The 54,256-nt window shown below is 66.4% G+C and carries 62 protein-coding genes and 1 tRNA gene (1 of these 63 running past the window's edge); 35 read left to right on the top strand and 28 right to left on the bottom strand.

Annotated elements, in window-relative coordinates; translation table 11 throughout:
- Positions 1-90 precede the first annotated feature (90 nt).
- Positions 91-1,419, bottom strand: a complete 1,329-nt coding sequence (locus tag JHW40_RS00275) for a TRAP transporter large permease subunit (RefSeq protein ID WP_090617174.1) — start codon at positions 1,417-1,419, stop codon at positions 91-93.
- 223 nt (positions 1,420-1,642) lie between these two features.
- On the opposite strand from JHW40_RS00275, the gene JHW40_RS00280 reads away from it, so the two are divergent.
- The 3 genes from JHW40_RS00280 (at position 1,643) to JHW40_RS00290 (ending at position 4,847) form a co-directional block, all read left to right on the top strand.
- Complete coding sequence (locus JHW40_RS00280; RefSeq protein ID WP_090617176.1) at positions 1,643-2,980, top strand: L,D-transpeptidase family protein; 1,338 nt, start codon at positions 1,643-1,645, stop codon at positions 2,978-2,980.
- Positions 2,977-3,807: an extensin-like domain-containing protein gene (locus tag JHW40_RS00285; RefSeq protein WP_244519366.1), complete on the top strand. Its 831-nt coding sequence runs from the start codon at positions 2,977-2,979 to the stop codon at positions 3,805-3,807. The genes JHW40_RS00280 and JHW40_RS00285 overlap by 4 nt, the downstream gene beginning before the upstream one ends.
- Positions 3,808-3,888: 81 nt before the next feature.
- Positions 3,889-4,847, top strand: a protein-coding gene (locus tag JHW40_RS00290; protein WP_272849013.1) for an IS630 family transposase whose coding sequence is annotated in 2 segments (ribosomal slippage) — positions 3,889-4,230 and positions 4,233-4,847 — 957 coding nt in all. Because the reading frame shifts where the segments join, the coding sequence is not laid out codon by codon here.
- Positions 4,848-4,872: 25 nt separating this feature from the next.
- Here JHW40_RS00290 and JHW40_RS00295 read toward each other — a convergent pair.
- Entirely contained in the window at positions 4,873-5,604 is a 732-nt protein-coding gene (locus JHW40_RS00295; RefSeq protein ID WP_090612316.1) for a Crp/Fnr family transcriptional regulator, read from the bottom strand.
- A gap of 136 nt (positions 5,605-5,740) precedes the next feature.
- Positions 5,741-7,054: a FliI/YscN family ATPase gene (locus JHW40_RS00300; protein ID WP_090612318.1), complete on the bottom strand. Its 1,314-nt coding sequence runs from the start codon at positions 7,052-7,054 to the stop codon at positions 5,741-5,743.
- Between the two features lie 97 nt (positions 7,055-7,151).
- Here JHW40_RS00300 and JHW40_RS00305 point away from each other — a divergent pair, with 97 nt between their 5' ends.
- Genes JHW40_RS00305 through JHW40_RS00350 form a run of 10 tightly spaced genes read left to right on the top strand, consistent with a single transcriptional unit; the run spans position 7,152 to position 12,740 of the window.
- The gene (locus JHW40_RS00305) at positions 7,152-7,538 is read left to right on the top strand and encodes a FlgB family protein (protein ID WP_090612320.1); all 387 of its coding nucleotides are present in this window, start codon (positions 7,152-7,154) and stop codon (positions 7,536-7,538) included.
- Between the two features lie 11 nt (positions 7,539-7,549).
- A complete protein-coding gene (gene flgC, locus JHW40_RS00310) occupies positions 7,550-7,942 on the top strand; it encodes a flagellar basal body rod protein FlgC (protein ID WP_090612323.1) in 393 nt (130 codons plus the stop codon).
- A gap of 11 nt (positions 7,943-7,953) precedes the next feature.
- The gene (fliE, locus tag JHW40_RS00315) at positions 7,954-8,232 is read left to right on the top strand and encodes a flagellar hook-basal body complex protein FliE (RefSeq protein WP_090612325.1); all 279 of its coding nucleotides are present in this window, start codon (positions 7,954-7,956) and stop codon (positions 8,230-8,232) included.
- 8 nt (positions 8,233-8,240) lie between these two features.
- Positions 8,241-8,507, top strand: a complete 267-nt coding sequence (locus JHW40_RS00320) for a flagellar biosynthetic protein FliQ (protein WP_090612328.1) — start codon at positions 8,241-8,243, stop codon at positions 8,505-8,507.
- 3 nt (positions 8,508-8,510) lie between these two features.
- Positions 8,511-9,227, top strand: a complete 717-nt coding sequence (locus JHW40_RS00325; RefSeq protein ID WP_090612330.1) for a flagellar hook-basal body complex protein — start codon at positions 8,511-8,513, stop codon at positions 9,225-9,227.
- 8 nt (positions 9,228-9,235) lie between these two features.
- A complete protein-coding gene (flgG, locus tag JHW40_RS00330; protein WP_090612333.1) occupies positions 9,236-10,021 on the top strand; it encodes a flagellar basal-body rod protein FlgG in 786 nt (261 codons plus the stop codon).
- Positions 10,021-10,437: a flagellar basal body P-ring formation chaperone FlgA gene (gene flgA / locus JHW40_RS00335; protein ID WP_090612334.1), complete on the top strand. Its 417-nt coding sequence runs from the start codon at positions 10,021-10,023 to the stop codon at positions 10,435-10,437. Before flgG ends, flgA begins: the two co-directional genes overlap by 1 nt.
- 25 nt (positions 10,438-10,462) lie before the next feature.
- Entirely contained in the window at positions 10,463-11,188 is a 726-nt protein-coding gene (gene flgH, locus JHW40_RS00340) for a flagellar basal body L-ring protein FlgH (protein ID WP_090612337.1), read from the top strand.
- Between the two features lie 9 nt (positions 11,189-11,197).
- Positions 11,198-11,677 carry a hypothetical protein gene (locus JHW40_RS00345; RefSeq protein ID WP_139208155.1) on the top strand — a complete coding sequence of 160 codons (480 nt, stop codon included), beginning with the start codon at positions 11,198-11,200 and terminating at the stop codon, positions 11,675-11,677.
- 49 nt (positions 11,678-11,726) lie between these two features.
- A complete protein-coding gene (locus tag JHW40_RS00350) occupies positions 11,727-12,740 on the top strand; it encodes a glycosyltransferase family 2 protein (protein ID WP_090612340.1) in 1,014 nt (337 codons plus the stop codon).
- Here JHW40_RS00350 and rfbA read toward each other — a convergent pair.
- The 8 genes from rfbA to JHW40_RS00390 all read right to left on the bottom strand — a co-directional run bounded on the left by rfbA (position 12,707) and on the right by JHW40_RS00390 (position 20,338).
- Positions 12,707-13,588 (bottom strand): glucose-1-phosphate thymidylyltransferase RfbA, encoded by an 882-nt coding sequence (rfbA, locus tag JHW40_RS00355; RefSeq protein ID WP_090612341.1) that lies wholly within the window; start codon positions 13,586-13,588, stop codon positions 12,707-12,709. The genes JHW40_RS00350 and rfbA overlap by 34 nt on opposite strands.
- A complete protein-coding gene (rfbD, locus tag JHW40_RS00360) occupies positions 13,585-14,454 on the bottom strand; it encodes a dTDP-4-dehydrorhamnose reductase (RefSeq protein WP_090612344.1) in 870 nt (289 codons plus the stop codon). The genes rfbA and rfbD overlap by 4 nt, the downstream gene beginning before the upstream one ends.
- Entirely contained in the window at positions 14,454-15,491 is a 1,038-nt protein-coding gene (gene rfbB / locus JHW40_RS00365) for a dTDP-glucose 4,6-dehydratase (protein ID WP_090612345.1), read from the bottom strand. Before rfbB ends, rfbD begins: the two co-directional genes overlap by 1 nt.
- Positions 15,488-16,048, bottom strand: a complete 561-nt coding sequence (rfbC, locus tag JHW40_RS00370; protein ID WP_090612348.1) for a dTDP-4-dehydrorhamnose 3,5-epimerase — start codon at positions 16,046-16,048, stop codon at positions 15,488-15,490. Before rfbC ends, rfbB begins: the two co-directional genes overlap by 4 nt.
- Positions 16,049-16,170: 122 nt before the next feature.
- Positions 16,171-16,246: transfer RNA gene (locus JHW40_RS00375), tRNA-Thr, on the bottom strand.
- Positions 16,247-16,336: 90 nt separating this feature from the next.
- Complete coding sequence (locus tag JHW40_RS00380; protein ID WP_090612518.1) at positions 16,337-18,040, bottom strand: heme biosynthesis protein HemY; 1,704 nt, start codon at positions 18,038-18,040, stop codon at positions 16,337-16,339.
- A 10-nt stretch (positions 18,041-18,050) separates the two neighbouring features.
- Positions 18,051-19,559 (bottom strand): COG4223 family protein, encoded by a 1,509-nt coding sequence (locus tag JHW40_RS00385; protein WP_139208156.1) that lies wholly within the window; start codon positions 19,557-19,559, stop codon positions 18,051-18,053.
- A gap of 113 nt (positions 19,560-19,672) precedes the next feature.
- Positions 19,673-20,338: a uroporphyrinogen-III synthase gene (locus JHW40_RS00390; protein WP_090612351.1), complete on the bottom strand. Its 666-nt coding sequence runs from the start codon at positions 20,336-20,338 to the stop codon at positions 19,673-19,675.
- Between the two features lie 66 nt (positions 20,339-20,404).
- On the opposite strand from JHW40_RS00390, the gene tsaD reads away from it, so the two are divergent.
- From tsaD to truA, 9 genes are all read left to right on the top strand, one after another.
- Positions 20,405-21,472, top strand: a complete 1,068-nt coding sequence (gene tsaD / locus JHW40_RS00395) for a tRNA (adenosine(37)-N6)-threonylcarbamoyltransferase complex transferase subunit TsaD (RefSeq protein WP_090612354.1) — start codon at positions 20,405-20,407, stop codon at positions 21,470-21,472.
- The gene (locus JHW40_RS00400; RefSeq protein ID WP_090612356.1) at positions 21,469-22,416 is read left to right on the top strand and encodes an NAD(P)H-dependent glycerol-3-phosphate dehydrogenase; all 948 of its coding nucleotides are present in this window, start codon (positions 21,469-21,471) and stop codon (positions 22,414-22,416) included. The genes tsaD and JHW40_RS00400 overlap by 4 nt, the downstream gene beginning before the upstream one ends.
- Positions 22,413-22,688 carry a YciI family protein gene (locus tag JHW40_RS00405; protein ID WP_090612358.1) on the top strand — a complete coding sequence of 92 codons (276 nt, stop codon included), beginning with the start codon at positions 22,413-22,415 and terminating at the stop codon, positions 22,686-22,688. Before JHW40_RS00400 ends, JHW40_RS00405 begins: the two co-directional genes overlap by 4 nt.
- Positions 22,688-23,101 carry an EVE domain-containing protein gene (locus JHW40_RS00410; protein ID WP_090612359.1) on the top strand — a complete coding sequence of 138 codons (414 nt, stop codon included), beginning with the start codon at positions 22,688-22,690 and terminating at the stop codon, positions 23,099-23,101. The genes JHW40_RS00405 and JHW40_RS00410 overlap by 1 nt, the downstream gene beginning before the upstream one ends.
- Before the next feature lie 88 nt (positions 23,102-23,189).
- A complete protein-coding gene (locus JHW40_RS00415; protein WP_090612362.1) occupies positions 23,190-23,435 on the top strand; it encodes a DUF4170 domain-containing protein in 246 nt (81 codons plus the stop codon).
- Positions 23,435-24,610: a 3-deoxy-D-manno-octulosonic acid transferase gene (locus tag JHW40_RS00420; protein WP_090612363.1), complete on the top strand. Its 1,176-nt coding sequence runs from the start codon at positions 23,435-23,437 to the stop codon at positions 24,608-24,610. The genes JHW40_RS00415 and JHW40_RS00420 overlap by 1 nt, the downstream gene beginning before the upstream one ends.
- The gene (gene lpxK / locus JHW40_RS00425; RefSeq protein WP_090612366.1) at positions 24,607-25,590 is read left to right on the top strand and encodes a tetraacyldisaccharide 4'-kinase; all 984 of its coding nucleotides are present in this window, start codon (positions 24,607-24,609) and stop codon (positions 25,588-25,590) included. Before JHW40_RS00420 ends, lpxK begins: the two co-directional genes overlap by 4 nt.
- Positions 25,591-25,749: 159 nt before the next feature.
- The gene (locus JHW40_RS00430) at positions 25,750-26,727 is read left to right on the top strand and encodes a 5-bromo-4-chloroindolyl phosphate hydrolysis family protein (protein WP_090612369.1); all 978 of its coding nucleotides are present in this window, start codon (positions 25,750-25,752) and stop codon (positions 26,725-26,727) included.
- Positions 26,728-26,730: 3 nt separating this feature from the next.
- Positions 26,731-27,546, top strand: coding sequence for a tRNA pseudouridine(38-40) synthase TruA (gene truA, locus JHW40_RS00435; RefSeq protein WP_090612370.1), 816 nt, complete (start codon positions 26,731-26,733; stop codon positions 27,544-27,546).
- Here the strand turns inward: truA and JHW40_RS00440 are convergent.
- On the bottom strand, positions 27,500-28,141 hold the full coding sequence (locus JHW40_RS00440; RefSeq protein WP_090612521.1) for a sugar transferase: 642 nt from the start codon (positions 28,139-28,141) through the stop codon (positions 27,500-27,502). The two genes, truA and JHW40_RS00440, sit on opposite strands and share 47 nt — an antisense overlap.
- Positions 28,142-28,405: 264 nt before the next feature.
- Between JHW40_RS00440 and JHW40_RS00445 the strand changes: the two genes are divergently transcribed.
- From JHW40_RS00445 to JHW40_RS00485, 9 genes are all read left to right on the top strand, one after another.
- Positions 28,406-28,861 carry a universal stress protein gene (locus JHW40_RS00445; RefSeq protein WP_090612523.1) on the top strand — a complete coding sequence of 152 codons (456 nt, stop codon included), beginning with the start codon at positions 28,406-28,408 and terminating at the stop codon, positions 28,859-28,861.
- Positions 28,862-28,924: 63 nt separating this feature from the next.
- Entirely contained in the window at positions 28,925-29,485 is a 561-nt protein-coding gene (locus JHW40_RS00450; protein ID WP_090612373.1) for a NifU family protein, read from the top strand.
- Positions 29,478-30,089, top strand: a complete 612-nt coding sequence (tsaB, locus tag JHW40_RS00455) for a tRNA (adenosine(37)-N6)-threonylcarbamoyltransferase complex dimerization subunit type 1 TsaB (RefSeq protein ID WP_090612375.1) — start codon at positions 29,478-29,480, stop codon at positions 30,087-30,089. Before JHW40_RS00450 ends, tsaB begins: the two co-directional genes overlap by 8 nt.
- Complete coding sequence (locus tag JHW40_RS00460; protein WP_090612378.1) at positions 30,086-30,532, top strand: GNAT family N-acetyltransferase; 447 nt, start codon at positions 30,086-30,088, stop codon at positions 30,530-30,532. Before tsaB ends, JHW40_RS00460 begins: the two co-directional genes overlap by 4 nt.
- A 79-nt stretch (positions 30,533-30,611) precedes the next feature.
- A complete protein-coding gene (locus tag JHW40_RS00465; protein ID WP_090612380.1) occupies positions 30,612-31,601 on the top strand; it encodes a BMP family lipoprotein in 990 nt (329 codons plus the stop codon).
- Complete coding sequence (locus tag JHW40_RS00470) at positions 31,602-33,254, top strand: ABC transporter ATP-binding protein (protein ID WP_244519192.1); 1,653 nt, start codon at positions 31,602-31,604, stop codon at positions 33,252-33,254.
- Positions 33,254-34,348 carry an ABC transporter permease gene (locus JHW40_RS00475; protein ID WP_090612382.1) on the top strand — a complete coding sequence of 365 codons (1,095 nt, stop codon included), beginning with the start codon at positions 33,254-33,256 and terminating at the stop codon, positions 34,346-34,348. The genes JHW40_RS00470 and JHW40_RS00475 overlap by 1 nt, the downstream gene beginning before the upstream one ends.
- Positions 34,348-35,313, top strand: a complete 966-nt coding sequence (locus JHW40_RS00480; RefSeq protein WP_090612384.1) for an ABC transporter permease — start codon at positions 34,348-34,350, stop codon at positions 35,311-35,313. The genes JHW40_RS00475 and JHW40_RS00480 overlap by 1 nt, the downstream gene beginning before the upstream one ends.
- On the top strand, positions 35,297-36,103 hold the full coding sequence (locus tag JHW40_RS00485) for a purine-nucleoside phosphorylase (protein ID WP_090612386.1): 807 nt from the start codon (positions 35,297-35,299) through the stop codon (positions 36,101-36,103). The genes JHW40_RS00480 and JHW40_RS00485 overlap by 17 nt, the downstream gene beginning before the upstream one ends.
- Positions 36,104-36,177: 74 nt before the next feature.
- Here JHW40_RS00485 and mnmH read toward each other — a convergent pair whose 3' ends face one another.
- Positions 36,178-37,272 carry a tRNA 2-selenouridine(34) synthase MnmH gene (gene mnmH / locus JHW40_RS00490; RefSeq protein ID WP_090612389.1) on the bottom strand — a complete coding sequence of 365 codons (1,095 nt, stop codon included), beginning with the start codon at positions 37,270-37,272 and terminating at the stop codon, positions 36,178-36,180.
- Positions 37,232-37,786: a L,D-transpeptidase gene (locus JHW40_RS00495; protein WP_090612391.1), complete on the bottom strand. Its 555-nt coding sequence runs from the start codon at positions 37,784-37,786 to the stop codon at positions 37,232-37,234. The genes mnmH and JHW40_RS00495 overlap by 41 nt, the downstream gene beginning before the upstream one ends.
- A gap of 136 nt (positions 37,787-37,922) precedes the next feature.
- Between JHW40_RS00495 and JHW40_RS00500 the strand changes: the two genes are divergently transcribed.
- The gene (locus JHW40_RS00500; RefSeq protein ID WP_090612528.1) at positions 37,923-38,597 is read left to right on the top strand and encodes a GDSL-type esterase/lipase family protein; all 675 of its coding nucleotides are present in this window, start codon (positions 37,923-37,925) and stop codon (positions 38,595-38,597) included.
- 6 nt (positions 38,598-38,603) lie between these two features.
- Here the strand turns inward: JHW40_RS00500 and JHW40_RS00505 are convergent, their stop codons facing one another.
- From JHW40_RS00505 to meaB, 5 genes are all read right to left on the bottom strand, one after another.
- A complete protein-coding gene (locus JHW40_RS00505) occupies positions 38,604-39,044 on the bottom strand; it encodes a copper chaperone PCu(A)C (protein ID WP_090612393.1) in 441 nt (146 codons plus the stop codon).
- 129 nt (positions 39,045-39,173) lie between these two features.
- Positions 39,174-39,560, bottom strand: a complete 387-nt coding sequence (locus tag JHW40_RS00510; protein ID WP_090612395.1) for a hypothetical protein — start codon at positions 39,558-39,560, stop codon at positions 39,174-39,176.
- 146 nt (positions 39,561-39,706) lie between these two features.
- On the bottom strand, positions 39,707-40,003 hold the full coding sequence (rpmB, locus tag JHW40_RS00515; protein WP_090612397.1) for a 50S ribosomal protein L28: 297 nt from the start codon (positions 40,001-40,003) through the stop codon (positions 39,707-39,709).
- Positions 40,004-40,109: 106 nt separating this feature from the next.
- Positions 40,110-41,225, bottom strand: coding sequence for a bifunctional transcriptional activator/DNA repair enzyme AdaA (locus JHW40_RS00520; RefSeq protein ID WP_211657297.1), 1,116 nt, complete (start codon positions 41,223-41,225; stop codon positions 40,110-40,112).
- 51 nt (positions 41,226-41,276) lie between these two features.
- On the bottom strand, positions 41,277-42,257 hold the full coding sequence (gene meaB / locus JHW40_RS00525) for a methylmalonyl Co-A mutase-associated GTPase MeaB (RefSeq protein WP_090612399.1): 981 nt from the start codon (positions 42,255-42,257) through the stop codon (positions 41,277-41,279).
- A 131-nt stretch (positions 42,258-42,388) separates the two neighbouring features.
- On the opposite strand from meaB, the gene JHW40_RS00530 reads away from it, so the two are divergent.
- From JHW40_RS00530 to JHW40_RS00540, 3 genes are all read left to right on the top strand, one after another.
- Positions 42,389-42,793, top strand: coding sequence for a thioredoxin domain-containing protein (locus JHW40_RS00530; RefSeq protein WP_090612401.1), 405 nt, complete (start codon positions 42,389-42,391; stop codon positions 42,791-42,793).
- A gap of 125 nt (positions 42,794-42,918) precedes the next feature.
- The gene (serS, locus tag JHW40_RS00535; RefSeq protein WP_090612404.1) at positions 42,919-44,211 is read left to right on the top strand and encodes a serine--tRNA ligase; all 1,293 of its coding nucleotides are present in this window, start codon (positions 42,919-42,921) and stop codon (positions 44,209-44,211) included.
- An 87-nt stretch (positions 44,212-44,298) separates the two neighbouring features.
- Positions 44,299-45,042 (top strand): hypothetical protein, encoded by a 744-nt coding sequence (locus tag JHW40_RS00540; protein WP_090612407.1) that lies wholly within the window; start codon positions 44,299-44,301, stop codon positions 45,040-45,042.
- Here the strand turns inward: JHW40_RS00540 and der are convergent, their stop codons facing one another.
- The 9 genes from der to JHW40_RS00585 form a co-directional block, all read right to left on the bottom strand.
- Entirely contained in the window at positions 45,043-46,527 is a 1,485-nt protein-coding gene (gene der / locus JHW40_RS00545; protein ID WP_090612409.1) for a ribosome biogenesis GTPase Der, read from the bottom strand.
- A complete protein-coding gene (locus JHW40_RS00550; RefSeq protein ID WP_090612412.1) occupies positions 46,524-47,849 on the bottom strand; it encodes an outer membrane protein assembly factor BamB family protein in 1,326 nt (441 codons plus the stop codon). The genes der and JHW40_RS00550 overlap by 4 nt, the downstream gene beginning before the upstream one ends.
- A 36-nt stretch (positions 47,850-47,885) precedes the next feature.
- Positions 47,886-48,569, bottom strand: a complete 684-nt coding sequence (locus tag JHW40_RS00555; protein WP_090612413.1) for a tetratricopeptide repeat protein — start codon at positions 48,567-48,569, stop codon at positions 47,886-47,888.
- A 162-nt stretch (positions 48,570-48,731) separates the two neighbouring features.
- The gene (locus JHW40_RS00560) at positions 48,732-49,331 is read right to left on the bottom strand and encodes a superoxide dismutase (protein WP_090612417.1); all 600 of its coding nucleotides are present in this window, start codon (positions 49,329-49,331) and stop codon (positions 48,732-48,734) included.
- A gap of 214 nt (positions 49,332-49,545) precedes the next feature.
- Positions 49,546-50,064 carry a sarcosine oxidase subunit gamma gene (locus JHW40_RS00565; protein ID WP_090612418.1) on the bottom strand — a complete coding sequence of 173 codons (519 nt, stop codon included), beginning with the start codon at positions 50,062-50,064 and terminating at the stop codon, positions 49,546-49,548.
- On the bottom strand, positions 50,057-52,987 hold the full coding sequence (locus tag JHW40_RS00570) for a sarcosine oxidase subunit alpha family protein (RefSeq protein ID WP_090612421.1): 2,931 nt from the start codon (positions 52,985-52,987) through the stop codon (positions 50,057-50,059). The genes JHW40_RS00565 and JHW40_RS00570 overlap by 8 nt, the downstream gene beginning before the upstream one ends.
- Positions 52,984-53,319, bottom strand: coding sequence for a sarcosine oxidase subunit delta (locus JHW40_RS00575; protein ID WP_090612422.1), 336 nt, complete (start codon positions 53,317-53,319; stop codon positions 52,984-52,986). The genes JHW40_RS00570 and JHW40_RS00575 overlap by 4 nt, the downstream gene beginning before the upstream one ends.
- Positions 53,320-53,481: 162 nt before the next feature.
- Complete coding sequence (locus tag JHW40_RS00580; RefSeq protein WP_170851816.1) at positions 53,482-53,715, bottom strand: hypothetical protein; 234 nt, start codon at positions 53,713-53,715, stop codon at positions 53,482-53,484.
- A 91-nt stretch (positions 53,716-53,806) separates the two neighbouring features.
- Positions 53,807-54,256: the end of a sarcosine oxidase subunit beta family protein gene (locus JHW40_RS00585; protein ID WP_090612532.1), read on the bottom strand. 816 nt of this gene lie beyond the right edge of the window; 450 of the gene's 1,266 nt are visible here — the last part of the coding sequence; the start codon falls outside the window, past its right edge; the stop codon is at positions 53,807-53,809.

Here is a 54,256-nt window from a genome sequence, read left to right on the forward strand (position 1 = left end):
TTATCTCTGCCTACCGATTGATCAGGCCGATGGTGCCGTGTCGGCGATAGGGGCCCAGCATGTCGGCACCCCTCGCTTGGTTGGGGCAGCCTAGCGGATCAGGCCCGGCAGAAACAAGACAAGCGCCGGAAACAGGATCAGGATCAGCAGCACCAGCAGATCGGGCAGCAGAAACCGCATCACGCCCGCAAAAACCTGACCCGTCCGCACGGCGGGCACCACATTGCCGATGACAAAGACATTCATCCCGACCGGAGGCGTGATCAGCCCGATCTCCAGCAGCTTGACCAGTATCACCCCGACCCAGATCAGCTCCATCCCCAGCGCACCCGACAGCGGCACCAGCAGCGGCAGGATCAGGGCCAGCAGGCCCACCGGCTCTATGAACATGCCAAGGATCAGGCAGATCACCGCCAGCACCAGCATCGCCATCACCGGCGACAGCCCGGCCAACAAGGCCCAATCCGTCAGCGCCACGCCCAGCCCGCTAAGCGTGACCATCCCGTAAAACAGCGCCGCTGCGACCAGAAAGACCAGCAACCCGGCCAGTTGCAGCGCGCTTTCGCGAAAGGCCAGCCACAGGATCGCGCCGGTCAGCCGGTGCAGGACCAGCCCGATCACCAGCGCCAGCACCGCGCATGACAGTAGCGCCGCGACGATCCCCAGCCCGGCCAGCAGCGCCGCGATCAGCACCGCCAGTAACAGGATCGCGGGCCAGATGGCGCTGAGAGCCTGCCAGCGGCGCGGGTCGTCGCCGCCGGGCAGCGGGGCGACCCCCGGCTCGCTGCGCACCCACAGCAACACCGCCAGCACCGCCGCCACAAGGGTCATCAGCCCGGGCAGCAGTCCGGCAATGAACAGATGCCCGATCGGGGCACCCGACAACAGCCCGAACAGCACGAACAGGATCGAGGGCGGGATCAGCGCGCCAAGCGTGCCCCCCACCGCCACCGATCCCGTCGCCAGACGCGGATCATAGCCGCTGCGCAGCATCTCGGGCACGCAGATACGGCCCATGGTCGAGGCGCAGGATACCGAAGACCCGGTCATCGCCGCGAAACCGCCGCAACCCAGGATCGCGGCCACCGCCAGCCCGCCCGGCACCCGGCGCAGCAGCAGCGCAGCGGCGTCATGGATGCGGGTCGCGATGCCGCCATAGAATGCCAGATTGCCCAGCAGCACCGCCAGCGGCAGCGCCCACAGCTCTGGCTGCGTCAGCATCGCCACACCATCGGCAAACAGGCTGGAAAAGACACCCGCAAGCATCTCGTCGGCCTCGACCGGTACCGGCAGCAACCAGATCAGCAGCGTGGCCACGATGGCAATGCCCGCCAGCACCGCCGTGGCCGGCATCTGCATCGCCAGCAACAGGCCGGCCAATGCCACGGCCAGAAAGCCAATCGAAACCGCTGTCAACATCACCAATCAATCACACGCGGCATGCCTGACAGGCGACATGCACGCATCCCTGTGCCAAGCGGCAATCGCCATTCATGCCTGCCCCCGCTGTTCCACCTCTCTGCATAGTGGTCCGGGTGGCCCATCACAACGTGGAATTGACCGGAACGTGACCCGCGGTCTATCTGGCGCATTCGGGTCACAACATGGATGCTGTGCCCGACCATGACGCCGGAGACCCCAGATGCCCTTTCGTCACCTTACCGTTTCGCTGGCCCTCATGCTGGGGGTTTTCACCGCGCAGGCCGCATCGGCCCAGAACGCGGCACCCTTCACCACCGCCGATATCGAGACCGTCCAGTATGACGGCGGCGACCTGCCTTCGGGGCGGTCGGCGCTGACGGCCAAGGTGCAGATCCTGCTGGATCGTTCGGGTGTGTCTCCGGGCGTCGTCGACGGGTTTCGCGGCGGGATGAGCGAAAGCGCGATCAAGGCCTTCGAGCGTCGCGCCGGGCTGCCGATGGACGGGCGCATGGACCCGCATGTCTGGAACCTGCTGCAAGCCTTTATCGGCGCGCCGCTGACCCAAAGCTATACCATCACCGAGGCCGACGCGCAGGGGCTGGTCGATGCGATCCCCACCGATTACGCCGAAAAGGCGCAGATGACCGCGATGGCCTTTACCAGCGTGGCCGAGCGACTGGCCGAACGGTTCCACATGGACGAGAAATTCATCGCCTTCCTCAATCCCGGCGTCGCGCTGGTGCCGGGGGCGACGATTCAGGTGACGGTGCCCGCCCCGCCCCAGCGCACCAAGGTGACCCGGATCATCGTTGACAAGGCCACCCGGCGCGTCGCGGCCTATGACGCGAAGGGGCGGATGATCGTCGATTACCCCGCGACCGTGGGTTCGGACGCCACGCCCTCGCCCTCGGGCGATCACAAGGTGGTGACGGTGGCACTGAATCCGAACTATACCTATAACCCCGCGCGGAATTTCCAGCAGGGCGACAACGACCGCGCGCTGATCATTCCGCCGGGGCCGAACGGGCCGGTGGGCACGGTCTGGATCGACCTGTCCAAGCCCTCCTATGGCATCCACGGCACGCCGACGCCGTCGCAACTGTTCCAGAACCAGTCCAATGGCTGCGTGCGACTGACCAACTGGGACGCCGAGGAACTGGCGCGTCTGGTCCAGCCCGGCATCACCACGGTCGAGTTTCTGGAGCCCGGCGTCACCATTGCCGACGTGACCGGCGTCACCCCGCCGCCCGCCATCGCTGCGCCCGAGATGACCCTGCCCGATGCCGCCACGACCGACGCCGGCCCCGCGCAGACCGAGGCCCCCGGCACCCTGCCGGTCGAGACCTTGCAGCCCCTGCCCGAAACCGCTCCTGTGCAGGCAACCCCTGAATCGCCGCAATATGAGGACACGACCGAGGAACTGGCCGATCCGCTGGCCCCCGAAGCGGACCCCAACCCCGAGATCGACCGCCTGATGGAAGCCCTCTCGGACGCCCTGCCGGTCGAGGCATTGCCGCCCGCCGACACCCTGCCGCAAACCGCGCCGGTGCAGCCGTGATCCGGGGCGCACTGTCCCTGGCGCTGCTTTGCTGCGCAACCGCCGCGCTGGCACAGGAGGACGCGCCCCGCCCGCCCGAACGCCCGGCCGAGGCCGAGGCGGCCTCTGCCCCCCCGCCAAAGCCGGAGGGCGATACCCCTGCCGAGCAGGAGCCCGAGGCAGCGGACGTCCCCGAAGACGACCTCGACGAAACCGCCACCGACGAGGCCGAATTCTTCGGCCCGCCGATGCCGCCTATGCACGCGCGTCTGCGCGAAACCGATCAGGAGTTCGCCGCCTGTCGGCTGGCCCTGTCGCTGCTTGGGACGGTCTATGAGGATCAGCCGGCAGCGACCGATCCCGAAATCCCCGATTGCGGCATCGCCCGCCCGATCCGGGTCAGCCAGATCATCCCCGGCGTCGAGCTGGAAGGTGGCGCGCTGATGCGCTGCGATACCGCCCGCGCGCTTGGCTTCTGGACCCGCGATTTCCTGCGCCCCGCCGCCGCCACCCTGCCCGGCGCGCCGCAATTGCAGGGGATGCAGCTTGGCACGACCTATGACTGTCGCGGGCGGGTGGGCAGCGAGGACGGCGGCGACAAGCTGTCCGAACATGCCTTCGGCAATGCCATCGACATCATGGGCTTTCACTTCGATCAGGCAGAGCCGCTGCCGGTGCAGCCCCGCGACGAGGACGGCGATGCGTTCGAGGCCTTCCAGAAGGCCGCCCGCGCCAGCGCCTGCCTGTGGTTCACCACCGTTCTGGGCCCCGGCTCGAATGCCGCGCATGAGGACCACCTGCATCTGGACATGGCGCAGCGAAACAGCGGCTGGCGGCTGTGCGCCTAAAGCATTTCTACTGAACCCTGAATCGTTTGGGGTTCCGTCGCAGCGCGGATCGTGATTCCCTTCTGTCTGGGAGGATAGATCATGTCAGCACCATTGCCGTCGGCGCTCCGGACGCGGTTTCAGCGATATATCGAGGAAGGTTTAAGCGGTCGGGCGGCGGCGCTGCGGCTGAAACTCTCGCCGGCGACCGGAGCACGTTGGGGCCGGGCGATCAGGACCAGGGGGCATGCCGAACCATTGCCCCAGGGACGTCCCAAAGGGCATGGAAAGCTTGCCCCGCACCGGGCCTTTTTCGAGGAACTGCTCGCACAGGATCCCGACATCACGCTGTTCGAACTCAGGGACGCGCTGGTCGCAGCGGAAGGCGTTCGTGTCCATCACTCGTCCATTGCCAGTCTGCTGTCGCGGCTTGGGTTCACCTATAAAAAAAGTCGCTGGTGGCCGCCGAACGCCGTGGTGCCAGGGTAAGACAGCGGCGAACCGACTGGTTCGAGCATCGCTTGCCAGCCATCGCGGATCGGCCGGAACGCGTGGTTTTCATAGACGAGACCTCGGTGAAGACCAATCTCACCCGTCTGCGGGGTCGTGCCCTGCGCGGCACACGCCTGACCATGGATGCGCCCTTCGGCAGCTGGGGAACACAGACCCTGATCGCCGGGCTCACACCGGATGCCCTGATTGCGCCCTGGTGCATCCGGGGCGCAATGGACGGCCCCGCCTTCGCAGCCTGGGTTCGCGAGGTCCTGATCCCGGAGATCGAGCCGGGAACCGTGGTGATCCTCGACAACCTTGCCACCCACCACAACAAGCAGGCTGCTGAGGCTCTGCGTGCCCATCGCTGCTGGTTTCTCTATCTGCCGCCATATTCGCCGGACCTGAACCCCATCGAAATGGCATTCGCAAAACTCAAGGCGCACCTGCGCAGGATCGGGGCAAGAACATTTACCGACGTCTTCAAGGCCATCGGCGAAGTCTGTGATCTCTTCGATCCCGGCGAATGTTGGAACTACTTCAAGGCCGCAGGATATGTCGCAGGTTAAAACAGAAATGCTTTAGTCCGAGGCGTCAGCGGCTCAGCACCTCCATATCCAGATAGGTCGGATCGAAACGCGACAGTCGCGACAGCCCGGTCCAGTCCAGAATCGTCACCTGCGCCCCATGCCAGCGAATCAGGCCCCGGTCGCGCAGATCGCGCACCGCCCGGTTCACATGAATCGGCGAATAGCCCAGGATCTGCGCCAGCTCCCGCTGCAACAGCGGCAGCATGAAGCGATGATCCGAGGCCGCGCCCACGGTATTCAGCCGCGTATAGATCTCGCACAGCAGATGGGCCAGATGCGCGCTGGACCGCAGCGAGGATGCCGCCACCAGCCATTGCCGATGCACTGCCGCATCAATCACCGTGGACATCCACAGCAGCCGGGTCAGATGCGGAAAGTTCTCGGTGATCTCAGTCAGTTCGTCATGGTTGACGAATTCCACCTCGGTCGGACCGATGGCAATGACCGAATGTTCCAGCCCCGCCAGCACGAATCCATGCAGATCGACGAAATCACCCGGTACATGCAGCGCGGTGATGACACGTTCCTCCGGGCGCCCGACCAGCCGGTGCGACCGCGCCGACAGCCCGCGCAGCATCATGCAGCTGCGTTTCGCGAGTTTCTCGGCCGGAACGATCACCTCGCCATGGGCAAAACTGACCTGATCGGTCCGGATCGCGCGCAGGCGTGCCAGATCGGTCTCCGTCAGCCGTGCACGGCGCTGAAGATAGCGGGTAAAGTATTCTGTAAGCGCCATCCTTGCCTCTTTCACGCCGTGGCCGGACAGTTACAAATCGTCCATCCGGGCGCAACGCCTCTCGACACCGCGCTAACAATCATCAACCCTTTCCGGATTTATACTGTCAAATCAAATTGCAACGTAGTGCCCTGGGTTATCGCCCCGGCAATCGCAGGGCGTCCTCCAAAGCGGCGAAGCTGGCCTCGATGCCGGGACTGGTGCGGGTCATGAAACCGTCCAGCCGCGGGAACAGCCTGACCGCCTCGTCCAGTTGCGGATCCGACCCCGGCGCATAAAGCCCGGCGCGGATCATCAGCTCGGATTCGGCATAGGCCCCCAGCGCCGCCCGCGCCTTGCCGATCATGGCATTTTCTCCGGCCGTCGCCGCATCCGGCAGCGAACGAGAGACCGAGCGCACCACATCCACCGCCGGAAACCGCCCGCGTTCGGCGATGGTCCGGTCCAGCACGACATGGCCATCCAGCGTACCGCGCAGAATGTCGGCGATCGGTTCCTCCATATCCGATCCGGCCACCAGAACGCTGAAAATGCCGGTAATATCGCCCGATCCGTCCAGCCCCGGCCCCGCGCGTTCGGCCAGCGCCATGATCATGTTCGACACCGAAGGCGGAAAGCCGCGATAGCTGGGCGGCTCTCCGGCAGCCAGCGCGATTTCGCGATGCGCCTCGGCAAAGCGGGTGATCGAATCGGCCAGCAGCAGAACATGCCGCCCCTGATCGCGGAAATGCTCGGCCACCGCCATCGCCGCCCATGCACAGCGCCGCCGGATCAAGGGCGAGCGGTCCGAGGTCGCAGTGACGATCACCGCCCGCTTCATCCCCTCGGGGCCAAGCGTCTTTTCGACGAATTCGCGCAGTTCCCGGCCACGTTCTCCGATCATCGCGATCACCACGACATCGGCCTGCACCCCCTTTGCCATATTGGAAAGCAATGTGGATTTGCCCACGCCTGAACCGGCGAACAGCCCGATCCTCTGCCCCTGCACCAGCGGCAGCAGCGTATCGAAAACCGCCAGCCCCGTAGGCAGTCGCGACCCCAGCCTTTTGCGGCGCACGGCGGGCAACGCCTCGCAGCGGAAAGGGCGCGGAAAGGCGCCATGCGGCAAGGCCCGCCCATCCAGCGGCTGCCCCAGAGGGTCGATGATTCGCCCGATCCACGAATCGCAGGGGGCGATCACGGGCGCGTAAAGCAGCTCGACATCCGCGCCAACCGACAGCCCCTCGGTATCGCCTTCGGGCAACACCTCGGCATGGTCGGGGGCAAGGCCGATGATTTCGCCCCCAACGGTGCCGGATTGCAATGAAATCAAGACCCTGTCGCCAAATGAGGCATGGCTGTTCAGCCCCGTTATGCGGATCAGCCCGGCCCGGATCGACTGCACCCGCCCATAGAGGACCGAGGGCCTCAACTGCCTGATCCGGCGGGTGATCGATTCAAGTTTATCCATTCCGCTGTTCCTTTTGGCGCTCGGGTCATCCCGGCTCGAAACGGTTTCTAAACCAATTGGAGTTAAAACCCGGTTATCGCCACCAAGGAGAAACCGCGTGTTCGACAATATTGAAATGCTGCGCATGGCCCGTGCCCTGACCGCCCATGCGGCCCAGCGTCAGGTCGTCGTCGCCCGCAATATCGCCAATTCGGACACGCCGGGCTTCAAAACGCGCGATCTGGACAGCTTCGCCTCGACCTATCGCGACGGTCAGGCCGAACTGCGCCAGACCCGCGCGGGCCATATCGCGGCGCCCGGCTGGTCACCCGCCGGTCCGCGCCTGATCACCATCGACAGCGGCGGCGCGCCCAACGGCAACACCGTCTCGATCGAGGAGGAGATGGCGCGCATGGCCGAAACCCGCCGCGAACATGACCTGTCGGTCAATATCTACCGCTCGGCCATGAACATGATGCGCACCAGCATCGGCAAACGCAACTGAACGGAGACAGGATGAGCGACCCGATCACCCCCCTTCGCCTTGCGACCTCGGGCATGCGCGCGCAAAGCGTGCGGCTGCGTCATACGGCGGAAAACATCGCCAATGTCGACACGCCCGGCTATCGCCGCAAGCTGGTCTCGTTCGAGGAGGCGGTGCGCCTAGGCCGTCCCTCGGGCGAGGTTCAGGCATCACGCACGCAACTGGATCGCAGCGCCTTGCCGCGCATCTTCGACCCTTCGCATCCGATGGCCGACGAAGAGGGATATTACCTCGGCTCGAATGTCGATCTGGTCATCGAAATCGCCGATTCGAGAGAGGCCAGCCGCAGCTATGAGGCCAATCTTCGCGTCTTTGAACAATCACGTCAGATGAGTTCCGCGCTGATGGACCTTCTGCGCCGCTGAAAGGATTTCCCATGATTACCAACGCCATCAGTGCCTATTCCGCCGCCCGGCCCGCCATTACCCCCGGCGCGCCCGCCGATATGGTGACACGCGCCGGTCGCGCCGCCGAGGATTTCGCGCAACATCTGGCCCAGGTCGATGAGGTCGCGACCGGCGCCATGACCGGCCAGATCGAAACCCACCGGCTGGTCCAGACCATCGCCGAGGCCGATCTGGCGCTGGAAACCGTGGTCGCCATCCGTGACAAGGTAGTCGAGGCCTATCAGGAAATCCTGCGGATGCCGGTCTGAGGCCGATCATGGACGAGACCCTGCTGTTCGACATGATGCGTCAGGCCCTGCTGATCGCGGTACGTATCTCGGCTCCGATGCTGGGCGTCGCGCTGATCGCCGGGGTCGTGATCGGGCTGTTTCAGGCCCTGACCTCGGTTCAGGAAATGACGCTGACCTTCGTTCCCAAGGTCGGCCTGATGCTGATCGTCTTCTGGGTCACCATGAGCTTCATGACCACCGCGCTGGCCGATTTCTATGTCGGCCAGATCATCCCTCTCATCTCGGAAAGCTGATCCATGGATAACGCAATCTATGCCACCCTGACCCGCCAATCGGGCCTGATGAAAGAGATGGGGGTCGTCGCGAACAATATCGCCAATGCGAACACCACCGGTTTTCGCCGCGAAGGGGTAATCTTCGCCGAACATCTCAGCGCGCTGGATCGTCGCGGCGAAACCCTGTCGATGGCCCATGCCCGCGGCCGCCTGATCGATCTGCGGCAAGGCGTGCTGACCCAGACCAATGGCAGCTTTGATCTGGCGATCGAGGGCGAAGGCTATTTCGCGCTCGAAACCCCCGACGGGCTGCGCCTGAGCCGCGCCGGCGCCTTCATCCCCTCGCCCGAGGGAGAGTTGATGACTGCCGACGGCTATCGACTGCTGGATGCCGGGCAGGCGCCCGTCATGATCCCGCCGGGCGCCAGCGCCGTCAGCGTCGGAACCGATGGCACGATGTCGGCCAACGGCATCCCGTTCGGGCAGATCGGCCTGTTCGGTCAGCCCGAAGGGACACAGCTGACCCATCAGGGCGGCACCCTGTTCCAGTTGGACGCAGACCCCGAACCGCTGGAAGAGGCGCGGATCCGTCAGGGATTTCTTGAGGAATCCAACGTCGATCCCGTCTTCGAGATCACCCGGATGATCGAAGTCCAGCGCGCCTATGAACTGGGCCAGTCCTTCCTCGACCGAGAGGATCAGCGCATCCGCAACGTCATCACCGCCATGACCCGATAGGAACCACCATGAGAGCCCTTCAGATCGCCGCCACCGGCATGAGCGCGCAACAAACCCGCGTCGAGGTCATCTCGAACAACCTCGCGAATATGTCCACCACCGGTTATAATGCGCGGCGCGCGGAATTCGCCGACCTGCATTACCAGCAGGCCGTCCGCCCCGGCAGCGTTGCCGCCGCTGATGGCACCGTTATTCCGGCAGGTGTCCAGATGGGCCTTGGCGTGCGCCCGACCGCCGTCAGCATCAATCTGGCACAAGGCGCCCTTTCGGGCACCGGCGGCGATCTGGATATCGCCATCGACGGCGAGGGTTATCTGGAGGTCACGCTGCCCTCGGGGATTTCGGCCTATACCCGCGATGGCGGGCTCAAGCGGTCCCCCGAGGGGCTGATCGTGACCTCCGACGGCTATCAGGTCGTGCCCGGGATCACCATTCCCGACGACGCCCGTTCGATCGCGATCAATGCTGCGGGCGAGGTTTACGCCTATTTCTCGGATCAGGTCGAACCCGAGATGCTGGGCCAGTTCACCCTTGCCGGATTCACCAACCAGAAGGGGCTTGAGGCCATCGGCTCGAACCTGTTTCTGGAGACCGAGGCATCGGGCGCACCGCAGATCACCACCCCCGGCCTGGATGGGCTGGGCACCCTGCGGCAGGGCTATCTGGAGGAAAGCACCGTCGATGCCGTCCGCGAGATCACCGAACTGATCAAGGCGCAGCGCGGATACGAGTTGAACGCCAAGGTCATCACCGCCGCCGACCAGATGCTTGGCGCAACCACGCAGATCCGCTGATGCGTGCGCTGCTTCTGATCGTGATCCTGCTTGCACCCCTGCCCGCCGCGGCAACGGTGCTGGCCGCGGCGCGGACCCTTCCCGCAGGCACCGTCATCACCGAGGATGACCTGACCATGGCCGAAAGCAAACGCCCCGGCCTGAACGACCCGGCTCAGGCCGTCGGCAAGCAGACACGCATCACCATATACGAGGGACGGCCAATCCAGGCCTCGCTGTTGCAGGCGCCGCGACTGGTAACACGCAATCAGATCGTGCGGATCACCTTTCAGCGCGGACCGCTGCAGATTTCGGCGGAAGGCCGGACGCTGTCGGAAGGCGCCGCTGGCGATGTCATCCGGGTGCTGAACCTGGAATCGCGCAACAGCATCATGGCCCAAGTCAATCCCGACGGCAGCCTGACCGTTCTGCAATGACCCCCATCCAGCAAAGGGTGAATTCGTGAAATTCCATCTTCTTCTATGCCTGCTGCTTGCCCTTGGCGCCTGTGGCCGCGTGGCGAATATCGGGCAGGCCCCGGCCCTGACCTCACCACGCGAGACCGAGGAATTCATGGCCATGACCAACCCTCCGCTGGATCTGCCCGTGGTTTCCGGCCGTCCCGAAGCCGCCGCATCGCTTTGGGCCGGGGGCAGTTCGTCACTGATCAGCGACCGGCGCGCCTCGGTGCGTGGCGATATCCTGACCGTGGTGATCGAAATCGACGACCGTGCCGAGATCAGCAACAGTTCCGGCAGGTCGCGCAGCGCAAGCGACGATGTCAGCATTCCGCAGATGATCGGGCTGCCGCAACGGCTGGCCAGTCGCCTGCCCGAGGGCGCAAGTTTCGACGATCTGGTCGATGCAGGTTCGTCCTCGACCTACAAGGGCAGCGGCAATATCTCTCGTCGCGACAAGCTGACGCTGCGTGTCGCGGCGACGGTCATCGACAGGCTGCCCAATGGCTCGCTGCATATTCAGGGAACGCAAGAGGTTCGGGTGAATTACGAGCTGCGTGAACTGACCGTCAGCGGCTTCGTACGCCCCTCGGATATCGACCGCAGCAACGAGATCGCCTATGACCGCATCGCCGGGGCGCGGATCTCTTATGGCGGACGCGGACAGATCACGGATGTGCAGCAACCCCGCTATGGCCAGCAACTGGCCGATATTCTTCTGCCATATTGAGGCCTTGTCATGCTGCGAAGGATTATCCTGCTCGTGCTGCCCGTTCTGGCGCTGATCGCCGGTGCCTTCGCGGGTGAGGCACTGCGCCCGCCACCAGAACCCACCACCGTCGATCAGCCGGATGACGACCCCGGTTCCACCCCGACCGAGCTGCCCGTGAACGAAAACCCCGCCTGGATGAGCTTTGCGAACCAGTTCTTCGTTCCGGTCATGCGCAATGGCAATATGCGGGCGCTGATGATCCTGACGCTGTCGCTGGAAACCAGCAACGACGGGCTGACGACATTGCAATCGCAAGAGCATCGCCTGCGCGACGCGATTTTGCGCCAGTTGCTGATCGAATCCAATACCGGCGCCTTCGATGGGAACTATACCGCCGAACCCAATCTGCGCAGACTGCGTGAGGCGTTGTTGCAGGTCGCGCAGGCTGCGGGCGGTGATCTTGTCCACGCGGTCCTGATCCAGGATATCGCGCGGCAGGAGCATTAGAGCCGTTCCCCGATTGCACAGATCGCTGCAAGCGGGCAAATGTCGGACCATGACAAGTCAGCCAACCTCTGCGCGTCAGGGCGCGAATACCGCCCCCCTTGCCGCCCTGTCGGAACCCGAGGTGGTGATCCTGCTAGCGTCCTATCAGGGCGCGCGATTTCTGCCCGCTCAGTTGGACAGTATCGCGGCGCAATCGCATCGCAACTGGTCGTTGATCATCTCTGATGACGGCTCGACCGATGGCAGTCGCGACATCGTGGACCGGTTCGCCAATCGATATGGCAAACAGCGCGTTACCTTGGTGGATGGACCCTGCGTCGGGGCAACGGCAAATTTCCTACATCTGCTTCAGATCGCACCCGAGGGCAAGATTCTGGCCTTCAGTGATCAGGACGATGTCTGGATGCCGCAGAAGCTGGCCCGCGCCGTCACGGCATTGCATCAGACCACAGGCCCGACCCATTATGCGGCCCGGACCCTGATCTGCGATGAAGACCTGCGCCCCCTGGCGCAGTCCCGGCATTTCCGGCGGCCCTTCGGGTTTCGGAATGCGCTGATTCAGGCCTGCATGGCGGGGAATACCTCGGTCTTCAATGCCGGGGCCGCCCGAATTCTGAAGGCCGGGGCGATGCATGCACGCGATGCCGGGGTGGTCTCGCATGACTGGTGGGCCTATCAACTGCTGTCGGGCTCAGGCGGGCACGTCCTCCGCGATCACCAGCCGGTCCTGCATTACCGACAGCATGGCCGCAGCGAAATAGGGCGCAACGACACGGCCCTGGCCCTGATCAAACGACTGGGCATGCTGTTCACCGGCGATTTTGGCCAATGGTTGCATGCGAATACGAAGGCTTTGGCAGCGGCAGAGACGCTGACGGATGAAAACCGCCGCACACTTGCCGAATTCGGCAAGGCGCTGGAACTGCCGGGACCACTGGCTGCGGCGCGGCTGCGGCGTCTTGGGCTTTACCGGCATACGCGAGCGGGCAGCGCGGCCTTTCATGCCGCCGCGCTGGCCGGGCGATTGCGTCAGCGGCGTTCGGACAGCAGCCCCAGCAGATAGCTGCCATAGCCGTTCTTGGAAAACCGGGCCGCGCGTTCGCGCAGCATCTCGGCGTCGATCCAACCTGCGTCGAAGGCGATTTCTTCGGGGCAGCCGGTCTGCAAACCCTGCCGGTTTTCCAGCGTCCGCACGAAATTCCCCGCGTCCAGCAGGCTGGCATGGGTGCCGGTATCCAGCCAGGCAAAACCGCGGCCCATCAGCTCGACATCCAGCAGATCATCGGCCAGATAGCTTTCCAGAAGCGTCACGATCTCCAACTCGCCCCGCTCGGACGGCCGGACCTTGCGGGCGCGTTCCGGCGCGGTGCCGTCCAGGAAATAAAGCCCGGTCACCGCGTAATACGACGGCGGCACCCTGGGCTTTTCGGTGATCGACCGCACCCGGCCATCGGCGTCGAAATCGACCACGCCATAGCGCTCGGGATCGCTGACACGATAGCCGAAAACGGTGCCGCCCGACACGCGTTCATCCGCCGCCTGCAACAGCAGCGGCAAGCCGTGCCCGAAAAAGATGTTGTCGCCCAGCACCATGGCCGAAGGCGCACCCGCCAGAAAATCCTCGGCCAGCAGATAGGCCTGCGCCAGCCCGTCGGGCGAGGGTTGCACGATCCATTCGAACCGCATGCCCCACTGGCTGCCATCGCCCAGCAGTCGCTGGAACTGTGACTGATCCTCGGGCGTGGTAATGATGGCAATCTCGCGGATACCCGCCAGCATCAGCACCGTGATCGGGTAATAGATCATCGGCTTGTCATAAAGCGGCAGAAGCTGTTTCGACACGCCCATGGTGATCGGATAAAGGCGCGTGCCCGACCCGCCTGCCAGAATGATGCCCTTGCGCTGTGTCATGCTGTCCTCTCCAGTTCTGCCAGAACCTGATCCAGCCCTATGCGCCAGTCGGGGCGCGAAATGCCGAAATCGGCCATGATCCGGCTGCAATCCAGCCGCGAATTCAGGGGACGCCGCGCCGGGGTGGGATAGTCGACGGTGGCGATATCGGTGATCTGTATAGACCGACCCGCGCGAGTGAAGATTTCAGCGGCGAAACCGGCCCAACTGGTATCGGGCGCGCCGGAAAAGTGGTAAATTCCGCAGCCCCCGGCACCCTGAATCGTGCCCGCCTGCATCGCGCGGGCCATGACCAGCAGCGCATCGGCAATGGCCGCGGCCGGGGTCGGGCCGCCCATCTGATCGGCGACGATGGACAGGACATCACGCTCTGCCCCCAACCGCAGCATGGTTTTCACGAAATTCCCGCCATGGGCCGAGAACACCCAGGACGTGCGTAGAACCACCCAATTGCCGCCCGCCGCTGCGACCCCCTGTTCGCCCGCCAGCTTGGTCTCGCCATAAACGCCCAGAGGACCGGTCGCATCGCCTTCGCGCCACGGCGCATCGCCCGAGCCGTCAAAGACATAATCGGTCGAGACATGCAGGAAAGGCACGTCCAGATCCGCCGCCGCCTGCGCCATCGCCACCGGCGCATCGGCATTGACCAGCCGCGCAACCTCGGCATCGCTTTCGGCCCGGTCCACCGCCGTATAAGCCGCCGCATTGATGACCGCCGCAGGCTGATGGGCGCGGATCGCGGCCGCGCAAGCCGCAGGATCGGTCAGGTCCGCCTCATCCCGTCCCAGAAACAGCGCCCCGGGCGCCAGCCGGGCCAGCTCCCGCGCGACCTGACCGTTGCGGCCGAAAACCAGCAGCCCCTGCATCAGCCGGTCCCCAGCCGCTGGCCGACACCCTCGCGTGACAGCAGCGGCTGCCACCAGTCGCGGTTGTCCAGATACCATTCGACGGTGCGGCGCAGCCCCTGCTCGACCGTGACCGAAGGCCGCCAGCCCAGTTCATCGCGGATGCGGCTTGGGTCGATGGCATAGCGCCGGTCATGGCCGGGACGGTCCGCCACAAAGCCGATCAGCCGGTCATGCGGCGCGCCTTCGGAGTGCAATTCGTCCATATGGGCGCAGATCATCCGCACCAGATCCAGATTCGTGGCCTCGTTCTCGCCCCCGATATTGTAGCTGCGCCCGATCCGGCCCTTTTCGACGACCAGCAGCAGCGCATCGGCGTGATCCTCGACATACAGCCAGTCGCGGACATTGCCGCCATCGCCGTAAACCGGGATCGGATCGCCCGCCAGCGCCTTCAGAATCACCACCGGCACCAGCTTTTCGGGGAAATGAAAGGGGCCGTAATTGTTGGAACAGTTGGTCAGCACGACCGGCAGGCCATAGGTCTCATGCCAGGCTCGCGCCAGATGGTCAGATCCCGCCTTGCTGGCCGAATAGGGGCTGCGCGGATCATAGGGGGTGGTTTCGGTGAACTGACCGGTCTCACCCAGCGATCCGAAAACCTCGTCGGTCGAGATATGGTGGAACCGGAACCCTTCGGGGCGGCCTTCGCCGGTCCACCAGTCGCGCGCGGCCTCCAGCATGTTGAAGGTGCCGATGACATTGGTCTCGATAAAGGCCGCGGGCCCGTCGATAGAGCGGTCCACATGGCTTTCCGCCGCCAGATGCATCACGGCATCAGGCCGGTGGGTGGCAAAGACCCGGTCCAGCGCGGAGCGATCACGGATATCCACCTGCTCGAACCGATAGAGCGGGTTGTCGGCCACGCTGGCGACATTGGCCAGATTGGCGGCATAGGTCAGCGCATCGAGATTCACCACCTCATGCCCACGCCCGACCGCCAGCCGCACCACGGCCGAACCGATGAAACCCGCGCCGCCCGTCACCAGAATCTTCATGCCTTGTCCTCATACAGAAAGGGCGATCGCCAGTCGGCAAAGGGCGTGGCCGCGCGGTCCTTGTCGGACAGATGCGGGTCCAGTGCGCCCCAGTCGATGCCCAGACTGTTCCACAACACCGATCCGTCGCTGGCGTGATCGTAATGGGCGGTGCATTTATAAACCACCTCGGTATCGGATTGCAGCGTCACGAACCCATGCAGGAAGCCCGCCGGAATCCACAGCTGCCGCCCATTCTCGTAAGACAGTTCCGCCGCGACCCAACGGCCATAGCGGGGGCTGCCCCGCCTTGCGTCCACCGCCACATCCAGCAGGCTGCCGCGTCCGCAGCGCACCAGCTTGCCCTGCGCATGCGGCGGCGCCTGATAGTGCAGCCCGCGCAACGTGCCCACCTGATGCGACATCGAATGGTTGTCCTGCACGAATTCCGGCAGATCCAGCCCCGCACCCAGCAACGCCTTTCGGTTCCAGCTTTCGGAAAAGAAGCCACGGGAATCGCCATGACGCCGGGGCGTGATGATCTGAACCTCGGGCAAGTGGGTGGATTCGATCTGCATTTGTGGCACTCGGTCACTTCGGGAACTGAGCGATCAATAATGCACCCGCAAATGCAAAGCCATAGCACCTTGCCAAACAAAAACCGCGCGGCATCGGAAAATGCCGCGCGGTTTTGACGCTATGGTGCCGGTGAAGGGACTCGAACCCCCGACCCCATCATTACGAATGACGTGCTCTACCAGCTGAGCTACACCGGCATCCCATAGTGCCGCGCCGCATAGCAGGTTACGCCGCAGGGGTGAAGGGGGAAGGACGTATTTTTCGCTCCTCCCCGCCAAATAAATCGCCTAGCGCGCCTTGGCGTATTCCCCGGCCTCGGGCGGTTCGACATCGGGGCGCACCATCTGCGGCTCTGCCGGTTCGGGCGGGGTCGCGGGTTGCGTGATGGGGGCCGGTTCCGCTTCGGGTGCGGGATCGGGCATCGGCGCCGGTTCGGGCTCGGGCGCGGTCACGGGTTCCGGCGTGGTGATGGTGGTCGCGGGTTCCGCATCCTCGTAATCCGATTCGCGTGGCACCATGCCGGGCGCGACGCGCGGCTCGGCGGGTTTGGGGGCGGATGGCCCGGGCACCACGTCCGGGGCGACCGTATCGGCGACCGGCACCGGGGTTTTCGGCGTGCCCACCAGCAGCGGCAGCATCTCGGCGCCGGTGGCGGTCGGGGGCACGGCTTTTTCCAGCGGCTCGCGCCAGGTCAGCGTGTCGAAACCGTTGCAGCTGTCGCAGACCGGGGACCATTCGGCCATGATGTTGTGGCACTTGTCGCAAACCCACTGTTCCCCGCGAGAGGCGCTGAGTGCGCGGGTCAGCCAGCCGCGCACGACCGAATCATCGGCGCCCTCGCCCCGCTCGATCGCGGCCATGATCGACAGGGTACGCACCGTGGGATGCTTGACGGCCAGATCGCCCAGCTCGCGCCGGGCGCCGGGAAAGTCCTCGGCAGCCAGCAACAGTTCGGTCCGCAGCAGGCGCGACTGTTCGTGATCGGGATTCTTGCGGATCAGGGACTCGAAGCGGCGTAGGCGGGTATTGGCATTCTCATCCGGCGCGATCTCGGCATAGGCTCCGGCCAGATCGGGATGCGGACGCACCGACCATGCCTTTTCCAGAATCCGCGTCGCATTGCGGAAGTCCTTTTGCGCGATATAGCTGCGCGCGGCCAACACCGCCGCCGGGATCAGGTCGGGCGAGGCCTTGGCGGCGGAAATCGCAGCCTCTCGCGCGCTGATCGAGTTGCCATGCGCCAGCACGTCGCTGGCCTCTTGCAGGGCCAGAACCGCATCGCGGCGCATCGCCACGTCATTGGGCAATTCGCCCTGACGGCGCTTTTCCTTCAGGATCGCGCGGGCGCCCTTCCAGTCATGCTCCTTGGTCTGCAATTCCAGCAGCGTGTTCTGGATTTCCTTGTGCTTTGGCTTCAGCGCATAGGCCTTCTGCGCCAGCAGCAGCGCGGTCGTGGTGTCGTTCTGCGCCAGCTTTTGCCGCATCAGCCCGCGCACGCCGACAAAGCGGGTGCGGTCGTCATCCAGCAGGTTGCGATAGATTTCTTCAGCGCGGTGATTGTCGCCCGCGACCTCGGCGGCCTGCGCGGCCAGAAGGTTGGTGACATGCGGCCGGTTCAGGTATTTGCCCGCCTTGGCGGCCTTGTCCTGCGCCAGCTTGCCCTCGCCCGAGGCAACGGCCAGCATCCCCTCGGCCAGCGCGTCATAGCCCTTGCGTTCGCGCGAGCGGGCGAAATAGCGGTTGATCGCCGTATCGTCGCCCGCCAGAAAACGCAGGAAGGCCAGCGCCAGCCCCAGCAGCTTGAACACCACCCAGGCCAGCACCATCAGCACCAGCAGCGCGACGACGGCCTTGACCGGGGTCAGGACGATCTCGGTTCCCGCATATTCCAGCCGCAGCGCCTGCCCGGTTTCGGACAGCTGGATCGCGCCCAGGGCGATGACCAGAACAACGGCGAAAAAGAACAGGATCTTCAGTAACGACAGCAGCATGGCCATGCCCTCATTCGGTGGTGTCGGTCAGGTCCGACAAGGCGGCCCGCGCATCGCGCCAGGCGGTGGCACCGGACAGCCATTCGGCCATTGTCGGCGCATTACGGGCCGCTTCGGGCAGCGCCGTCATCTCGTCCAGCGCCTCGGCGATGCGTCCGGCTTCGACCTCGGCACCGGCGCGCGACAGGATGGCGTCGGGATCGTCGCCTTCGCGCGGGGTCACCGAACGGGCACCGGTCTGGGCGCGCAGGAAATTCGTCACGACATTGCCCCCGCCCGAGCTGTCTTCGCGCAAGGCGGCGCGAAGGGCGGCCCGAGAGGCATCGCCGAAACTTTCCTGAAGGCTGACCAGACTGGGCACATCCTGTTGCAGCGCCTCGGGCGTGGCGATCCCGGCCTGATCCAGCGCCTGCCGCGCCTCGTCGCCGCTGCTGCCGCGATCCAGCGCGGCCTGCAATGCGGCGATGGCCGCGACGGCCTCGGCCCGGCGGGTGCTTTCGACGGCGGCGGCCTGCAACTGCTCGGCCTCGGCCTGGGCGGCACCGATCTGCTGGCTGGCCTCTTCGGCGGCCGAGGTGATGCGCTGTTCAAGCTGATCGGCCTGTTCCGCCAGCGCCTGAATCCGCTCGACGGCGGCGGGGTCAAGTTCCGGCCCGGCCTGCATCTGGTCGATGCGGCCCGTCTGATCCTCCAGCTGCGCACGCAGATCGGCGATGTCCTGACGCAATGTGTCGATGGCTGCCGGGTCGCCTGCCTCCGGCTGACCCTCATCCGTGGCCGTTTGCGCGGGCTGGGCATCCGGCGCGGCCTGCAATTCGTCCAGACGCGAGGACTGATCGTCCACGCGGGCGCGCAGATCGGCGATTTCCTGACGCAGCGTGTCGATGTCCTGCACATCCGCCGCGCCGGATTCGGCACCTTCTGCGGGGGCTGGCATCTCGATCGAGGCGGCGAAATCATCGACCAGTTGCTGCGCGCTTTCCTGTGCGGCGGCAACGGCCTCGGCCACGACTGCGTCGGCGTCGATCGCGGCCTCGTCGGCGGGCAACCAGCCTGCGGGCAGATATGGCAGGGCATAGATCGTGGCGGCAGATCCCAGCCCGGCGGCCACGACACCGCCCAGAACCACCGGCCAGAAGCCGGTCTTCTGCACGGTCACGCGCTGCACCGGGGCGGGGGTCGGCTCGGACCGCGCGGGTTTTGCCGGTTCGGCATCCGCCGCTTTCGGCACCAGCGGCACAGCGCGGGCCGAATCGTCGCCTTTGGCCGAATCGTCGCTTTTACCCGCGTCATCCGGTTTACGCGCCGCCGCAGGGCGCCCATCGGTGGAATCGCCCAGCAGCGTCGAATCGACCGGGCTGATCTCTGCGCCGCGGGGCATGGCCGCGTCGCCGCGTCCGGTTCCCACATCGGTCGTTGCGATCACGCCGGGCGCTGCGGCCTGTTTTTTCGCCGTGTTTTCCGGTTCGGCAGGGCTGTTGGCCTTGTCCGACGGTTTGGTTTCGTCTGCTCTGGTCAAAATCAAGTCCCCGTAAACATCCGCGTAAACATCCGCCGCATCATTCCGTCACGCAGTCCCGGATATTGCCGCACAGCCTAATCAGCCGGTGGGCTTTGCTCAACCCGCCGCAATCACGATTGTTCCGAGACGGCCAATGACCGACAGGCATCCGCCATCGCCTCTATATCCGCCGTGGCGGCCACCGCCTGCCGCTGCGCGGGTGCCCGCCATTGCGCCATCGCCGCCGGACTGATCGCCACAGGCCACAGCGGCGCCCGCGCCTGCACCACCGCCGCCGAGACCAGCTGCGACGAACGTGGCGAAAACAGCGGCAGCAGCAGCGGCGCATCACCTTGCAGCAACGCAACGGCCTGATCGTTCAGCGGCAGCGCCAGCTGGTCATAGACCACCATGCCGGTCACCGGCAGCCTGCGGGCCAGATGCCGCCCATGCGGATGGATCAGCGGCATCGGCGCGGCCTCGATCAACGGAATCAGGCTTTCGGCAAAGCCATTGCCATGCTGCACCGTAAACCCAGCCGCCGCCGCGATTTCCGCCGTGCGGCGGCCCACGCAGATCGCCAGCCTGCCGCGCCCCGCACCCGCCGATGCCACCGCGTGACCCGAGGTGAAGATCAGCCCCTCGGCCCCGGCCAGCCGCGAGGCGTCATGTTCGACCGGCACGATCCGCAGGATGGGCGAGATCACCGCCCGGAACTCCGGCAGCATCGCGGCAAAGCGGCGCGAATCCGCTTCGGGGCGGGTCAGCAGTAAAACGGGACGGCTCCCTGTCGGCATTGGCTTTTCCCATCGGACGGTGCTAGGGCGTCAGGGGTAAGCGCCATTCCCCCGCCCGGCAAGAGCATGGACGATCTGATCTTTCTTGGCATCGAGAGCAGTTGCGACGATACCGCCGCCGCCATCGTCTGCGGTGACGGGCGGATTCTGGCCTCGGTCGTCGCGGGTCAGACCGAATTGCACTCCGATTTCGGCGGCGTGGTTCCCGAAATTGCCGCCCGCGCCCATGCCGAGCGGCTGGATGTGGTGGTCGAACAGGCCTTGTCGCAGGCCGGGGTGACGCTGGACGATCTGACCGGCGTGGCGGTGACGGCGGGACCGGGGTTGATCGGCGGTGTCATGGCGGGGGTGATGATGGCCAAGGGCATCGCGGCGGGACGCAGCCTGCCGCTGGTCGGCGTCAACCATCTGGCCGGCCATGCGCTGACCCCGCGGCTGACCGATGGCGTCGATTTTCCCTATCTGATGCTGCTGGTCTCGGGCGGGCACTGCCAGTTCCTGCGCGTGAACGGGCCGCAGGATTTCACCCGTCTGGGCGGCACCATCGACGACGCCCCGGGCGAGGCCTTCGACAAGCTGGCCAAGCTGCTGGCCCTGCCCCAGCCTGGCGGCCCCTCGGTCGAGGCCGAGGCCATGCGCGGCGATCCCGACCGTTTCGACCTGCCCCGCCCGCTGCTGGACCGGCCCGGCTGCGACATGTCATTTTCGGGGCTGAAAACCGCCGCCCTGCGCCTGCGCGACCAGTTGATCGCCCAGCAGGGCGGGTTGCACCAACAGGACCGCGCCGATCTCTGCGCCGCATTCCAGACGGCGGTGGCCGAGGTTCTGGCCGAAAAATCCCGCCGCGCGCTGGCCGCCAGCCCGGTCCCGCTGCTGGCCGTCGCGGGCGGCGTGGCGGCGAACGGACAGATCCGCGCCGCGTTGCAGCAGGTGGCGGCAGGCGCGGGGGCGCGGTTTCTGGCCCCTCCGCTGCGGCTTTGCACCGATAACGGCGCCATGATCGCATGGGCGGGGATCGAGCGTTTCCGGCTGGGCCATCGCGACGGCATGGATCTGGCCGCCCGGCCCCGCTGGCCGCTGGACGGGCGCGCCGCGCCGATGCTGGGCAGCGGCAAGAAGGGGGCCAAGGCATGAGCATCGCGATCATCGGCGCGGGCGCATTCGGAACGGCGCTGGCCGTGGCGCTGTCGGCCAACCGCCCGGTGACGCTGTGGGGGCGCGATACCGGCTGGGCCGGAACACGCGAGAACCCGCGCCTGCCGGGCGTTTCCCTGCCCGATACCATCACCATCACCGACGATCTGATGCTGGCCACCCATGCCGATACGCTGCTGCTGGCCCTGCCCGCCCAGACGCTGCGCGGCTTCCTGACCAGTCATGCGGCGCTGTTCGCCCGCAAGGTGCTGGTCAGCACCGCCAAGGGCATCGACCTGACGCGGCTGACCGGGCCTTCGACGCTGATCGCCGAGACCTGCCCGCAGGCCACTATCGCCGTGCTGACCGGGCCATCATTCGCTGCCGATATCGCGCGGGGCCTGCCCACCGCCCTGACGCTGGCCTGCGCCGACGCAACGGCAGGCCGGGCGCTGCAACATGCGTTGTCCACACCGGTGCTGCGGCTTTACCGCACGACCGATGTCTCCGGCGCGGAACTGGGCGGGGCGCTGAAAAACGTCATCGCCATCGCGGCGGGCACCGTCATCGGCGCAGGCTTCGGCGACAGCGCACGGGCGGCGATCATCACCCGCGGATTCGCCGAAATGACCCGGCTAGCGACCCGGCTGGGCGCCCGGCCCGAAACGCTGACCGGCCTGTCGGGCCTTGGCGATCTGACGCTGACCTGCACCTCGGCCCAATCGCGCAATTTCCGCTTTGGTCAGTCGCTTGGCACGCGCGCGGAGTTTGACAGCCGCACCACCGTCGAAGGCGCCGCCACCGCCCGCGCCGTCGCCGCCCTTGCCGCCCGGCTGGGCGAGGAAATGCCCATCGCCGCCATGGTCGCCCGGCTTGCCGAAGGCGCGGTTTCGGTGGAAAACGCCATGGAAACCCTGATGACCCGCCCCCTGAAGGAGGAATGATGCCCTATTTCGCTTTGATCTGCCGCGACAAATCCGGCGCTCTGGACACCCGCATGGCCAATCGCGAGGCCCATCTGGCCTATGTCGCGGAAACCGGCGCGGTCCTGTTCGGCGGCCCGATGATCACCGATGGCGAGATGCGCGGCTCGCTGCTGGTGATCGAGGCCGACAGCATGGACGCCGCCCGCGACTGGGCGGCGCAGGACCCTTACGGTCTGGCCGGGCTGTTCGATTCCGTCGAGATCACCGAATGGAAGAAGGTGATCGGCTGATGCGCTACTGGCTTTTCAAATCCGAACCCGATGTCTTTGGCTGGGATCATCTGGTTGCCAAGGGCGATCAGGGCGAGGAATGGGACGGCGTGCGCAACTATCAGGCGCGCAACTTCATGCGGGAAATGAAGCTGGGCGACCGCGGCCTGTTCTATCATTCGAATATCGGCAAAGAGGCCGTGGGCATCGTCGAGGTGATCGCCGAGGCCCATCCCGACAGCAAGGCCGCCGATCCGAAATGGGAATGCGTCGATGTGAAGGCCATCAAGCCGCTGCCCCGCCCGGTCTCGCTGGATCAGGCCAAATCCGAGCCCCGGCTGAAGGACATGGTGCTGGTCAACAATTCGCGCCTGTCGGTCCAGCCGGTGACCGAGGCCGAATGGAAAGTCGTGATGGAGCTGGCCGGGTTGTAGCGCCCGGCCCGCGCCCTAAACTCGTTTCATCCCGCACCGGCGCCGCGACAGGCGCAGCACCGATGCAGCAGACAGGCAAGGAGACCTCATGCCCCAGCGACTTCACCTCGTTTTCGGCGGCGAACTGATCGACCCGCAGCGCACCGAATTCCGCGACACGTCGCAGATCCACATGGTCGGTATCTTTCCCGATTATGCCACCGCCTATGCCGCATGGAAGGCCGAGGCGCAGCGCACCGTGGACAGCGCCCATACCCGCTATTTCATCGCCCATCTGCACCGCCTGCGCGACGAGGAAACCGCCGCCAGCCCGACCGAGGAACTGGGCGCCTGATGGCGATGGCCGGACTGGGGCGGCTGGGCCTGTGGCTGCATCTGCGGCGGCAACAATCCCCCGCGCCCGGCCCGGCCACCCTGCCGCCGGGCGATGGCCCCCTGCTGCTCATGCGCGCCACGCCCGAGGCCCATTCCGCCGCGACGCAGGTGGGCGCAAGGCTGCTGCGGTCGCGCCGCGATCTGCGTATTCTGGAACTGGGCGGCGACATCCCCGACCCGGCCGAAGATCCGGCCGCAGCCGGCGGGTTGCTTGACCAGACCCGGCCCTTCGCGCTGCTGCTGCTGGGGGCGGACCTGCCTGCGGGGCTGATCACCGCCGCCACCGACCGCCGCATTCCCATCATTCTGGGCGACACCCATCTGGACCCGAAGGATTCCGGCTGGTCGATGCGCGCCGCCATGCGTCGGGCCTTGCTGTCGGATATGCGGGCGATCATGCTGACCGACGCCGCCAGCTATGACATTGCCTGCCGGATGGGGCTGCCGCGCGAATTGCTGACCGTGACCGGTCCCGTCACCCAGATCCACGAACCCTTGCGCTGCACCGAGGCCGAGCGTGAGGGCTTTGCCAGCTTGATGTCGGGCCGCCATGCGTGGCTGGCCGCCGCCATACCGCCCTCGGAAGAGGCCGCCGTGCTGGAAGCCCATAACGCCGCCCTGCACCTGTCGCATCGCGCGCTGCTGTTTCTGGTGCCCGACACGGCCGAGCGCGCCGACGCCCTGGCCGCCGAGATCGAGGCCAGCGGACTGATCGTCGCCCGCCGCACCGCCGATGACGAGCCGACCGAAGACGTGCAGGTGATGATCTCGGACGGGCCAACGGAAATGGGGCTGTGGTATCGTCTGGCACCGGTCACCTATATGGGTGGCACGCTGTCGGGCGACGATGAAAACAGCCGCAACCCGTTCGAGCCCGCCGCGCTTGGATCAGCCATCATCCACGGCCCGGCAACGGATCGCTTTGCAACCGAATGGCGGCAGCTGGACGGCGGGGGTGCCGCGCGGCGCGTAAGTGACGCCGCCGAACTGGCCACCGCCATAGCCGAGCTGTCGCAACCCGACCTGACCGCCTCGCTTGCCAGCAGCGCATGGACCATCAGCACCGGCGGCGTCGGGGTCGCCATCCAGATCGCCGAGCCGGTGCTGGCCGTTCTGAGGGAAGCCAAACCATGAGACGCGCCCCCGATTTCTGGTATCATCGCCCGCCCGCGCTGACCGCCCGGCTGCTGTCGCCGCTTGGCGCGCTTTACGCACGGGCAACGGCGCGGCGTCTGGCCCAAGGCGCGCGCGTGCGGGTCGGCGTGCCGGTGATCTGCGTCGGCAACCTGAACGCAGGCGGCACCGGCAAGACGCCGACGGTCATCCATCTGCAACAGTTGCTGATCGGGCGGGGGATCGCGGCGCATGTCGTCTCTCGTGGCTACGGCGGCAGTCACAAGGGTGTGCTGCGCGTCGACGAACGCCACCACGACGCCGCCCTGACCGGGGATGAGCCGCTGCTGATGGCCGCCTTCGGGCCGGTCTGGGTCGCGGATGACCGGCTGTCGGGCGCGCGCGCGGCAGTGGCCGACGGGGCGCAGGCGATCATCCTCGACGACGGGTTTCAGGATCCGGCGCTGGCGCATGACCTGTCCATCGTGGTGGTCGATGCGGCAAGGGGCTTTGGCAACGGTTTGTGCCTGCCCGCCGGTCCCCTGCGCGAACCCGTCCCCGCCGGGCTGGCCCGCGCCGATATGCTGCTGTCCATCGGCCCGCCCGAGGCGCAGGCCCGGTTCCAGCCGCCATCCCCCACACCGCCGCGCCTGCAAGCCGCGCTGGTGCCGCTGCAAACCGGCATCGACTGGCAGGGCCATCGGGTGCTGGCCTTCGCGGGTATCGGCCATCCGGGGAAATTCTTTGCCACCCTGCGCGGCCTTGGTGCCGAACTGGTGCGCGGCGAGGCGCTGGACGATCACCAGCCCTTCACCCCCGCCCTGCTGACCCGGCTGGAGACCGAGGCGCGGATGACCGGCGCCCAGCTTGTCACCACCGAAAAGGACGCGGTGCGCCTGCCCCGGCATTTCCGGCCCCGCGTTCTGGCGCTGCCGGTCCGGCTGGCGCCGGACGATCCCACGCTGCTGGACCGGGCGCTGGGGCGGATCCTGCCGGGCTGAACCGCTCTTTGCAATCCGCCGCGGGATACCGATATAAGCAGCGGCGCATCCCGAAACCCGGCCAGACAAGAGGAAAACCATGTCCCGCAACGCGATGCAAAGGCTGAGCTTCTATCTGCTGATCCTGCTGACGCTCTATGCCTGGGCGGGCGCGGCCTGATGGCGCAGCGTTACAGCGGCAAATATTCGCCCTCCGGTGCCGCCCCCCCCAGCATGCTGCCCGAACCCCGCCACCCGATGCAGGCGCGGCCGAAATGGATCACCATCGCCGCCATTCCGCTGCTGATCGCAGCCTTCTGGCAGTCGCCCGAGGGGATGATCACCAACCTTGCCGGTTTTGCGCTGATCGCGGGCGGGATGCGGCTGACCCATGACGGGCTGCGGGCGCAGGCGGCCTATGACGCGCGCCGTGCCGCACGCCGCCCGGCCATTCCGCGCAAGCTGTTCGGCGGGCTGGCGGCCTCGGTCGGGCTGGCGCTTGGCGCATGGGAGCCCGGCGCGGTCATGGGTGCCGGACTGATCGGGCTGACCGGGCTGGCGCTGCACTGGCTTGCCTTCGGCACCGACCCGATGCGCGACAAGGGCATGGACGGGATGGACAGTTTCCAGCAGGAACGCGCCAACCGGATGATCGAGGAAGGGCAGGCCCACTTGACCCAGATGCGCGACGCGATCCGCCGCGCGGGCGACCGGCAACTGGACGACCGGGTGGCGCGCTTCGCCGCGACCGTTCAGGCCCTGTTCGAGAGGGTGCGCAGCGATCCCGGCGATCTGTCCGCCGCCCGGCGCTATATGGGCATCTATCTGATGGGCGCGCGTGACGCGACGGTGAAGTTCGCCGATCTCTATGCCCGCACGCGGGATCAGCGGGCGCGGGCGGCCTATGAGGATTTCCTGAACGATCTGGAAAAAGATTTCATCGCCCGCCGCGATCAGCTTCTGGAAGGCGACCGCAGCGATCTGGACATCGAAATCGCGGTGCTGCGCGACAGGCTGGCCCGCGAGGGCGTCCGCCCGGATACGCCGACCGACCCCGAACGCCCCGCGCTGCAATCCGATCGCGCGCAGAGTTTGGATGATCTGATGGGCGAATTTTCCCCCGACACCGCCGACCCCTCCGGGCGCAAGCGCGACTGATCCATGCCGCGCTTTGCCCTGAAAATCGAATATGATGGCGCGCCTTTCGCAGGCTGGCAGGCGCAGGCCGACCAGCCCTCTGTTCAGGGCGCCATCGAGGCCGCGCTGGCCCGGCTGGACCCCGGTTTCGCCGCCGGTGCCCGCATCGCCGCCGCGGGCCGCACCGATGCGGGCGTGCATGCCACCGGACAGGTCGCCCATGCCGATCTGGCCCGCGACTGGGACCCGTTCCGGCTGGGCGAGGCGCTGAACTGGCACCTGAAACCCGCGCCGGTGGCGATATTGGCGGTGGCGCGCGTGGATGAGGATTTCCACGCCCGTTTCTCGGCCATCGAGCGGCGCTATCTGTTCCGGCTGCTAGCCCGGCGCGCGCCTGCGACGCATGATCGCGGGCTGGTCTGGCAGGTGCTGAACCCGCTGGACGCCGATGCCATGCGCAAGGCGGCAGCGCATCTGGTCGGGCTGCATGATTTCACGACGTTCCGATCCTCGATCTGTCAGGCGAAAAGCCCGGTCAAGACGCTGGATGAGATCACCATCGAAGAGATCACCCGGCCCGAGGGGCGCGAATACCGCTTTCACCTGCGCGCACGGTCGTTTCTGCACAATCAGGTGCGGTCCATCGTCGGCACGCTGGAAAGGGTCGGCGCGGGGTCGTGGTCACCTGATCGTGTGGCAAAGGCCTTGCAGGCCCGCGACCGCGCCGCCTGCGGCCCGGTCTGTCCGCCGCAGGGGCTGTATCTGACCGGCGCGGGCTATGCGCAGGACCCGTTCAGCCCCGCCCGCGACGGCGGGGACGTTCGTCGCGACGTGAAATGACGATCTTGATCGTGTTCCACAGAATCCACAGATCCATCCCCGTGCTGCGGTGGCGTTGATAGATCAGGTCGATCTTCAGCTTGGCCGGCAAACAGCGGCGGTAATAGGCGGCCTCGGTCGCTTCGGCGCTTTGGCAGCTGGCCAGAATGCGGTCCTCGTGCCGGTGATAGATCAGCGTCGCCAGACCGGTCACGCCGGGACGGCTGTTCAGCACCTGCGAATAGATCGCCGGAAAGCGTTCGACATATTCGCGCAGGGGCGGACGCGGGCCGACAAAGCTCATGTCGCCGCGCAGGATGTTGAACAGCTGCGGCAGTTCATCGATTCGCGAACGGCGCAGGAAGTGGCCGAAGGGCGTGATCCGCCAGTGCTTGTGCGCCCCGGTGGCACCGAAATCGCCATCCTGCCGCAGCATGGTGCGGAATTTCAGCTGGGTGAAGGACCGACCCGGCGCGCGCATCCTTTCGGCGGCATAAAAGATCGGTCGCCCCTGTTTCAGCAGCAGCACCACCGAAACGACCAGCATCACCAGACCCAGCGGAATCAGCAGAAACAGCGCAAAACACAGGTCAAAGACGCGCTTGGACGCTGGCATCGGCTGCAAACGACCGATATGTGAGGGGCCCTGAAACCAGGCCATCCTGGGTGCAACAAGCGGCGTTGCACGGTCGGGGGCGACCCTCTCCAGATCATGGTGAATCGTCACAATCCCATCCAGCTAGTCTTTGCTTGGCTTTTTTCGCGCTAGCATAAAGCATTCCCCATGGAAACCTCGACGGGCCGGATTGGTTCCCGCCCTTGCGTGAACATGGCATATCCGCCACTGTGTCGGCAGGAAATGGCCATGACAGGGGCGCAAATGCGCAAATTCCTCGTTATCCTCGACGACAGTCACGAATGTCTGAACGCGATGCGCTTTGCCGCGATGCGGGCGGCCAACAGCGGCGGCGGCGTCGTGATCCTGTCGGTGATCCCCGCCGAAGAAATCCAGCACGGCTTCGGCGTGGCCGATGTGATGCGGGCCGAGGCCCATGAGCGGATCGAGGCGCATTACGAGGTCTTTGCCAAATGGATGCGGTCGCGGCCCAAGGTCGAGCCGGAACTGATCATCCGCGAGGGCGACCCGGCGGAAGAGCTGATGAAGGTCGTCGCTGAAGACCCGAAGATCGGCATCGTCGTGATCGGCCTGTCCAGCGAGAAATCGGCACAGAACCCGCTGTTGACGCGGCTTTTGCGCGATGTGACGGCGCTGAGCTGTCCGATCACGCTGGTTCCGGGCGATATGTCCAAGGAAAGGCTGGAAGCGATCACCTGAGGGGGGCCTGCGGCTTGACCCGACCGCCCCCCATAGCCATATCTGCGTCAAAGGAGCGCCCCCATGTTCATCCAGACCGAAACCACACCGAACCCCGCGACGCTGAAATTCCTGCCCGGCGAATCCGTGCTGGGCGATGGCACGGCGGATTTTCCGACAGTTGACAGCGCCACGACCTCGCCATTGGCGACCCGTATCTTTGCGGTCGAGGGCGTGACCGGCGTCTTTCTGGGCCGCGATTTCGTGACCGTGACCAAGGCCGATCAGGTCCCGTGGGATCATCTGAAACCCTCGGTTCTGGGCGCGATCATGGAGCATTTCCAGTCCGGCGCCCCGGCGGTCGAAGGCGGCAGCGCGGATACGAGCGGCCATGCCAGCCATGACGGGCCGGATGCCGAGATCGTCGGCCAGATCAAGGAACTGCTGGACACCCGCGTCCGACCCGCGGTGGCGCAGGATGGCGGCGACATCACCTTCCACGGCTTCGACCGCGGCATCGTCTATCTGCATATGCAGGGGGCCTGCGCGGGCTGCCCGTCCTCGACCCTGACGCTGAAAATGGGGATCGAGAACCTGCTGCGCCATTACATCCCCGAGGTGATCGAGGTCCGGCCCGTTGCCTGATCCGGTCTCGCTTGGCTTTGACTCATCGGCCGCGCATTGCGCGGCCGCTTTGCTGAGCGGCGGCAGGGTTCTGGCGCTGCGCCACGAGGAAATGGCCAAGGGACAGGCCGAACGGCTGTTTCCGATCCTGGAAGAGGTTCTGTCCGAGGCCGGGCTGGGCTGGTCCGACCTGGACGTGATCGGCGTCGGCACCGGGCCGGGCAATTTCACCGGCATCCGCGTGGCGGTGGCGGCCGCGCGCGGGCTGGCGCTGTCGCTTGGCATCCCGGCAGTGGGGGTCAGCGTGACCGAAGCGACAGCTTACGACCTGCCCCGCCCCTGTCGGGTGGTGATCCCCTCGCGTCGCGATCAGGTGATCTGGCAGGATTTCGGCACCGATCCCGCCGGGGGTTCGCCAGACAGCGGGGGCCGCCCGCAGCAAGCTGCGGGCGGAACGCTGCCGCCCGGCCCCGCGCCGGCTGCGCCGGCGGTCCCGCTGGCCGTCGCCATCGCACATCTGGCACGGCAGCGCCGCGACGATCCCGGCCCCCGGCCCGCGCCGATCTATCTGCGGCCCGCCGATGCCGCCCCGCCGCGCGACCCCGCCCCCACCATCCTGCCATGACTGCCCCATTGGCCACGCCCGAGGCGCTGGCGGCGCTGCATCGGCGCTGCTTCACCACGCCGCGCCCCTGGTCGGCGGATGAGTTCGCCAGCCTGATCGCCTCATCGGGGGTGTTTCTGCTGACCCGACCGCAGGGCGGGCTGCAGGGCTTTCTGCTGGGTCGGGTCGTCGCCGATGAGGCCGAGTTGCTGACGCTGGCCACCGCGCCCGAGGCCCGGCGTCAGGGGCTGGGGCGCGATCTGACCCGCGCATTCGCCGCAACGTCACAGGCCGCCGGTGCGCGGACGGGATTTCTGGAGGTCGCGGCGGACAATCTGGCGGCGCAGGCGCTTTATGCCGGGCTGGGCTGGTGCGAGGCGGGTCGCCGGCGGCGCTATTACGGGCCGGATCTGGATGCGGTGGTGATGCGGCTGGACCTGCCGGACCCTGAACAAGGCAGTTGACCCGTCACAAGCGATGCGCCCTAATCGACCCATAGAAGGGCGTCTGAATCGTCCGCATCACACAGGATGGGGTATCGCAATGAGTTTCACCAAATCGCTTCTGACGGGCACGGCCCTGCTGGCCCTGACGGCGGGGGCGTCGCTGGCCGAACCAGCGCTGATCTTCGACCTTGGCGGCAAGTTCGACAAATCCTTCAACGAGGCGGCGCATATGGGCGGGCAGCGCTGGTCCGAGGAAACCGGCGGCACCTACAAGGAACTGGAGATGCAGTCCGAGGCGCAACGCGAACAGGCCCTGCGCCGTCTGGCCGAAACCGGCGCCAATCCCATCGTGATGACCGGCTTTGCCTTTGGCGAGGTGCTGAACAAGATCGCCCCCGACTATCCCGACACGAAATTCTCGATCATCGACACCATCGTCGATCAGCCCAATGTGCAATCGGTGGTCTTTACCGAAGAGCAGGGCAGCTATCTGGCCGGGGTCATGGCGGCCATGGCCAGCGAGACCGGCACGGTGGGCTTTATCGGTGGCATGGACATTCCGCTGATCCACAAGTTCGAATGCGGCTTTGCGCAGGGCTTCAAGGCGACCAACCCGGAAGGGCGGGTGCTGATCAACTATACCGGCACGACGCCCGCAGCATGGAACGACCCGGTGAAGGGCGGCGAACTGACCCGCGCGCAGAAATCGCAAGGCGCCGACGTGATCTATGCGGCGGCGGGCGGCACCGGCATCGGCGTGCTGCAAACCGCCGCCGACGAGGGCATCCTGTCGATCGGCGTGGACAGCAACCAGAACCACCTGCATCCGGGGCAGGTGCTGACCTCGATGGTCAAGCGGGTGGACAATGCGGTCTTTGACGCATTCACGGCGGGCGAGGATCTGGCGCCGGGCGTGACGGTGATGGATCTGGCCGCCGACGGCGTGGTCGTGGCGATCGACGAGAACAATCAGGAGCTTGTCACCGACGAGATGCAGGCGGCCATCGACACCGCGACCGAGGCGATCACCTCGGGGCAGATCGCCGTGCATGACTATATGACCGACAATACCTGCCCGGTTCAGTAAATGACCCATGCGGGCGACATGCCGGGGGGGCGGCCGGACGAAGCCGCCCCCGCAGCGATCGAGTTGCGCGGCATCTCGAAGGCCTTTGGGCCGGTGCAGGCCAACAAGGATATCAGCCTGCGGGTGCCCAAGGGCACGATCCACGGCATCATCGGCGAAAACGGCGCGGGAAAATCGACGCTGATGTCGATCCTTTACGGCTTCTACAAACCCGATGCGGGTGAAATTCTGGTGAATGGCACATCGCTGACCGTTACCGACAGCCAGACTGCCATCCGCGCCGGCATCGGCATGGTGTTCCAGCATTTCAAGCTGGTGCAGAATTTCACCGTTCTGGAAAACGTCATTCTGGGGGCCGAGGACGGGCCACTTCTGCGCCCGTCGCTGGCCCGTGCGCGGGGGGTGCTGAAGCAGCTGGCCGCCGAGTATGAGCTGAACGTCGATCCCGACGAGGTGATCGAGGAACTGTCGGTCGGCCACCAGCAGCGGGTGGAAATCCTCAAGGCGCTGTATCGGCAGGCCGATATCCTGATCCTTGACGAGCCCACCGGCGTGCTGACCCCGGCCGAGGCCGACCATCTGTTCCGCATCCTGCGCGGGCTGAAGGACGAGGGCAAGACGATCATCCTGATCACCCACAAGCTGCGCGAGATCATGGCGATCACCGACAATGTCAGCGTCATGCGCCGGGGCGAGATGGTCGGCAGCGTCCAGACCGCGCAGACCAGCCCCGAAGAACTGGCCGAGCTGATGGTGGGCCGCAAGGTGCTGCTGAACGTGGGCAAAACCCCGGCCCGGCCCGGCGCGCCGGTGCTGGAGATCCGCGACCTGACACTGGTCGATGAGGACGGGGTGGAACGGCTGCGCGGCATTGATCTGGACATCCGCGCGGGCGAAATTCTGGGCATCGCGGGCGTTTCCGGCAACGGACAGACACAATTGCTGGAGATCCTCGGCGGCTATCCCGAAAAGGGCAGCACGGTGTCGGGCAGATTGAGCCTGAACGGCCGCGAACTGCCGCTTGGCGGGCGCGGCTGCGACGGGGCCGAACGGCGGCGGCAGGGCATCGGCCATATCCCCGAGGACCGGCAGTCCGAAGGGCTTATCATGGATTTCACCGCCTGGGAAAACACCGCCTTCGGCTATCACCACGCGCCGGAATGCAATCGCGGCCCGCTGATGGACAATGCCGCCATCCTTGCCGATGCCGAGGCCAAGATGGAACGGTTCGACATCCGCCCCCGCAACGCCCATCTGGCGGCGCGGAACTTTTCGGGTGGGAACCAGCAGAAGATCGTCGTGGCGCGCGAAATCGAGCGGAACCCCGACCTTCTGCTGATCGGCCAGCCGACGCGCGGCGTCGATATCGGCGCGATCGAATTCATCCACCGCCGCATCGTCGAACTGCGCGACGCGGGAAAGGCGGTCCTGCTGGTCTCGGTCGAACTGGACGAAATCCTGTCGCTGTCGGACCGTATCGCGGTGATGTTCGACGGTCGCATCATGGGCGAACGCCTGCCCGGCCAGACCACCACGGGCGAGTTGGGCCTGCTGATGGCGGGCATCTCTGACACCGAAAACACCCCCGACAGCGCCGGCATCCCGCCCGAGACAAAGCATGTCGAGGACCTGTCACCACAAGGACCCGCCTGATGGACAGGATGCCGAAATGGGCCGATGTGATCCTGACGCCGCTGATCTCTCTGCTGCTGGCGATGGCGATCTCGGCGCTGGTGATCCTTGCCATCGGGGAAAGCCCGCGAGAGGCGCTGGCCGTCATGGTCGAGGGCGCGCTGGGGTCCAGCTATGGCTGGGGTTTCACGCTGTATTACACGACGAATTTCATCTTTACCGGACTGGCAGTGATGGTCGCCTATCACGCCAGCCTGTTCAATATCGGCGGCGAAGGGCAGGCCGCAATGGGCGGGCTGGGCGTGGCGCTGGTGCTGCTGCACCTGCCCTTGCCGCATTGGTCGCTGGCGCTGCCCGCCGCGATGCTGGGCGCGGCGCTGTTCGGCGCGGCATGGGCGTTGATCCCGGCGGTTCTTCAGGCCCGGCGCGGCAGCCATATCGTCATCACCACGATCATGTTCAACTTCATCGCCGCCGCGGCGCTGAACTATGTGCTGGTCAACATGCTGCGCCCGGTGGGCAGCATGGACCCGGCCTCGGCCCGCTTTCCCGCATCCGCGCAACTGCCGAAACTGTCGGACATGGCGCTGGGACTGGGCTTTGAATGGGGCCGGAACACCCCGGTCAATATCAGCCTGTTCGTGGCCATCGCGGCCTGCGTGCTGGTCTGGCTGCTGATCTGGCGCACACGTCTGGGATACGAGATCCGCGCCCTCGGCCGCTCTGAGCCCGGCGCGCTTTATGCCGGCATCAGCCCGGTGCGGATCGTGGTGATCACCATGCTGATCTCGGGCGGTCTGGCCGGGCTGATGGCGATCAACAACGTGATGGGAGAGGCCGAGCGGCTGGTCCTGAACGCGGTCGAGGGCGCGGGCTTCATCGGGATCGCCGTGGCGCTGATGGGCCGCAATCACCCGCTCGGGGTCTTTCTGGCGGCGCTGCTGTTCGGGTTTCTCTATCAGGGCGGAGGCGAGCTGGCGCTCTGGACCTCGATCCCGCGCGAATTGATCGTGGTCATTCAGGCGCTGGTGATCCTGTTCACCGGGGCGCTGGACAATATGGTGCGCATGCCGCTGGAGCGGATCTTCATGGCGATACGGCAAAGGCGGGCATGATGGATTTCGCCACGATCATCCAGATCCTCGACAGCGCGGTGCGGCTGATGACGCCCCTGCTGCTGGCCTGCCTTGCCGGGCTTTATTCCGAACGCGCCGGGGTCTTTGATATCGGACTGGAAGGCAAGATGCTGATGGCCGCCTTCACCGCCGCCTCGGTCGCCTATGCCACCGGCAGCGCGTGGCTGGGCCTGTGCGCGGGCGTCGCCGGATCGCTGGCCCTGTCGCTGATCCACGGGCTGGCCTCGGTCACCTTCCGGGGCAACCAGCTGATCTCCGGCGTGGCGATCAACTTCCTCGCCTCGGGGCTGACGGTGCTGCTGGGCCAGAAGATCTTCGGCCTTGGCGGGCGCACGCCCTCACTGACCGGACAGGGCCGGTTCGGCGAGATCACCCTGCCCTTCGCCAACGCCCTGCGCGATGTCCCGTTCATCGGCCCGATCTATGCCGATCTGATCTCGGGGCACTCCATCCTCGTCTATGTCGCCTTCCTGATGGTGCCGCTGACGTGGTGGGTGCTGTTTCGAACCCGCTTCGGGCTGCGGCTGCGGGCGGTGGGCGAAAATCCGGCCTCGGTCGATACGGCGGGCGTGTCGGTCACCCGGCTGCGCTTCGCCGCCATCGCCATCTGCGGGATCCTGTGCGGCATGGCGGGCGCCTATCTGGCCACCGGGCTGTCGGCCGGCTTTGTCAAGGAAATGACCGCCGGTCGCGGCTTCATCGCACTGGCCGCGCTGATCTTCGCCAAATGGCGCCCGGTCAGCGCCTTGTTCGCCACCTTCCTCTTCGGCCTGCTCGAAGCCATCGCCAACCGCTATCCCAATCTCGACCTCGGCGTGATCACCATTCCGTCGATGTTTATGAACGCGCTACCCTATATCCTGACGGTGATCATCCTTGCCGGTTTCGTCGGCCGCGCCATCCCGCCACGCGCGGGCGGAGAACCCTATGTCAAAGAGCGCTGACCTCGCCGCCCTGATCCGCGCCCGCGCGGGCGACCAGCCCCCCGAATACGGCCTGATCCTCGGCTCGGGCCTCGGCCATCTGACCGGACTGGTCCAGGGCACCGCCATCCCCTATTCCGACCTGCCGGGTTTTCCCCATGCGGGCGTGTCGGGCCATGTCCCGCAACTGGTGATCGGAACCCTCGAATCCCGCCGCGTCGCGCTGTTCGGGGGCCGCTCGCATTACTACGAATCGGGCCGCGCCGACGCGATGCGCCCGGCCCTGGAAACGCTGGCCGCACTGGGCTGCCGAAAGCTGATCCTGACCAATGCGGCGGGCTCGCTGCGCCCCGACATTCCGCCCGGCGACATCATGCTGCTGAACGACCACATCGCCTTCGCCGGCACCAACCCGCTGATCGGAGAACCCACCGACGCCCGTTTCGTCCCGATGACCGAGGCGCATGACCCGCAACTGCGCGCCGCCATCATCGCCGCCGGTCAGGCCGAAGGCATCGACCTTCCCGAAGGCGTCTATTGCTGGTTTTCCGGCCCCAGTTTTGAAACCCCGGCCGAAATCCGCGCTGCCCGCATCCTCGGCGCCGATGCCGTCGGCATGTCCACCGTGCCGGAAATCATCCTCGCCCGCTTCCTCGGCCTGCGCTGCGCCGCCATCTCGGTCATCACCAATATGGGCGCGGGGATGAGCGATGAATCGATCAGCCACGACCACACCAAGGCCATGGCCCCCATCGGCGCGGCGAAATTGGAACGCATCCTGCGCCGCTTCCTGCGCGACGACCCCACCTAGACCCGGCAGCCGCCCCATCTTTGGTGCTCAAATATCCCCGCCGGAGGCACGCCCTCGCGCCGCCCGAAACACCCTCAGCCGCCCAGACGCATCATCGCCGCCTCGACCTTCGCCGCCGCCGCATCCAGATCCCGCAGATCCTCCAGCGCAACCACCGCCCGCTCGCGCAGGACATAGCGATCCCGATGCTTGCGATAGCGCGGGTCATAGTGGTCGCGCATCAGCCCCGCCGCCAGCCCGATCCAATCGCCCGACTGCGCCTGCGCCCGCCATTGCTCGATCCGCCCGGCCGGATGCAGCGGCGACAGGGCCTCGATGCTGGCCGCCAGTCGGTCAGGATCGGCCACGACATCGGCGTAATCGCGCACCGAATAGGCCGCCCGTGCCGCCAGCGGCACCTCCAGCCGGATGCGAGGGGCGGCGCAGATCGCCTGCCACACCGATTTCGGCAAATTCAACGCCCCGATGCGGCTGCTTTCGGCCTCGACCAGAACCGGACGCGCCGGGTCCAGACCTTCCAGCGCCAGCGCAAGGCGGCTTTCAAACCATTTCTGCGATGGCTGTCCCTGGGCCACGGCGCCGAACAGGCTGCCGCGATGCCGGGCCAGAGCCTCAAGGTCGATCACCTGCACGCCACGCGCCGCCAGCCGAGACAGGATCGCGGTCTTGGCGCTGCCGGTATTGCCGTCCAGCACCACCACCCGCGCCCTGACCGGCTGGTTCTGCACCCGGTCCACCACCAGTCCGCGCCATGATTTATAGCCCCCCTCGATCCGCTGAATCCGCCAGCCGATCTGGCTCAGGATCGTGGCAAAGCCGCCCGAACGCTGCCCGCCCCGCCAGCAATAGATCAGCCCTTTCCAGCCGCCATCGCGATCCGCCAGAGGCCCGGCGATATGGCGCGCGGCATTCGCCGCCACCAGCGCAGCCCCCAGCTTGCGCGCATCAAAGGGCGAAACCTGCTTATAGACCGTGCCCACCCGCGCCCGTTCCGCATCATCCAGAACCGGCAGGTTGATCGCGCCCGGCAGGTGATCCTCGGCATATTCGGACGGGGAACGGACATCTATAATGTCGTCGAACCCCGCAAAAGCGGGGTCCAGAACGCGCGACAGCTTCAGCGTCACATCAATAGACGTAAACGGGCGTGCCGATCGCCACCTTGTCATACAGCGCCATCACCGCCTCGTTGCGCATGCGGATGCAGCCGTTCGAGACCGCGCGCCCGATCGAGTTCGGCTCGGTCGTGCCGTGGATGCGGATCGCGGTATCCTGCCCGCGATCATTATACAGATACAGCGCCCGCGCGCCCAACGGGTTCTGCGGCCCGCCCGGCATGCCGTCGGCCCATTTCGCATATTGCCCCGGATTGCGCTTGATCATGTCCTGCGTGGGGGTCCAGCTGGGCCATTCGACCTTGCGCCCGACCGTCGCCCGGCCCTTCCAGACCAGCTCCGCCGTGCCGACCGCGACGCCGTAACGGATCGCCCGGCCCGGCGCGGTGACGTGATAAAGAAAGAAGTCATTGCTGACCACGACGATGCTGCCGACCTCGAAATCGTTGCGGATCGAGACCTCGGTCGGCATATAGGGGTCGCGCGGCGCGGCAGCGGCCTGTGCCCGCACCAGCGACGGCAGGGCGACCAGCGGCAGGGCCATGGACAGGATTTGTCGGCGGTTCATGTCAGGTTGTTCCCGTTCCGGTTCCGAATGTTTTTTCCTAGCTAAGCGAAAACACCACGCCGCCGCAACTCACGACCACGTTGAGCACGCCATTTGCCTTGCATTTGCGGCATCATCGCTACATCTCCGCGGGATGATGCGAAACCGATTTCCGCCTCGACCCGCCATCAGCCGCCGCATTCTGATCGGCACGGCGCTGGCCACGCTGCTGCCCGGCGCCGCTTCGGTGGCCAAGGCGCCCCTGCCCCGCCTGCTGGTCTTTGGCGACAGCCTGACCGCCGGTTTCGGCCTGCCCGAATCCGAGGGGCTGGTGCCGGTCCTGTCGCATTGGCTGGCCCGTCACGACCGGCCCGCGACCCTGCTGAATGCGGGTCTGTCGGGCGATACCACCTATGGCGGGCGGGTCCGCATCGGCTGGGCGCTGCGACAGGGCGCCGATGCCGTCATCGTGCAACTGGGCGGCAATGACATCTTCAGCCGCATCCCCGTTCCGCGGGCCGAGGCCAATCTGGATGCGATCCTGTCGCGTGCGGGCCGGAACGGCAGGCCGGTGCTGCTGGTGGGCATCCGGACGCCCCCTGACCATCCCGCCCGCGCCGAATGGGCCGCGCTGTGGCCGCGACTGGCGCAAAGGCATGACTGCCTGCTGATGGCCGATCTTTACGGCTCTTTCGGCGCTGCCAACGCCCGCAACCGGGCGCGTTTCCTGCAACCGGACGGCGCCCACCCTTCACCCGAGGGCGTGCGCCGCTTTACCGAGGATCTGGGCCCAAGGGTGGTTCAGCTGCTGGATATGCTGCGGCCGGGCTGAAGCGTCTCAGTGCCCATGCCCCGCATCATTCCGGTTCTGGACCGGAAGCTCTGCCTCGACCATGCCGCAATCGCCGAAATCCAGCGACAGGGGCACCGTTTGCCCCTCGGCCAGCGGCTGATGCAGGCCCAGCAGCATCACATGATCGCCGCCGCGCTCCAGCCGGTGGGTCTGACCGGCGGGGATGGCGATGCCGCCGTCGATACCGACCATCTTCATCACCCCGTCTTCCTCCAGATGGGTGTGCAACTCGGCCCGTTCGGCGGCCTCGGACAGGACCGCTGTCAGGCGACATTCCGAATCGCCCTCATTGCCGATCACCATGAAGGCCGCGCCGGATTTCGGGTTGCTGCTGCGGACAAAGCCGTCGGTCAGCGTCAGCGATGCCTCGGCATGGGCGGCAACGGGCAGCAGAAGGGCAAGGGCGGCGCAGGCGGCAAGTCTCATGGTATCCCCGTCAAGGCTGGCGCCGGATCGGGCCTCGCCGATGCCGGTGCATGAAAGAAGCGGGGTCAGCCTAGACCATCGGCCAGCGGATGACAGCGGGACGCTTCGTCGCAATCGCGTGAGCCCGTTTCAGTCCCTGAAATAAGGGATATCCACACGGCAGAAGCTCGTCACCGCCATGCCGACCGACAAAGAGCCGTCCCGCTGCCCGGAACCGAAATGCGACAGGCCCGCGCCCTCTGCCTGCTGTGCGGGGTCCAGCGTAAAGACGATCCCCCGCCCGGCCTCGCGCGGTTTGGGCGTGGCCCGCCAGATCCGGGTGTTGCCGGGCTGCCCAAGAACGCGGCGCACGAAATCGCCAGCGGCGCACCAGTAATCGGTATCGTCACGGCGCACATCATGGGCCACCGCGATCTCGGTCGGGCTGATCTGCGTCGCCGTCATGCCGTTCTGTGCCGTAAAGGCGGCCGCCGGCATCGGCAGCAACAGCAGCGGGGCAAGGACCATCAGTCGCATCAACGGGGCTTTCTCGGGGTGTCTGGATCGCGTTAAGTGACTTGCAGAATGCCCCACGGGGATTTCCGCCGCAATCCTGCCACCCGCAAAAATGCGAAAACCCCGCCGGAACCGGCGGGGACACGCAGCGATGACGGGCGATGGCCTCAGGCCGAAGCGGCGTCGGCGCTTTTCTTGGCGATCTCGCGCTTGATCTTCAGCGCACGGTCGGACAGTTCAACATCCTTGGCTTTTGCAAGGAAGGCATCCAGACCGCCACGGTGATCGACCGAGCGCAGCGCCGCAGCCGAGATCCGCAGCGAATAGCCACGGCCCAGGGTTTCCGACAGCAGCGTGACCTCGTTCAGGTTCGGCAGGAACCGGCGACGGGACTTGTTGTTGGCGTGGCTGACATTGTTCCCGGTCATCGGGCCTTTGCCGGTCAGTTCGCAGACGCGCGACATGGTGATTATCCTTCGTCTCAGCTTTGACGGGCCTTCCCGGCGGAAGGGTCCGGCCCAATTGACAAGGGCGCCGCGAGGCAGCGCCCGGAATTCCGTTCGCGGGTGGTTACAGTGAAGCCCGCCCCCCGTCAACCCCCGACAGGTCCAGATGCCCGGTATCGGACCCGCCATAGGCCTGCTCGGCCGCGATCAACCGCTCTTTGCGCCACAGCCCCCCAGCATAGCCGGTCAGCGTGCCATCCGCCCCGATGACGCGGTGGCAGGGCACCACCAGCGCAAGGCGGTTGGTCGCATTGGCCCGCGCCACCGCCCGGATCGCGGTGGGCTTACCGATCGCCGTGGCAAGCTGGGCATAGCTGCGCGTCTCGCCCGCCGGGATCTGCTGCAAGGCCCGCCAGACAAGGTTCTGGAACTCGGTCCCATGCAGGCGGACGGGCAGGGAAAACAACTGATTGCGACCGGCGAAATAGTCGCGCAGCTCGGCCTCGGTCCGGTCATGCAGGCCGGTGCGGCCCAGACCGATTCGCCCGCCGACCAGCACCGACAGCTTGCGCAGCCCCTGCGGCAATGCCTTGCGGTCGATGAATTCCAGCAGATGCAGCGCCTCATCGTCGGCGATGGCGATCATGCCGCCAAGGGGCGTGTCGATCCAGTCGGCGCGCAGATCGGCAGGTCCGCGCCATTCATGCGGCGGATGGCCGAACAGCCGCTGGAAGGCCGCCCGGAACCCCGAGGCCGAATCGAATCCGGCATCCAGTTGCGCCTCGATCATCGGTGATCCTTTCGTCATCGTCTTCAGCCCGCTGCGCAGCCGGGCCGCGCGGGACATTTGCAGAAAGCTTTGCCCGAAATGGCGCCGGAAGGCGCGGCGCACGGTCGAGGGATCATATCCCAGCGCCGCCAGATCGGCCTCGGTCCAGTTGCGTTCGGGCTGTGCCTGAAGGCGGGGCGCCAGATCGGCAATGATCCGGTCGGCCTCCGAACCCGTCGGATGACAACGCATGCAGGGCCGAAAGCCCTGCGCCAGCGCATCGGCGGGGCTGGCGAACCAGCGGCAGTTTTCGGGGCGCGGTTTGCGGGCGGGACAGGTCAGGCGGCAGAAGATGCCGGTCGTGATGACGCCGACGAAGGCGCGCCCCTCGAATCGCGCATCGCGGGCGGTCAGGGCAGCATAGAGCGTTTCGTGGTCGGGCAGATCCAGCATGGCGGCACCTTTGGTCATGGCCCTTATCTTAACCCGATTCGCATCGCTGCGGGGCGTCGAAACGGGCGTTTATTCCGCCAATGCGCTGGTCCGACCCAGACGGTCCAGCATCTGCGAGGCCGCGCCCCCGGGCGTCATCTGCCCCGCCGCCACGGCATCGCCCAGCCGCGCCATCTCGGCCCGGACATGGGGCTGGTCCAGCTGCGCCAGCAGCCCCGCGCGCAATTCGGCATGGAACCAGTGCCGGGCCTGCGCCGCGCGGGTCGAGTCGAAATGGCCCGAGTCGCGCCGCCACGCGATCAGCGCCTGCATCTCGGCCCATGCCTTGTCCAGCCCGTCCCCGGTGACGGCCGAGACGGGCAGCGCCTTGGGGAAATCGCCGGGATCCTGCGGGCGTTTGCGCAGCAGGCGCAGGGCGCCGGCGTAATCGGCCACGGTGCGGCGCGCTGTGGCCAGCAGGTCGCCATCGGCCTTGTTCACAAGGATCAGGTCGGCCATTTCCATGATGCCGCGCTTGACGCCCTGCAATTCGTCGCCCCCCGCCGGGGCCAGCAACAGGGTGAACAGATCGCACATCTCGGCCACCAGCGTCTCGGACTGGCCGACGCCCACGGTCTCGATCAGCACCACGTCATAGCCTGCGGCCTCGCACAGCCGGATCGTTTCGCGCGTGCGGCGGGCGACGCCGCCCAGTTGCGCGCTGGAAGGCGTGGGGCGGATGAAGGCCATCGGGTTGCGCGACAGCATCTCCATCCGGGTCTTGTCGCCAAGGATCGAGCCGCCCGAGCGCGCCGAAGAAGGATCGACCGCCAGCACCGCCACCCGCAGCCCCTGTTCGGTAAGCATGGTGCCGAACGCCTCGATGAAGGTGGATTTGCCAACGCCGGGCGTGCCCGACAGCCCGATCCGCAGCGCCTGACGGTCGGGCAGTGCGGCGATCAGGGCGGTGGCGCGGATGCGATGATCGGGGCGGGTGGATTCGACCAGCGTGATGGCGCGCGAAAGGGCGCGGCGCTGCCCGTCGATCAGCGGCTGAAGCAAGTCGTCCATCGGGCCTCCTTGTGCGCGGTGGTGATCTGGATAGGACGCCCGGCGCGCAAAGCCAAGCATCGCGGCGCGGCTTGCCGCCGATTGCGCCCCGCCCTAGGTTGCGATGAGAGACCGGACGAGGGTGGATCAGGATGTCATTGCCATTGCCGCGCGCGCCATTGCTGCACCGGCGGGTGATGCTGGCGCTGCCTTTGGCGCTGGCCGGGGCGGCGTTGCCCGCATATGCGGATGTGGTGGATTGGGGCAGGACACCATTGCGGCTGCTGATGGTGGACAAGCCGGGCTGCGTCTATTGTGCGGCATGGGACCGGCAGATCGCACCGGGTTATGCCGCGTCACCCGAGGGGCGGCAGGCGCCCTTGCTGCGGGTGGATATGGGCGGGCCCTGGCCGGATGGGCTGGCGCTGGCCTCGCATCCTTTCGTGACGCCGACATTCATTCTGTTGCGCGAGGGGATGGAGGTGGGGCGGATCGAGGGCTATCCGGGGGCGGATGGGTTCTATCCGCGGCTGGCGGCGTTGCTGGCGGCGGTCTGAGGGGCTCTGCCCCGCCGCGCTGCGCGCGACTCCCCGGGATATTTACGCACCAAAGATGGGCGGGCTTTTTTCCGGCGGCGTCTTGGGCTAGGCAGGCGCGAGCATTTTCAGTGACGGTGACAGCCATGCATGACATTCGAGCCATTCGCGACAATCCCGAAGGTTTCGACGCCGCGCTTTCGCGGCGGGGGATCGCGCCGCTGTCTTCGGAACTGCTGGCGCTGGATGCGGCGCGGCGGGCGCGGATTGCCGAGGCCGAGACCGCGCAGGCCGAGCAGAACCGGGCCAGCAAGGAGGTCGGCGCGGCCAAGGCCCGGGGCGACGATGCCGAATTCGAGCGGTTGCGGGCGCTGGTGGCCGAGAAGAAGGCCGATGTGGCGCGGATGCAGACCGAGGCCGGCGATCTGGACCGGCAGTTGCGCGACCGGCTGATGGAGATCCCGAACGCGCCTCTGGACCATGTGCCGGATGGTGCGGATGAGGCCGACAATGTCGAGATCCGCCGCTGGGGCACGCCGCGCGTCTTCGATTTCCAGCCGGTCGAGCATTTCGAAATCGGCGGCGTCCGGCCCGGCATGGATTTCGCCACCGCCGCCAAGCTGTCGGGCAGCCGTTTCGTCATGTTGCAGGGCGGGGTTGCGCGGATTCACCGGGGGCTGGCGCAGTTCATGCTGGATCTGCATATCGGCAGCCACGGCCTGACCGAGACATGGGCGCCGGTGCTGGTTCTGCCCGAGATGATGTATGGCACCGGGCAATTGCCGAAATTCGGCGAGGACAGCTATGAGACCCGCGACGGCTATTGGCTGATCCCGACATCCGAGGTGACGCTGACCAATACCGTTCATGGCGAGTTGGTCGAGCAGGCCAGCCTGCCGCGTCGTCTGGTGGCCCACAGCCAGTGCTTCCGCTCCGAAGCGGGCAGCGCCGGTCGCGATACCGCCGGGATGCTGCGTCAGCACCAGTTCGAGAAGGTCGAGATGGTCTCTATCACCGATGCGGCCAGCGGCGAGGCCGAACATGCCCGCATGACCCGCTGCGCCGAGGCCGTGCTGGAGGCGCTGGAGCTGCCCTATCGCACCATCGTGTTGTGCACCGGCGATATGGGGTTCGGCGCCCGCATCACCCATGATCTGGAGGTCTGGCTGCCCGGTCAGAACTGCTATCGCGAGATTTCCAGCGTCAGCTATTGCGGCGATTTTCAGGCGCGGCGGATGAATGCGCGCTATCGCCCCGAAACTGGCGGTCGGCCGGAATTCGTCCATACGCTGAACGGGTCGGGTCTGGCTGTGGGCCGCGCGCTGATCGCGGTTCTGGAGAATGGCCAGCAGGCGGATGGGTCGGTGCTGCTGCCATCGGCGCTGCGGCCCTATCTGGGCGGCGCCGGGCGGCTGACGGCAGAGGGCGTGCTGGCCTGATCCCCGACCGGGACGGCAGCAGCAAACATTCTTGCGATCCGGCGGACCGGAGCGAAACCTGCGCGCATCGCGTCGCGTTTTGCCCCTATGACACGGGCAGAGAACATCGCGCAGGTTCTGGCAGCCACTGGCTTCGTCACCAGCAGCCTGACCTATGCGCTGTTCGCGGGCCCGGCCCCGTCCGAGGGGATGGGGGCGCCCGCGCCCGTCATGCGCCCGGGCTTTCCGGCCGAGCCGGTGGCGGGCGGTCCCTTCAATCTGGCGCGGCTGTATCTGCAACCCGACAATGTGGTGATGTTCCTGCTGCTGCTGAGCCTGTGGCTGATGCTGGTGCTGGATGCGATCGGCAACACGGTAGAGCCCTATCGCGGGCATGGGCGGGTCACGCCCGCGCTGGTCATTGCACTGCTGAGCGGTGCGGCCTGGCCCTGGGTGATGGACCTGTTCCGGGTGCTGGGGGCGGGGCTGGCGGTGACGATGATGATCGCGGCGCTGCTGGCAGCGCGGCGGATGGCCGGGGTAAACCGGCCCGCGATCGGGTTTCTGGCGGGCTGGTCCACCGGCATCGCCGTCGCCGTGGTGGCCGGGATGATCGCGGCGCTGTTCGGTCTGCGGCTGTCGGACACGGCGGCGCTGGCCATCCTGCCAAGCGCGCTGATCGCCATTCTGCTGCAGGGCCGGATCGGCAGCGCCGTCAGCTATACCGTGGCGCTGATCTGGGCCTTTTGCGGGGTGGCGGCCACGACCATGGGCAGCAATCCGATGGTCGCGCTGGCCGCCATTCTGGGCATCGCGGCGCTGTCCACGGTGCTGGTCCGCGCCGCCAGCTGATCAGCTGCCCTTGGGTTTCTGCCGGTTCTTGTGCTTGGACAGTGCGCCGGACTGGTTGATCTTCTTTGCCTTCTCTCGATAGGGATTGTCGGTCCCCTGATCGCGGAAGAACAGCCGGATCGGCGTACCGGGCATGTCAAAATCCACCCTGAGCCCGTTGACCAGATACCGCTGATAGCTGTCGGGCAGCTTGTCGGTATGGGTGGCCTTGACGATGAAGGCGGGGGGACGGGTCTTGACCTGCGTCATATAGCGCAGCCGGATCCGCCGTCCGCCCGGTGCCGGGGGCGGGTGGCTTTCTGTCATCGCCTCCAGCCAGCGGTTCAGCTTGGCTGTCGCGACGCGGCGGTTCCAGACCTCATGCGCCTTCAGCACCGCGGCATGCAGACGGTCCAGCCCCTTGCCGGTGCGCGCCGAGACGGTGACCAGCGGCGCGCCCTTCAGCTGCGGCAGCAGGCGCTCGAAATTCTGGCGCAGCTCGTTCAGCTTCTGGGGCTTGTCCTCTTCCAGATCCCATTTGTTGGCGGCGACAACGACGGCACGGCCTTCGGTCTCGGCATAGTCGGCGATGCGCAGGTCCTGCTGCTCGAACGGGATTTCGACATCCAGAAGCACCACGACCACCTCGGCAAAGCGAACGGCGCGCAGCCCGTCGGCGACGGAAAGTTTTTCCACCTTGTCCACGACCTTGGCGCGCTTGCGCATCCCCGCCGTGTCGAAAATCCGCATCGGCGTGCCCATGAAGTCGGTGGTCACGCTGATCGAATCGCGGGTGATCCCGGCCTCGGGGCCGGTCAGCAGGCGATCCTGACCGATGATCTTGTTGATCAGGGTGGATTTGCCCGCATTGGGTCGCCCGATCACCGCCAGTTGCAGCGGCCGCGCAGCCGAGGGGCGCCAGTCCTCCTCGCCCTCGCCGGATTCGGCGTCGGCTTCGGACAGGTCGATATCGGTCTCGGCGGCGATGGGTTCGGGACGCGCGGCCTCTATCTGATCGGCCAGAGGCATCAGCACGGCGTAGAGATCGTCCATCCCCTCGCCATGTTCCGCCGAAATGCGCAGGGGTTCGCCCAGTCCCAGCGCCCATGCCTCCATCGCGCCCGCCTCTCCGGCGCGACCTTCGGCCTTGTTGGCGGCGACGATGACATGTCGCGCGCGCTTGCGCAGGATATCGGCGAAATATTCGTCCGCCGCCGTCACGCCGATGCGGGCGTCGATCACGAACAGGCAGATATCGGCCTCATCGACCGCGCGTTCGGTCAGGCGGCGCATCCGGCCCTGAAGGCTGTCGTCATCGGCCATTTCCAGACCGGCGCTGTCGATGACGATGAAACGCAGATCGCCCAGACGGCCCGCGCCTTCGCGCAGGTCGCGGGTGACGCCGGGCTGGTCATCGACCAGCGCCAGCTTCTTGCCCACCAGACGGTTGAACAGGGTCGATTTACCGACATTCGGGCGGCCAACGATGGCGAGGGTAAAGCTCATCTGAAGGCGTGCAGCTGGCCGTCGCGACCGACGACATAGAGGGTCTGGCCCGCCACCACAGGCGCGGTCGCCGCGCCGCCGGGGATCTGGCCCTGACCGACCAGCGTGCCAGACGCCGGATCGAAGACCCGCAACAGCCCGTCGCTGGACGCGACGAACAGCCGCCCGCCCGCCAGCACAGGGCCATAATGGACATGGACCTGATCCTGCTTGCGCGGGCGCTGATCGGTGAAATAGGGCATCGGCACGCGCCAGATCACCCCCCCGGTCGCGGCATCCAGCCGGATCAGTTCCGCCTGATCGTTGACGGCAAAGACCGATCCGCCCGCCGCCACGACAGGACTGCCGGCGCCTTCACGCGCCGACCAGTTCTGCATCCCGCTGGTCATGTCGAAGGACCCGATCCGGCCCGACGAGGTGCCGCCATACAGCGTGTTGCCCGAGATCACCGGATCGCCGGTCATGTCGCGGATCACGGCGATGGCGCGTCCGGTGCGGTTGCCCGCCACCTGCGAGGTGAAATTCGTAGTGCCGGTCTGGGTATCCGCCGCCAGCAACTGGCCCGAGGCGAAGGGCAGCACGACCGTATCGCCCGCCACGGCAGGGGCTGCTGCGCCCATCACGCCCGCAGGTGCGGGATTGCCCGCGACCTGCCACAGCACCCGTCCGTCCGAGGCGCGAATCGCCCAGCCGACATTGTTGCGCGCGACGACATAGACGGTGCCGTTCTGCACCGCAGGCGCGCCGGTGATCGCGGCATCGACGCGCTGGCGCCACAACACCCCGCCCGAGGTGGCATCCAGCGCCACCAGTTCTCCGAAGCCGGTGGTGACGTAAAGCCTGCCGCCCTCATAGGCCAGACCGCCGCCCGAGGCGCTGTCGCGCGGCTCTCCTGCGGGGGTCAGGTCGGTGGCCCATGCGGTACCACCCGACAGGGCCGTTGCCGTCACCCGCGCGCGGCTGTCCATGGCGAAGACACGCCCGGCCGCCACCACCGGATCGGCGGTGATGCGGTGACGCCGCCCGTCGGGCTGGCCGATGGGACTGGACCAGATGCGGGACGTCCCCGCCCCCAGCGCCACATGGCCAAGCGCATGTGCCGCATTGCCGCCGGGCTGGGTCCATTCGCCATTCACGCGCGGCGCGGCCAGCGACAGCGCGGTGGAACTGACCCCCGGCGCGCCCTCGACCGCCGGACCATCGGGCGAGGTGACCGCCAGCGGGTCCAGCCGTTCCCCCGGCAATGGGACATCACGGTTGCCACAGGCCGATACGGCAAGCCCTGTCGCAAGGGCCAATGTCAGTCGCAGCGTGGCATCCATCCTCGCCTCTCCCTCGTCGTTATCCTGTCCTGCGCGTCAACCGGCAGGCGCGGCCTCGGTGGCAGCCGTATCTTCCGGCTCGGGTTCGGCACCCAGCGTGATCATCATCTCGGACAGGCGGCGGCGCAAGGTTTCGCTCAGCCCGTCCTTCTTCTGGATCTGGCGGATCAGCGTGATGGCGTCATCATCGCGTCCGGCCTCGATCAGGGCAACGGCCTTCTGTTCCAGTGCCAGCAGTTCGAACGGGGCGCCGGTGCGCGACAATTCGCCCAGCACCGCGTCGCGTTCCGACGGGTTCATCTGCGGGCCCGCCACCATCACCAGTTTCAGCCGCGCCAGATCGGTCAGCACCGGATCATCGCCGCCCTGCGCGATCACGCCGCGCAGAACCTCGGCCGCGGCAGCGGGATCGTCGTTTTCGCCGAACTGTCCGGCAGCCAGCAAGGCCGCGACAACCGCCCGCCCGGCCGAGCCCTGCGCATCGACGGCGACAATCGCGGCGGGATCGCCGCTGTCCTCGGCCGCCAGAATGGCGTCGCCCCAGGCACGTGCGGCCAGGTTGCGCTGATGCGCCGAATACTCGACCCAGATGGTACCGGCAACGATCCCCAGTATCACGACCAGCGCAATCCAGCCATAGCGGCGAAACAGGCCGAACAGCCTTTCACGCCGCAACTCGTCGGTCACCTCGTCGATGAAGCCGTAATTGGGATCCGACATTGCCGCCTTCCGCTCGTTGTCCTTCGGGGTTGTTTATACTGGGAAGAGGGGGATTGCCAATGCCAAGCGCCCGCCCCGCAACGATGTGAAGGATCACCCCCGCCGGCAATGGAAAAGGGCCCGGCGACAGGCCGGGCCCTTCACGTCAGGGGTCGCCCGCGGTCAGAGACGCGCGGCGACGGCTTCCCAGTTCACCAGCTTGTTCAGGAAGTTGTCCAGATAGGCCGGACGCTTGTTGCGGAAGTCGATGTAATAGGAATGTTCCCACACGTCGCAGCCCAGCAGCGCGGTCTGGCCGAAGCACAGCGGGTTCACGCCGTTCTCGGTCTTGGTGATCTTCAGGCTGCCGTCCTTGTCCTTGACCAGCCATGCCCAGCCCGAGCCGAACTGGCCGGCACCGGCGGCAGCGAAGTCTTCCTTGAACTTGTCAACCGAACCGAAGGCTTCGGTCAGGGCCTTTTCCAGATCACCGGGAATGGATTTTGCGCCCGGACCCATCACTTCCCAGAACAGGTTGTGGTTCCAGTGCTGGCTGGCATTGTTGAAGATGCCGTTCTGCGCCACCGCGCCCGCCTGATAGGTGCCGGTGACGATGTCTTCCAGCGATTTGCCTTCCCACTCGGTCCCGGCGATCAGCTTGTTGCCGTTATCGACATAGGCCTTGTGGTGGATGTCGTGGTGGAATTCCAGCGTCTCTTTCGACATGCCCAGATCCGCAAGCGCGTCATGAGCATAGGGAAGATCGGGAAGCGTGAAAGCCATTTTCCTGTCCTTTCTTGAAGGGGTGAACCTCGCGTCGCGGGCACAGTCCCGCATTCGCGGGCACAACGCAAGAGGGGGGCCGCAGTTCCCGCCCGGCTTTGGATGGCACGCGCCAAAGGGGTGCTTCGCCCCGTCGCCGGCTGGTTCTGGAACGAGTGGCGCACCAACCGGCAACCCCCAAGCGGATATTTATACACCAGAGATGGGGGCCGGGTCAGCGGGGGGCGAGGGTGCTGCCGGGGGTGGCCGCGTTTTTCAGGACGGTGGAAAGGTAGTCGGCAGTCGAGCGGAAGCCGATGATGCGGAAGCCGTCTGGCAGATGCCAGAAGGCAACGGCGGTTTGGGCTGCGCGAGAGCGGCGCAGACCGTCCGGCGGGATCGCCGCCAGATCAGTTGGCGACAGTTTCGCGATCACATCCGCCGCATGGGGGCCGGTCACGTCGAAGACCGCGCGCATGTCCGAGACATCCGCGATCAGGGCGTGTTCGCCCATCAGCGCCTGTTCCAGCGCGGCCAATGCCTCGGGGCGTTCGGTGGCGGGCAGGATCAGCAGCAATTCGTCGGGCGACATCCAGCCAAGGCTGCGGCTGCCATCGGTGGTGATGCGGGTGGTGGCGGGAATCGCGAGGCCCGTGCCTTCGGCGATGGCGTCGCCTGCGCGGGTCAGATCCGCGCGGATCAGGATCATGCCCAGCCCGTCCTGCCGGGCGATTCGTGCCAGAGCCTCAGCCATTTGCCCGCGCCCCTTCCTTGTCATGGAAAACCGGATCGGTGATCCGTGCCTTCATCACCTCGCCCGAGGGCAGCGGGAACTCCAGTTCCTGCCCCATCCGTTCCGGCCCGTGCCGCACCAGCCCCATCGCGATCGGCCTGTCCAGCGTGGGCGAGTGATAGCTGGAGGTGACCCGCCCTTGCACCCGCCGCTGACCATTGGCATTGACGCCCGCATCCACCGCATAGGCGCCATCGGGCAGCACCTTGCCATCAAGGCTTTCCAGCCCCACCAGCCGCCAGCGCGCCCCGTCCGTCATATGGCTGCGGGCATGGGCGCGTTTGCCGATATAGTCGGGCTTTTTCTTCGAGATCGCCCAGCCCAGCCCCAGATCCTGCGGGATCACCGTGCCGTCGGTCTCGTCCCCGATCATGATGAAGCCCTTTTCGGCGCGCATCACATGCATGGCCTCGGTCCCGTAGGGGGTCACGTCCAGATCGCGCCCGGCCTCATGCAGCTTTTCCCACAGTTCCAGCCCGCGACCTGCGGGCACGGCGACCTCGAAGCTGAGTTCGCCCGAGAAGCTGATGCGGAAGATGCGGGCGGGGATGCCGGCCAGTTCACCTTCGGCGAAGCTCATGAAGGGCAGCGCCTCGGGCGACAGGTCGATATCGCCGCCAAGGCGTTCCAGCAGCACGCGGGCCTTGGGTCCGGCGATGGCGATTTGCGCGAATTGCTCGGTCAGGTTGGCGGTATAGACCTGCCAGTCCCACCATTCGCATTGCAGCCAGTCCTCCATATGTCCGTGGATATGTTCGGCCCCGCCGGTGGTGGTGTGGCACAGCCAGCTGTCCTCGGACAGGCGCACCACCACGCCATCGTCGATCAGAAAGCCGTTCTCGTTGCAGATGATGCCATAGCGGCATTTACCCAGCTTCAGCGTGGACATCATGCCGGTATAGATCATGTCGAGGAACCGCCCCGCATCCGGCCCCTTGACCAGGATCTTGCCAAGGGTCGAGGCGTCCAGCGTGCCGACCGAGCGCCGCACCGCCAGAATCTCGCGGTTGATGGCGGCCTGGCGGTCCTCGGTGCCGCGCGGATAGCAATAGGGGCGCCGCCAATGGCCCACCGGCTCCCACGAGGCGCCGTGGCGGCTGTGCCAGTCGTGCATCGGCGTCTTGCGCAGGGGCATGAAGGTGTCGTCACGCGCCTCGGCGGCGATGGCGGCAAGGGTCAGCGGCGTATAGGGCGGGCGGAAGGTGGTGGTGCCGGTCTGCGTGATCGGTTGGTTCAGCGCGTCAGACAGGATTGCCAGTCCGTTGATATTGCTGATCTTGCCCTGATCTGTCGCCATTCCCAGCGTGGTATATCGCTTGGTATGTTCGACGCTGGCATAGCCTTCGCGCGCGGCCAGCTCGACATCGCTGACCTTCACGTCATTCTGGAAATCCAGCCACATCTTCGAGCGCGCCTTATAGCTGGCGTTTTGCGGCATGACCCAGACCGGCATGGTCGCGCCCTCGTCACGCTCCAGTTCGCCCGCGCAGCGCAGATCGCCATTGGCGGCGCCGGTGGCGCTGGCCATACCCTGCCCGTCCGCGCCCAGAGGCGGGCGTTCGGGGTCGGGGCGGAACATCGCCGGGCCCTCGTCCCAGATCAGCTTGCCGCCGCAATGGCTGTAGAGGTGGACCACCGGCGACCAGCCGCCCGACATGGCGACCACATCGCAGTCGAAACCGCCGGTCACATGGCCGTCGCCATCCTGCCGGCAGATCGCCACGCCCTCGACATGGCGCGTGCCGCGAACCCTTGCGATGCCCGATCCGGTGATGACCGGGGTGCCCCTTTCGCGCAGGGCATCGGGCAGCGGGCCCGTGGCCTGAGGGCGGGCATCGATCACCGCCACCACCTCCAGCCCGGCATCCAGCGCCACCAGCGCGCTGCGATAGGCGTCGTCGTTATTGGTCACGACCACGATCCGCTGACCGGGCGCGACGCCGTAATCGACGATGAAATCGCGCATGGCCGAGGCCAGCATCACCCCCGGCACGTCATTGCAGGCAAATGACAGCGGGCGTTCCAGCGCCCCGGTCGCCGTCACCACATGGCCCGCGCGGATCCGCCACAGGCGCTGGCGCGGGATGCCCTGATTGGGGTCGTGATCGGCCAACGATTCGCGCGCCAGCAGATAGCCGTGATCGTAAAGCCCGGTTGCCATCGTATTGCGGCGCAGCGTGACGTTGTCGCGCCCGCGCAGATCGTCCAGCAGCGCGTCGATGACCCCCTGCCCGCCTTCGTGATCGACCGGGGTGCGCCCGCCCCAATGCGGGTTCTGTTCCAGCACGATCACCCGGCCACCCTTGTCGGCGGCATCACGCGCCGCCGTCAGCCCGGCAATGCCGCCGCCCACCACCACCAGATCGGCATGGGCATAGGCCTGCTCATAACGGTCGGGGTCGCGGTCCTTCGGCGCCCGGCCCAGACCGGCGCTGCGGCGGATGATCGGCTCGAACAGGTGTTTCCAGAAGGGGCGCGGATGGATGAAGGTCTTGTAATAGAAGCCCGCCGGCAGCAGTGGCGACAGCCAGTTGTTCACCGCCATCAGATCGGCCTCCAGCGAGGGCCAGCAGTTCTGCCTGCGCAGGATCATGCCCGACACCAGGGGCGTGGTGGTGGCGCGCTGGTTCGGCTCGAACCGGCCGCCCTGCCCCAACCCGAACAACGCGTTGGGTTCCTCGGCCCCCGAGGCGATGGGGCCGCGCGGGCGGTGGTATTTGAAGCTGCGGCCCATCAGCATCTGGCCGTTGGCCAAGAGGGCCGAGGCGATGGTGTCGCCGATCACGCCGCGCAGATGACGGCCATCGAAACGGAAGGGCAGTTGCCATGCGCGGTCGATCAGGCGGCCACCCTGAGGCAGCCGGAAGGGGCGGGTCTCACTCATTCTGCTTGCTTCCAGTCAGGGTTCCAGTCGGGGCGGGCGGCCTTGACGGCGGCGACGATCTCGTCGGGCGGGTTCGGGTGCTGCGCCTTGTAGGTGCCGAAGACCTGCAATGTGGCGGTGTCGCGGGCGGCCAGAAACCACTTGCCGCAGCCATAGGCGTGACGCCAGCGTTCGAAATGCACGCCTTTGGGGTTCTTGCGGGCGAACAGGTAATCCTCGAATTCCTGATCCGATCCCTTTGGGCCGATACGCTTCAAATGCGCCTCGCCGCCCGGCTGCAACTCGGTTTCCTCGGCTTTGACGCCGCAATAGGGGCAGGTCAGGGTCAGCATGGGGGCAGGTCCTTGAAGCGTGATCGTGAAACGGGGCATCCGCACGGCAAAAAGCGGCCCGCGCGCCGGGGCGCGGACCGCATGACTGCGACATCAGAACTGTTCGCGGCGGCGCGATGCGCCAGGGACGAAGCAATACTTCGCGCCGCGAGGGGAATGGGATCAGTTGGCCGGAACCTCGGTGCCAGCGGCCGGATCATCGGCGGGTTCCGCCATCGGGTCGGCTGCGGGATCGGCCAGCGGGTCAGCTGCGGGATCTGCCGGCGCGTCGATGGCCGGAGGGGCATCCACGGTTGCATCCGTCGCCGCATCGTCTCCGCCGCCCATGAAGAAGAACAGCAGCGCCACGACGACGACCACCGCGCCAATGATAAGGTAGAGTCGGTTATTGTCCATGTTCGTCCCTTTCGCTCGGGGTTTCGACATGAAGCCAATGGCTGGGATGCGGCGCGGGTTCCAAATCGGATAAGCATCGGCGAACTCATGCCTAATGCGCCACACCGGCGGCCACGGACTCGTCGATGAAGCGCCCCTCGCGGAAGCGATTCAGCCCGAAATCCGCTGCCAGCGCGCCCGGAGCGCCATTGGCCACCAGTTCCGCCATCGCCCAGCCCGACCCCGGAATGGCCTTGAACCCGCCCGTTCCCCAGCCGCAGTTGACGAAGATGTTACCAACCGGCGTCGCCGACAGGATGGGAGAGCGGTCCCCGGTCATGTCCACGATGCCGCCCCATTGCCGCAGCATCTTGAGGCGAGAAATCATCGGAAAGGTTTCCACCAGCGCGCGGACGGTTTCCTCGACATGGTGCCACGACCCGCGCTGGGTGAAGTTGTTGAAGCCGTCGGTGCCGCCGCCGATCACCATTTCGCCCTTGTCGGACTGCGACAGATAGCCGTGGACGGTATTGGCCATCACCACCACATCCATGCAGGGCTT

Origin of the sequence: Paracoccus alcaliphilus, from assembly GCF_028553725.1 — a bacterium.
Lineage (GTDB): Bacteria > Pseudomonadota > Alphaproteobacteria > Rhodobacterales > Rhodobacteraceae > Paracoccus > Paracoccus alcaliphilus.

Coding starts and splice junctions, on each gene's coding strand:
- rfbD (WP_090612344.1), bottom strand. CDS start 14,454: ATGCAGGGGCTGCTGGTTTTCGGCCGCAACGGTCAGGTCGCGCGGGAG.
- JHW40_RS00480 (WP_090612384.1), top strand. CDS start 34,348: ATGGATTTCGCCACGATCATCCAGATCCTCGACAGCGCGGTGCGGCTG.
- meaB (WP_090612399.1), bottom strand. CDS start 42,257: ATGGACGACTTGCTTCAGCCGCTGATCGACGGGCAGCGCCGCGCCCTT.
- JHW40_RS00390 (WP_090612351.1), bottom strand. CDS start 20,338: ATGCCGACAGGGAGCCGTCCCGTTTTACTGCTGACCCGCCCCGAAGCG.
- flgG (WP_090612333.1), top strand. CDS start 9,236: ATGAGAGCCCTTCAGATCGCCGCCACCGGCATGAGCGCGCAACAAACC.
- JHW40_RS00420 (WP_090612363.1), top strand. CDS start 23,435: ATGGCGATGGCCGGACTGGGGCGGCTGGGCCTGTGGCTGCATCTGCGG.
- JHW40_RS00415 (WP_090612362.1), top strand. CDS start 23,190: ATGCCCCAGCGACTTCACCTCGTTTTCGGCGGCGAACTGATCGACCCG.
- JHW40_RS00550 (WP_090612412.1), bottom strand. CDS start 47,849: ATGGATGCCACGCTGCGACTGACATTGGCCCTTGCGACAGGGCTTGCC.
- JHW40_RS00500 (WP_090612528.1), top strand. CDS start 37,923: ATGCGAAACCGATTTCCGCCTCGACCCGCCATCAGCCGCCGCATTCTG.
- JHW40_RS00380 (WP_090612518.1), bottom strand. CDS start 18,040: ATGCTGCTGTCGTTACTGAAGATCCTGTTCTTTTTCGCCGTTGTTCTG.
- JHW40_RS00440 (WP_090612521.1), bottom strand. CDS start 28,141: ATGCCAGCGTCCAAGCGCGTCTTTGACCTGTGTTTTGCGCTGTTTCTG.
- JHW40_RS00400 (WP_090612356.1), top strand. CDS start 21,469: ATGAGCATCGCGATCATCGGCGCGGGCGCATTCGGAACGGCGCTGGCC.
- fliE (WP_090612325.1), top strand. CDS start 7,954: ATGATTACCAACGCCATCAGTGCCTATTCCGCCGCCCGGCCCGCCATT.
- JHW40_RS00530 (WP_090612401.1), top strand. CDS start 42,389: ATGTCATTGCCATTGCCGCGCGCGCCATTGCTGCACCGGCGGGTGATG.
- rfbC (WP_090612348.1), bottom strand. CDS start 16,048: ATGCAGATCGAATCCACCCACTTGCCCGAGGTTCAGATCATCACGCCC.
- JHW40_RS00280 (WP_090617176.1), top strand. CDS start 1,643: ATGCCCTTTCGTCACCTTACCGTTTCGCTGGCCCTCATGCTGGGGGTT.
- JHW40_RS00325 (WP_090612330.1), top strand. CDS start 8,511: ATGGATAACGCAATCTATGCCACCCTGACCCGCCAATCGGGCCTGATG.
- rfbA (WP_090612341.1), bottom strand. CDS start 13,588: ATGACACAGCGCAAGGGCATCATTCTGGCAGGCGGGTCGGGCACGCGC.
- JHW40_RS00570 (WP_090612421.1), bottom strand. CDS start 52,987: ATGAGTGAGACCCGCCCCTTCCGGCTGCCTCAGGGTGGCCGCCTGATC.
- JHW40_RS00275 (WP_090617174.1), bottom strand. CDS start 1,419: ATGTTGACAGCGGTTTCGATTGGCTTTCTGGCCGTGGCATTGGCCGGC.
- JHW40_RS00560 (WP_090612417.1), bottom strand. CDS start 49,331: ATGGCTTTCACGCTTCCCGATCTTCCCTATGCTCATGACGCGCTTGCG.
- rpmB (WP_090612397.1), bottom strand. CDS start 40,003: ATGTCGCGCGTCTGCGAACTGACCGGCAAAGGCCCGATGACCGGGAAC.
- JHW40_RS00505 (WP_090612393.1), bottom strand. CDS start 39,044: ATGAGACTTGCCGCCTGCGCCGCCCTTGCCCTTCTGCTGCCCGTTGCC.
- flgC (WP_090612323.1), top strand. CDS start 7,550: ATGAGCGACCCGATCACCCCCCTTCGCCTTGCGACCTCGGGCATGCGC.
- JHW40_RS00445 (WP_090612523.1), top strand. CDS start 28,406: ATGCGCAAATTCCTCGTTATCCTCGACGACAGTCACGAATGTCTGAAC.
- tsaD (WP_090612354.1), top strand. CDS start 20,405: ATGGACGATCTGATCTTTCTTGGCATCGAGAGCAGTTGCGACGATACC.
- der (WP_090612409.1), bottom strand. CDS start 46,527: ATGAGCTTTACCCTCGCCATCGTTGGCCGCCCGAATGTCGGTAAATCG.
- JHW40_RS00345 (WP_139208155.1), top strand. CDS start 11,198: ATGCTGCGAAGGATTATCCTGCTCGTGCTGCCCGTTCTGGCGCTGATC.
- lpxK (WP_090612366.1), top strand. CDS start 24,607: ATGAGACGCGCCCCCGATTTCTGGTATCATCGCCCGCCCGCGCTGACC.
- JHW40_RS00460 (WP_090612378.1), top strand. CDS start 30,086: ATGACTGCCCCATTGGCCACGCCCGAGGCGCTGGCGGCGCTGCATCGG.
- JHW40_RS00470 (WP_244519192.1), top strand. CDS start 31,602: ATGACCCATGCGGGCGACATGCCGGGGGGGCGGCCGGACGAAGCCGCC.
- JHW40_RS00300 (WP_090612318.1), bottom strand. CDS start 7,054: ATGGATAAACTTGAATCGATCACCCGCCGGATCAGGCAGTTGAGGCCC.
- JHW40_RS00475 (WP_090612382.1), top strand. CDS start 33,254: ATGGACAGGATGCCGAAATGGGCCGATGTGATCCTGACGCCGCTGATC.
- mnmH (WP_090612389.1), bottom strand. CDS start 37,272: ATGACAAGGTGGCGATCGGCACGCCCGTTTACGTCTATTGATGTGACG.
- JHW40_RS00410 (WP_090612359.1), top strand. CDS start 22,688: ATGCGCTACTGGCTTTTCAAATCCGAACCCGATGTCTTTGGCTGGGAT.
- JHW40_RS00430 (WP_090612369.1), top strand. CDS start 25,750: ATGGCGCAGCGTTACAGCGGCAAATATTCGCCCTCCGGTGCCGCCCCC.
- truA (WP_090612370.1), top strand. CDS start 26,731: ATGCCGCGCTTTGCCCTGAAAATCGAATATGATGGCGCGCCTTTCGCA.
- JHW40_RS00575 (WP_090612422.1), bottom strand. CDS start 53,319: ATGCTGACCCTGACCTGCCCCTATTGCGGCGTCAAAGCCGAGGAAACC.
- JHW40_RS00510 (WP_090612395.1), bottom strand. CDS start 39,560: ATGCGACTGATGGTCCTTGCCCCGCTGCTGTTGCTGCCGATGCCGGCG.
- rfbB (WP_090612345.1), bottom strand. CDS start 15,491: ATGAAGATTCTGGTGACGGGCGGCGCGGGTTTCATCGGTTCGGCCGTG.
- JHW40_RS00520 (WP_211657297.1), bottom strand. CDS start 41,225: ATGACCAAAGGTGCCGCCATGCTGGATCTGCCCGACCACGAAACGCTC.
- JHW40_RS00465 (WP_090612380.1), top strand. CDS start 30,612: ATGAGTTTCACCAAATCGCTTCTGACGGGCACGGCCCTGCTGGCCCTG.
- JHW40_RS00320 (WP_090612328.1), top strand. CDS start 8,241: ATGGACGAGACCCTGCTGTTCGACATGATGCGTCAGGCCCTGCTGATC.
- JHW40_RS00580 (WP_170851816.1), bottom strand. CDS start 53,715: ATGGACAATAACCGACTCTACCTTATCATTGGCGCGGTGGTCGTCGTC.
- JHW40_RS00350 (WP_090612340.1), top strand. CDS start 11,727: ATGACAAGTCAGCCAACCTCTGCGCGTCAGGGCGCGAATACCGCCCCC.
- JHW40_RS00295 (WP_090612316.1), bottom strand. CDS start 5,604: ATGGCGCTTACAGAATACTTTACCCGCTATCTTCAGCGCCGTGCACGG.
- JHW40_RS00485 (WP_090612386.1), top strand. CDS start 35,297: ATGTCAAAGAGCGCTGACCTCGCCGCCCTGATCCGCGCCCGCGCGGGC.
- flgA (WP_090612334.1), top strand. CDS start 10,021: ATGCGTGCGCTGCTTCTGATCGTGATCCTGCTTGCACCCCTGCCCGCC.
- JHW40_RS00495 (WP_090612391.1), bottom strand. CDS start 37,786: ATGAACCGCCGACAAATCCTGTCCATGGCCCTGCCGCTGGTCGCCCTG.
- JHW40_RS00450 (WP_090612373.1), top strand. CDS start 28,925: ATGTTCATCCAGACCGAAACCACACCGAACCCCGCGACGCTGAAATTC.
- JHW40_RS00540 (WP_090612407.1), top strand. CDS start 44,299: ATGACACGGGCAGAGAACATCGCGCAGGTTCTGGCAGCCACTGGCTTC.
- JHW40_RS00555 (WP_090612413.1), bottom strand. CDS start 48,569: ATGTCGGATCCCAATTACGGCTTCATCGACGAGGTGACCGACGAGTTG.
- JHW40_RS00565 (WP_090612418.1), bottom strand. CDS start 50,064: ATGGCTGAGGCTCTGGCACGAATCGCCCGGCAGGACGGGCTGGGCATG.
- JHW40_RS00405 (WP_090612358.1), top strand. CDS start 22,413: ATGATGCCCTATTTCGCTTTGATCTGCCGCGACAAATCCGGCGCTCTG.
- serS (WP_090612404.1), top strand. CDS start 42,919: ATGCATGACATTCGAGCCATTCGCGACAATCCCGAAGGTTTCGACGCC.